We start from the raw sequence: 57,671 nt of genomic DNA on the forward strand, positions 1-57,671 counted from the left end.
ACATTTCAGCTCCTGCTCCAGGTTGTTCATACAGCGGGTGATATTTGGCTGGTTGTTGTGAAGAGCTCTTGCTGCCTTGGTAAAGCTCTTATACTGGGCTACATAATAAAAGATCCGGTAGTAGTCGTAAGTGATCATGTATTGTCTCCATCCTGTGATATGATTTTAATATGTTTACGATATTAATAATACTTTTTACATTTGCTTCTGAGCAAACTATAATACACCCGAGGAAAAAAATCAATGACAGGAGTGATTTAGAGTGGTTTCAGGAGGCGGAAAGCTGCAAAATGCGGACCGGCAGATGTCAGAAGCTTTTATCACAAGTGTATTTCTGGCAATGTCCGGCGGATTTCAGGATGCCTACACATACTTTACAAGAGATGAGGTGTTTTCCAACGCCCAGACAGGCAACGTGGTTCTGATGAGCCATAATTTTATGACAGGACAGTGGGGAGACGGTTTAAGGTATCTGTTTCCTGTTTTAGCCTTTGCCATTGGTGTTGTAGCGGCGGAGCGGATCCAGAGTACCTTTAAATATGCAAAAAAACTTCACTGGAGGCAGATGATCCTGCTGATCGAGATCCTGATCCTTTTTGTGGTGGGATTTATGCCGGGAGAATTGGATATGCTGGCAACCGTACTGGTATCCTTTTCCTGCGCCATGCAGGTACAGACCTTCCGGAAGGTGGGCGGTTATTCCTATGCAAGCACTATGTGCATCGGAAATTTACGAAGCGGCACGGCGGCGTTGTCCGTGTATTGTCGTGAAAAACGTCCGGAACAGCTGAAGCAGGCTCTTTATTATTTCGGAATAATTTTCTTTTTTGCCATTGGAGCCGGTGGCGGAGGAAATCTGTCCATGAGGCTGGGGATCCCGGCAATCTGGGTATCGGATGTTTTGCTTCTGATCAGCTTTATTCTGATGTTTTCCAGTAAACATAGAGATTAGAAAGGGTGAGGAATTGTGGAAAACAGCACATTATTCCCAAGAGAGGAAAAGGCGGAGCTTTTATTTGAAAAGATCCTGAAGGATCCGGAGGCGTGCAGACGGCTGACGGAGACCTTCTATGAATCCATGGATGCGGATACAGACATAGAATGCGGATATCTTCCTCCGGAAAAATTCGCCTATGCATTGCTGGACGCATATAAAAACCGTGATCTGACAGCTCTCCTTATGGCGATCTGCCAGAACAGTATGTTTGATCTTCTGCGAAATTCTTTTCTGGCACCGTTCAGGTTCAATGCAGATGGACAGGAGAATCCGGTGTTTCTCACAGATGAAAAAGGAAATTTTCTGCGGGAAAAGGGAATTCATGTAAGTGATAGGGATTACGACCGGTTCCGCAGGATATACAGGGAGAAGCAGGGCGTAAAGATGTATCTGGCGTATGGCTACCGGAAGCGCCATGCCTATGATGAAGATACCATGGAAGTAGAAGAGTACAAAATGGGCGAACATATCGGTGTGCTGCTGGTGTATGAGCTTCCGGACAGCGTAAGGGAAAAGGAAACGGAGGCACAGGCCTATGCGGCTGTATGGGATATCATGATGGCAATTCAGAAGAAGCTTCCAAGAGCCTTTGTATATTATGGGCAGGATTCTGTGGAGGATGGTGGAAAACGTTATGACGGACTGGGCGTTTTTCTCCCCATCCATAAATTTGCGGACCGCCTGGAAAAAATGATCGGGATCGCTGATGAGATCGTAATGAAATAGAATGTACAAAAAAGGACTGCTTTTGTATTGCTCCGGTTATCAGAAGGATAGCTGATGACCGGAAGCTACAGAAAGCAGTCCTTTTTGTATGCCCATCAGGTGCAGTAGCGGAACATTTTGTCCGTAAGGATCCTGGCGAAAATAAGGCCCAGGGGAAGAGCAACGATGATCAGGATCGCAGCTGCAAACCAGGAGGCGGAAACATTCAGGGACATGATCCCCAGATTGTAGATCGCCCGGTAGAGATAAAGTCCGGGAACCATGATCACAATGGATGGTACGGTAATGGAAATCCTGGGATATCCCACTTTTGTTTTGAGGAGGGAGGCCAGAAGTCCGGCTGTCAGTGCTCCGAAAAAAGCCGCGGCAGCAGGTGGGAAACCGGCAAGATCAACAAGCTCCAGACGTAAAGTGTTGGACAGTGCGCCGATGAAGGCGGCAGCTGCGGCTAGACGGACAGGGCTGTTGAACATGACCGAAAAGCCGAATACCCCGCAGAAGCTTGCCAGAAGCCGGAACAGGATCCTCTGAGCTGCCGAAAGCTCCAGAGGCAGGAAATCCACAGGCTTCAGATGAAGAAGCAGTGCCATCAGCCAGGCAGAGACAGCAGCCACCATTACAACAATAATGGCGTAGGCCAGTCGTTCCAGACCGGAACGCATATCCAGCTTGGCAAGGTCGATCCCGCTTGTGATAAACGGAAAGCCCGGAATGATAAACAGCATGGAACAGATGTATCCGGCCTCATGCTGGACGGAAATGTGGAACAGAAGCTCTGCCAGCTTCAGGAAGCCTGCATATACAAGACAGGCGGAGGAAACAGAAACTGCAATGCACATAAACAGAGTAAAATGATGCTTGCCAAGCTTGCAGCGGATGGCGTTTCCGATGCCTGCGCCTGCAAAAGCCAGGATCATTTCCAGCGGGCCACCGCCCAGAAGAAAAGTAAATGCACCACAGGCCAGTGCAGAAGCCAGTCCCAGGGCGGCAGGGGAATAAAGCCCGTGGATCCGCTCGATCTCATCTAACTGACTGTGCAGTGCTTCACCGCTCATATGGATACCCTCCGCAGGAAAATCACTGACAAAATGTTCTAGCCTGTTCAGTCTGGAAGTATTTACGCCGGTGGTAGTCAGACTAAGTGCATGGGAAAAACTGCTCTCACCGTCAAAGCAGGTGTAGCTTATGGACATCAATCCGATATCTGCGGAACAGGTGATACCAAGTGCTTCTGACAATGTATTCATGGAACTCCGTACCCGCCAGGCACCGGTCCCACAGGAGAGAAGCATCATGCCTGTACGGCCGATCAGGGAAGCTTTTTCGGAAAGAGAAGCTTCTGTAATGGGCTGGCTGTTCCTGGTACTTACGTAGTTGTGCCAAGGGATTTCCATATGATTACGTTTGATCAGAATATCTGACATAGAAATCACTTCTTTCTATATATTAAAATCATATAGTTACTATTATAAATATATATAATAACTATAATCAGATATATTGTAGCCATTATTCTGAAAAAGTCAAGTATAGATGGAGTAAAATCTGACAGTACCAAAACGTCACTGTTAAAGATTTATCATTTTTTTGCGGAAAATGAATTTTTTTGGTTGCTTTTACGTACAATTTATGTATAATTGTGGATAGGGATGTTGGAATGACCAATTCCTATGGCAGGATGACAAAAACCTGCAGCAGTAGGTGGCTATCATAATTACTATTAAAGAAGAGAGGTAAATGTTAAGATGGCAAAAATCGATTTAACAAAGTATGGTATTACCGGAACAACTGAGATCGTGTACAATCCTTCCTACGAGACATTATTTGAGGAAGAGACCAAACCGGAGCTTGAAGGATTTGAGAAGGGTCAGGTCAGTGAGCTTGGTGCTGTCAATGTAATGACAGGTATCTACACAGGACGTTCCCCTAAAGACAAATATATCGTTATGGATGAGAACTCCAAGGACACAGTTTGGTGGACATCCGATGAGTACAAGAACGATAACCATCCGGCAACTCAGGAAGCATGGAATGCAGTTAAAGATCTTGCCAAGAAGGAGCTTTCCAACAAGAAACTTTTCGTAGTAGATGCATTCTGCGGAGCTAACAAAGACACACGTATGGCTATCCGTTTCATCGTTGAGGTTGCATGGCAGGCACACTTCGTAACAAACATGTTCATTCAGCCGACAGCTGAGGAGCTTGAGAACTTTGAGCCGGATTTCGTTGTTTACAACGCATCCAAGGCTAAAGTTGAGAACTACAAAGAATTAGGACTTAACTCTGAGACAGCTGTAATGTTCAACATTACAAGCCGTGAGCAGGTTATCGTTAATACATGGTACGGCGGAGAGATGAAGAAAGGTATGTTCTCCATGATGAACTACTATCTGCCGCTGAAGGGCATCGCTTCCATGCACTGCTCTGCAAACACAGACCTTAACGGAGAGAACACAGCAATCTTCTTCGGTCTTTCCGGAACAGGTAAGACAACACTTTCCACAGATCCTAAGCGTCTTCTGATCGGTGATGACGAGCATGGCTGGGATGACAACGGAGTATTCAACTTCGAGGGTGGATGCTACGCTAAGGTTATCAACCTTGACAAAGAGTCTGAGCCGGACATCTACAATGCGATCAAGAGAAACGCTCTTCTTGAGAACGTAACACTTGATGCTGAGGGCAAGATCGACTTCGCTGACAAGAGCGTAACAGAGAACACACGTGTTTCCTACCCGATCAACCACATCGAGAACATTGTTCGCCCTGTATCTTCTGCACCGGCAGCGAAAGAGGTTATCTTCCTGTCCGCAGATGCATTCGGCGTACTTCCTCCAGTATCTATCCTGACACCGGAGCAGACACAGTACTACTTCCTTTCCGGATTCACAGCTAAACTTGCTGGTACAGAGCGTGGAATCACAGAGCCTACTCCTACATTCTCCGCATGCTTCGGACAGGCATTCCTTGAGCTTCATCCGACAAAATATGCTGAGGAGCTCGTTAAGAGAATGGAGAAGAGCGGTGCGAAAGCATACCTCGTTAACACAGGTTGGAATGGAACTGGAAAACGTATCTCCATCAAAGATACTCGTGGTATCATCGATGCTATCCTTGACGGATCTATCCTTAAAGCTCCGACAAAGAAAATCCCATTCTTCAACTTCGAGGTTCCGACAGAGCTTCCGGGCGTAGATCCTGCAATCCTTGACCCACGTGACACATATGCAGATGCTGCAGAGTGGGAGACAAAGGCTAAAGATCTTGCTGCAAGATTCGTTAAGAACTTTGCTAAATATGAAGGAAATGCAGCTGGTAAAGCACTCGTTGCAGCCGGCCCGCAGGCATAATCAGTCATTCCAACTGAATACAGATCGTAGACTTAACCGGGAGCGGATTTATCCGCTCCCGGTTTTTTGACAAACAACTGAGGATCTATTATTTGATATAGAACTGTGCAGTGCGAAGCATGTTTCCAGACATGGAATAAACAGAAAGTTGAAGATATCTACCTGTAAAATAAAAAACTTTGGCTTGACTAACAGAGGACATATGGTGTATCCTTTCTGAGAAGTTAAGCGGGAGACCCGTAAGACTGTAAAAATTCTCTTTGCACTGCATTACATTCGAACAGGATGCGAGATCAACAGTACAAACTGAGCAGGCGATGCTTTTCGGAATCGAAAATATTTATCGAAGGCATGGGGCCGGGCCGCAGGAAGCGGCAGCGGATATGGAATGTGACTTTGCTTTCAGACATATCTGCGGGACAGTGTATGTTTCGCAGGTATGTCTTTTTTACTGCAAAATATGGATGGAACAGAAGGTAGAAGCTGGGATATCCCTATACAGAAAAGAAAGAACACCGGCGGAAAATCGCACTGCAGCGAGTAGTGAAGGAACCGCCGGTTTTTTCACGGAAAATGTTGTGCCATAAGAAGAACCTGATCATATATTTAAAAGGAGATTCTGTTTATGGAACACACAGAAAACAAAACAATTATACATGATACAGAAAAAACAGCTTCATGGGAACAGCAGACAGCAATGAAGGTATCCGGGATCAGTATTCTGGTAAACCTTTTATTATCTGTATTTAAACTGATCGCAGGTATTGTGGCACATTCAGGAGCGATGATCTCGGATGCCATTCATTCTGCATCAGATGTGGGAAGCACCTTCATCGTAATCATCGGTGTCCGTCTTTCTACAAAGAAATCAGACAAAGAGCACCAGTACGGACATGAAAGAATGGAGTGTGTTTCTTCCATTGTCCTTGCAGGAATGCTGCTTGTCACTGGTCTCGGGATCGGAATTACCGGTGCCCGTGATATCGTAAAAAGCACATCCGGCGGAACCATTGCCATTCCGGGAACACTTGCACTGATTGCAGCAGTGGTATCCATTGTGGTAAAAGAGTGGATGTTCTGGTATACAAGAGGTGCCGCAAAGAAGATCAATTCAGGAGCCCTGATGGCAGATGCATGGCACCATCGTTCAGATGCACTTTCCTCTATCGGAGCGTTTGTCGGTATTTTAGGAGCAAGACTGGGATACCCGATCCTGGACCCGATCGCCAGTATCGTGATCTGCGTTATGATCGCCAAGGCATCAATCGACATTTTCAGGGATGCCATTGACAAGATGGTAGATCATTCCTGTGATGCAAAAACGGAGGAATCTATGAAGAGAGAAATCCTCAAGGTACCGGGCGTCCGAAGAGTAGACCTTCTTAAAACCCGTCTTTTCGGATCCAAGATGTATGTGGATATCGAGATCGCAGCAGATGGAAATATTTCCCTTTTTGATGCACATGATATTGCGGAAAATGTACATCATACGATCGAGAATAAATTCAAAGATGTAAAGCACTGTATGGTGCATGTAAATCCGATCAACGGATAAAAAAACAAGCTGCCGGAGCAACTGTGATCGTCATCCGGCGGCTTGTTTTTGTATAGAGAAACACCCGGTAGGGGAGCTACCGGGTGTTTCGAGGGGAGTATAAATAATTAAATAAGGGGTTATGTAAAAAAAATTTTTGAAGGGTAAATTCTTTTTACAAGAATGATTATAATATAAACTGGAAAAAAAAGCAATATGATTTTGGCGAATAATCTCCAAACTTTTTGGGATACTATTTCCTGTAATAAAAAGCGGCAGAAAGCTTCGGAAAGCCGTAAAATCAACTTCATCAGGAGGTAATTCAAATGGCGAAAAATTACGAAACAGACAGAAATGAGTCTAATTATGCAGGAAAAAATCACGGGGAAAGTGCTTCCAGAAATTGCGGAAAAAACAGCTCTAAGAACAGTTCGGGAAATTCTTCCAGAAACAGTTCCAAAAGCAGCTACGGAAACAAAATTTCCGATGAATATGATTCTGAGAAGGACAGAGGCTCTGACAGATATTAAAGGATAAGAAAAGCGGGAAAAGTCAGAGATGGCTTTTCCCGCTTAAATACATATAAGGGAACATTCACCCGGAAGCTTCCATATAATATACCAAAAAGAGGAGATTTTTTCCATGTTTCAGATCGAAACTATCTCTGCAAAAATGCTGGATTATTATGTGGAGCGCAGCGACGCTGTTATCATAGATCTCCGGGATCCTGCCGCCTACAGAAGGGGACATGTCCGGAACGCGGTAAATATTCCATACAGAGAGCTGGAGGAATATCTTGAGAAAAAACAGGATCAGAAATATCGTTTTCCCAAAGATAAGCTGCTGATATTTTACTGCGACCGCGGCGGCGCCAGCATGCAGGCTGCCCGGAGCCTGGCAAGACAGGGCTGTCGTACCAGGTCCGTGATTGGTGGATTTGCAGCCTACAGAGGGAGAAATCTTGTGCGCGGATAAAAAAAGCGGACAATATCAAATCAGATTGCGAATGCATATCTGTAACAAATCTTGTATTTTAAAGGAAATCATGATAATGTAAAGAACAGAGATAAAAACCAACACAAATTACAAGGAGAAAAGATTATGAAATATATGTTTGCGTCCGATGTACATGGTTCGGCATATTACTGCCGGAAAATGCTGGAAGCATATGACAAGGAGAAGGCGGAGAGACTGGTGCTTCTGGGAGATCTGCTTTATCACGGACCAAGAAATGACCTTCCGAAGGAATACGCACCAAAGGAAGTCATCCGCCTTTTAAATGAGAGAAAAAACCAGATCTATGCAGTACGCGGAAACTGTGAGGCAGAGGTGGATCAGATGGTCCTGGACTTCCCGGTTATGGCAGATTACTGTATCCTTGCCATCGAAGGAAAAACGATGTACGCCACACACGGTCATATCTATAATAAGGATAATCTTCCGCCGATGATGGACGGAGACATTCTGATCCACGGCCATACACATGTGCTGAAGGCAGAAAATATGGGGAATTATATCCTTCTGAACCCAGGTTCCGTATCCATTCCAAAGGAAGGTAACCCGCCGACCTATGCAATTCTTGAGAACGGAATTTTTACCATTAAAGATTTTGAAGGAAATACAGTACGGGAGATCACTTTATGAATCTGTGGGAATTAACGGCGCCCTGTCATTTTGGAACAGAGGCGGTGCTGAAGCGTGAAATACTGGATCTTGGCTATGAAGTGACCAGGGTGGAAGACGGAAGAGTAACCTTTGAGGCTGATGCCCAGGGTGTGGCAGACGCCAATCTGTTCCTTCGTACCACAGAACGTGTGCTTCTGAAAATAGGCGAAGTAAAGGCCGAGACTTTTGATGAGCTTTTTGAAAAGACCAAGGCTCTCCCATGGGAGAATTACATACCGAAAAACGGTAAATTCTGGGTAGCCAAGGCAAACTCCATCAAAAGTAAGCTTTTCAGTCCATCTGATATCCAGTCCATTATGAAAAAAGCCATTGTAGAGCGTCTCAAAGGCATCTACGGGATTTCCTGGTTTCCGGAAGACGGTCCGGAATTTCCTATCCGTGTGGCCTTTATGAAAGACGTAGCTCTGATCGGAATCGACACTTCAGGAGTATCCCTCCATAAGAGAGGGTATCGCCAGATGACTGTCAAGGCACCTATCACCGAGACGCTTGCCAGTGCTCTTTTGATGCTCACTCCCTGGAAAAAGGACCGTATTCTTGTCGATCCGTTCTGCGGAAGCGGCACCTTTCCTATTGAGGCGGCAATGATGGCAGCGGATATGGCGCCGGGACTGAACCGTCATTTTCTGGCCGAGAGCTGGGAGCATCTGATCCCGAAGGAATGCTGGGAGGATGCAAGAGAAGAAGCCAGAGAACGTGTAAATCTTGATATTGAAACCGATATCCAGGGCTTTGATATCGATGCAGCTGCCATCAAGGCAGCACGCGCCAACGCAAAAATGGCAGGAGTGGACAGACTGATCCATTTCCAGCAGCGCCCGGTCAGTGAACTCCGCCATTCCAAACCCTTTGGTTTTATCGTGACAAATCCGCCATATGGTGAGCGGATCGAAGAAAAATCCAATCTCCCTGCACTGTACCGTGAGATCGGTGAAAGCTATAAGGGGCTGGATCGCTGGTCCATGTATCTGATCACTGCCTATGACAAGGCAGAGAATGACATCGGCCGAAAGGCAGATAAAAACCGTAAGATCTATAACGGAATGATGAAAACCTACTATTACCAGTTTCTTGGACCACGTCCGCCGAAGAAAGGAAGTATTAAAGAATGAAAAAGATCATTTTTGCTACCGGAAATGAGGATAAAATGAAGGAGATCCGAAAGATACTTGCGGATCCTTCTCTGGAGATCCTTTCCCTGAAGGATGCCGGGATCCATGCGGATATTGATGAAAATGGAAAAAGCTTTGAAGAAAATGCCATGATCAAGGCAGAAGCAATCAGTAAAATGACCGGCGAGATCGTTCTGGCAGATGATTCCGGTCTGGAGATCGACTATCTGAACAAAGAGCCGGGAATCTATTCCGCACGCTATATGGGTGAGGATACTTCTTATCATATTAAAAACGCAAACCTGATCCAGCGTCTGGAAGGTGTACCTGATGAGAAACGTACTGCACGTTTTGTATGTGCTATTGCGGCAGCTTTCCCGGATGGCAGAAGAAAGACAGTCCGTGCTGCCATGGAAGGCCGCATCGGCTACGAGGAAAAAGGGGAGAATGGCTTTGGCTATGACCCGATCTTTTATCTTCCGGAATATGGTTGTACTTCCGCAGAGCTTTCCATGGAAGAAAAGAACAGGATCAGCCATCGTGGAAAAGCTCTTTGCCTTATAAAGGAAGAGCTTGTATGAAGGTGCTGATCGTAAGCGATACTCACGGAAGAGATGAAAACCTGGAGATCGCGATAAATCGGGAGGCTCCTTTTGACATGCTGGTACATTGCGGAGATGTGGAAGGCAGAGAATTTTATATCGAAGCCCTTGCAGAATGTCCCTGCAGTATTGTGTCCGGAAATAATGATTTTTTCTCGGATCTTCCGAGAGAAGATGTGATCGAGGTCGAGGGAAATAAGATTCTGGTAACTCACGGTCATTACTACGGTGTATCCATGGCCTTTGATCAGCTGGCAGAAGCTGCCCGCTCAAGGGGATGCAATGCGGCTTTTTTCGGACATATCCACGTACCGGTTGTTGAAAAGGAAGCAGGTGTGCTTCTGGTAAATCCCGGAAGTCTGGCTTATCCCAGACAACGGGGACGCCGTCCAAGCTATGCAGTAATGGAGACAGATGGAAAGGGCGAAATGCACGTAGAGATCCGTTACCTCTGATTCCGGCAGAAAAAACAAATAAACTGTCATAATTGATAAAATTTGTGCCAATATTCAGCATATATTAGTCAAAAACGATTGCGAAAGTCAGCTATGTGCTATATAATGAACAAGTAGTTTTTTTTAGTAATATAGAGCATTCTTTAGGGTACTGACCATGAATGGGTCTCGTTCCTGAGAATGCAGCAGAGCGGAATGAGAAGGTCCGCTTTACATAAATGAAGGGGGAAAATACGCATGACTGCGGTTATTATAGGGAGTATCGGCTTTTTATGCTGCTTCCTGTATGATCATAACAGTATCCGATTGAAAAAAAGCTTTCTTCATCCGTTTTTTAGCATAGGATGTTTCCTGATCGCAGTGTCAACAGGTCTGGTGATCCGGAGCTGCTGGCCGCGGCGGGGAAGTTCTTTTTTTATTTCTGCTGTTTTTCTGACAGCAGCGATCCTGTTTCTGGGACTGTTGATCTATACATTGTTTTTTGCGCTGCCCTTTGATGAGACATATGTCAAAGAAAATCATGAAAGGCTGGCCTATACAGAGGGTGTTTATGCACTCTGCCGACATCCTGGCGTTCTGTGGTTCGCCGGATTTTATTTTTGCCTGGCCGGATTTCTGGGATCCGGGAAGGCAATGGGGGCTTTTGGGGTCCTTATTGTGTGGAACATATTGTACATTTTTTACCAGGACAGGATCGTGTTTCCGGAAACATTCAGTAATTACGGAGCGTATCAGCAGACAACTCCCTTTCTGATCCCAGACCGAAACAGTACAGCTGCCTGCATAAAAACATGGCGAAAAGGGGGGAAAAGGCGGTGAGTCTTGGCGAAAAGCTTCGAAAACAGCAGTATGATGCTATCTGGAAAGAATATTGCGGATTTCTTGATCTGACAATGCAGGATTACATGAAGATCCAGAATCGTCTGATGGAAGAGCAGATCCAGCTCTGGTCAGACTGTGAACTGGGCAAAAGCATTCTGAAGGGCAGGAGACCGTCCGGGATCGACGAGTTCCGTCGGCTGGTACCTCTTACCACTTATGAGGATTATGCGGATATGCTCCTCCAGAAGAGAAGTGAAACTCTTCCGGGGAATCCGATCATCTGGATACAGACGACCTGGGAAGGCGGACGCCATCCGATAAAGGTAGCACCATACACAAGAAGTATGCTGGATACCTACAGGAACAATGTAGTTGCCTGCCTCATATTAGCTACAAGCCGTGAAAAGGGCAAATTTGATGTGGAGGAAACGGACAAGATCCTTTACGGACTGGCACCGTTGCCTTTTGCTACCGGCCTTTTTCCACTGGCGCTGAAAGAAGATATCGACATCCGTTTTCTTCCGGAAGTGGAAGATGCGGTAAATATGAGCTTTGGTGAGCGGAACAAAGAGGGCTTCAAGATGGCCATGAAACAGGACGTGGAATTTTTCTTCGGACTTGGAAGTGTGGCCTATGCAGTAAGCCAGAGCCTCACCGGAAGCGTATCATCAGGAAAAAGCAAAACCTCCTTTTCGGAACTTCTGCAGTATAAACCAAAGATGCTGAAAAGGATCCTGAATGCCAAAAAGATCTGTAAGAAGGAGAAACGGGAGCTTCTTCCGAAAGACCTTTTTCACCTGAAGGGATTTATGGTGGCAGGAACCGACAACCAGTGCTATAAGGATGATCTGGAGGAAATGTGGGGAGTTCGGCCCATGGAGCTTTTTGCAGGAACGGAACCTTCCATTATAGGAACCGAGACCTGGACCAGGAACGGAATGTACTTTTTCCCGGATACCTGCTTTTATGAATTTATCACCGAAAAGGATATGCTCCATAATTATGAGGATCCCACGTTCACTCCTCCGACCTATCTTATGGATGAGGTTGTTCCCGGGGAGAAATATGAGCTTGTGATCACTGTGTTGAAGGGCGGAGCCTTTGCCAGGTACCGTGTGGGAGATATGTATCGATGCGTGGGTCTTACCAACCAGGAGGATCGGACACAGATCCCAAGATTTGAGTACATAGACCGTGTTCCGTGGATCATTGATATCGCAGGCTTTACCAGGATTTCGGAAAATGGTATCAAAAGTGTGATCCAGCTGTCCGGGCAGCCGGTTACGGATTGGATCGCAGTGAAAGAATATAATGAGAAAAAACGCCCATATCTGCATCTTTATATAGAAGTAAAAAAAGAAGCGCTGATGTATCAGGCTATGAGCACGGATATTCTGAAAGAACTTCTGACCACGTATTTCAAATATATCGATCAGGATTACCGGGATCTGAAGAAAATCCTGGGAATGGATCCCCTTGTGGTGACCATCCTGCGCTGTGGTACCTTTCATCTGTATGAGTCCAGAAAAGGACGGAAACCACGGCATATGAGCACTCCTTATTATGAGGTGGCGGAACTTTTGAGACTGCAGGATGAAATCGGATTCGGGAATATGAGGAAGTAACTATGGAAAGCTATATATCATTTTCAATCATTTCAGTTTTTTTCTATACATTTATGATACTGACTCTTCTGGCTGGTAAGCGCAGCCGGATCATCAACAGTTTCATGTGTGTGCTGGGAGGAATGCTCTGCTGGACGTTGGGCTCTTTTCTGATGCGTATGGAGGCAGGACCCTCTTACATCCTGTGGTATTATGTGTCTCTGGCCGGAATCCTGTTTCTGCCATATTTTTACTATGTGTTCATCAGTGAATTCATGGGAGTGCGTATGGGCAGAAAAAGCAAGATCCCATTGCTTTTGATGCTGCTGCTTTTTGCAATCAACATCCCGGGCGGGATCATCCTGCGCTGGCCGGATCTGATCCGTAAAAACGGTGGTGCGCATTTTGTTTATAAGATCACACCCTGGTTCCTTCTGTTCTTTGTGGTGGCAGGAATCACCATTATTCAGATCTTTATCACCATGTACCGCGGATGCCGGAGACATCCCGGATACCGCAAACAGATCGAACCGATCCTTGTGGGGATACTGATCATTTTTGTGGGAAACCTTGCGCTGGCAGTGCCGGTATTTTCCGGATTCCCCATCGATATTGTCAGCGGTCTGATCAATGCTGTCCTGATGCTTTATGCACTGACCAGAAGACGGCTGTTCCAGATGCGCCGTCTTGCGTCAGATGGGGTTTGCTTTGGTGTGGGCGTGGTCCTGACGGTAGTACTGTTTATCAATCTTTCACCGTACCTGATGAGTTATATCCGAATGCTGCTCCCTGCAGCCAGTGAGTATCATGTGCTGATCTTTTCTTTCGTTTTTCTTATATCTGCATGGCTGGTCACAGTGCTGTGGAAATGTCTGATGAACAATGTTTTTATCAAAAAAGAGATCCAGCAGTCTCAGGAGCTGAAAGATTTTAGCCAGTCAGTATCCAGGACACTCCGGGTAGGAGAGATCCTGCGCAATACGGTAAATGTGTTGAAGGAAACTACCAATGCAGGACGGATCTATATTTGTCTGAGAGACAAAAAATCAGGGGAATATCAGGCTGTTTACAGCAACCGTCCGTTGAACGATCTGACCTTTTCACTGAAAGCGGATAATCCGGTGGTCACCTGGCTTACCAGAAATGAGGACTGTGTGGTGATCCGGGATTTTCGTTCTTCCACAGCCTACAAATCCATGTGGGAGTCGGAAAAACATATGTTTTCAGAGCTGGGTATCGAATACTGTGCAGGTCTTCGCCAGAATGATGATCTGGCCGGGATTATTGCGATTTCCGGTGACGGACACAGAAATCTGAACCATAATGATCTGGCCATGCTGTCTTCGGTCAGTTCGGTAGCTTCCATTGCCATCAAAAATGCCAGACTTTATGAGGCGGCATGGACTGAGGCAAGGACCGATGAACTGACGGGCCTTCTGAACCGGAAATATTTTTATGAGATCCTGGATGAGGAATACGAAAAAAATAAAGAGGGTTCGCTTGCACTGATCCTGTTCAATATTGATGATTTCAAGCTGTACAATCAGCTGTACGGAAATCAGCAGGGAGATGTTGCACTTCGAAAGGTGGCAGATATCATCCAGGCAAGTGTGGGAGAACAGGGATATGTGGCACGTCACAGTGCCAAGGAATTTGCGGTCCTGATGCCAAATTACGATATTTTTTCCGCCAGAAATCTGGCAGAATCCATACAGAAGCAGATCCTGCATATGCGCAACGATTCTGCAGACTACAAGCTGAAGATCCTTACGGTAAGCGTGGGGATCAGTGCGGCGCCTTATGCGGCACGCTCAGCAAAGGAGCTCTTGGATAATGCGGACCTGGCAGTATATCATGTAAAGCGCAGCGGTAAAAATGGCATCGAGATTTTTGACACCATGCTGAAGGAAAGCCTGGATGAAGAAAATGCGGGTAAGAAATCCGATCATGAACATATTTATCAGTCCTATGAATCCACGATCTATGCGCTGACTGCAGCCATTGATACCAAAGATCATTATACCTTCGGACATTCCAACAATGTGGCTTATTACGCAACAAGTCTTGCGAAGGCGCTGAACTATACAACGGAAATGGTGGAGATCATCCGTCAGGCGGCGCTTCTTCATGATGTTGGAAAGATCGGGATCCCGGAGCATATCCTGAACAAGGAAGGCAAGCTTACGGATGAAGAGTATGAGATCATGAAAGGTCATGTGGAGGCGTCCATCGGGATCATCCGTCACCTTCCGTCGCTGGATTATGTTATCCCTGCGGTTATCGGTCATCACGAACGTTATGACGGAAACGGCTATCCAAGGAGGATCGCGGGAGAAGATATCCCGGCATCTGCAAGGATCCTCTGCATCGCAGATTCCTTTGATGCCATGACATCCAAACGTTGTTATAAGGAACTGATGCCAGTGGAAAAAGCTCTTCGGATCATAAGAGAAGAGGAAGGAAAACAGTTCGATCCGGATATGGCGGAGGTATTTATCCACATATTTCGGGAAGGAAAGATCCATCTGGCAGAACCGGCGGAGCTGAAACGGGAAGAAAAAGCATAAAGAATATTAAGATTACGGGTCTGACAAGCTATGTCAGACCCGTTTTTGTGAAGAATATGAAGAAAACTTTATTTATCATCTCCAGTAAGGCGAAGTACATCCCGGATCTCATCCACATTCATATCCAGGATCACGGCAAGCTCATCAATGGTGAATTTGGTGGCGTCATCATCGTCTGTGAGTTCTTTAACCGCAGCCTCCAGGTTTTCTACCTTGGATACCAGATAGTCGTCACGGAATTTCTGTTGTGTCTGTTCCTCAATGGCATGAAGGATCCCACTGCGGATACGACCACGCATCCAGGCATCGTTTTTCTCCTGTGGGTCAGTCTCTTTGAGAGACGCCAGAAGGGCCAGATTTGCCTCCTGAATGAGATCGGCCAGGTGGATTTCCTCACAGTTCAGTTCAGCGGCCATCTGGGCTGCCTGAGCCATGTAGAACTGTGTCAGTGCACCTTCAGCAGCAGTGTCACCCTTTGCAAAGGCCTGAAAGAGGGACGCAAGATCATCCGGATCAAGTCCTTCCGGGGAAAAGCTTTCCATATAGTCACTGAGATAAGCCTGTTCCTCGGCAGTAAGAGCAGCACGGGTACCCGGAAGCTCTTCTTTGTCGCTGGATTCGGATGAAACAGCATCTGCTCTGGCAGCACCGGTGCCTTCATCGGCGCCTTCGATGGTGATCCCTTTTAATTTGAGATACTGCAGGATCTTTACAAGCTGTGAAGTGCTCAGATCCGATTCATCGAAATGGTCACGGATCTGCTGCTGGGAGAGCTGCTTATTGTTTTCCTCAGCGATGGCACAGATGTCATTAAGCTTCTGCTGAAATAATTTTATATCCATGTAAAAACATCTCCTTATTATTTGCTTTTTTTCTTGACTTTAATTATGGTTTCATGATACCATAAGCCAGTCGCAAATGACAAGAAAACCTTTAAATAGGCGGAAAAAACGTGAAAAAAAGTTTTTTTAAAAAAATTCAAAAAAGGTGTTGACATTTGTAGATTGCTATAATATAATATCACTTGTCGTCAGGCAGGAAACGAAAACGAAACACAAACGAAGACGACAACAACTTAATAAAAACCATAAGTAAATGGTACATCGGGGTGTGGCTCAGCTTGGCTAGAGCGCCTGGTTTGGGACCAGGAGGCCGCAGGTTCGAATCCTGTCACCCCGACTGCTGTAAACTTATTACCGCAAGCATGCGGGTGTAGTTCAATGGTAGAACACCAGCCTTCCAAGCTGGATACGTGGGTTCGATTCCCATCACCCGCTTCTCTGAGAAGAGAGTATGTGTCTGTAGCTCAGCTGGATAGAGCAACGGCCTTCTAAGCCGTGGGTCGGGGGTTCGAATCCCTTCAGGCACGTTGTGGTGGGTATAGCGCAGTTGGTTAGCGCGCCAGATTGTGGCTCTGGAGGCCCAGGGTTCGAATCCCTGTATCCACCCTTCGCCCATTGGGCTATCGCCAAGCGGTAAGGCACAGCACTTTGACTGCTGCATTCGCTGGTTCGAATCCAGCTAGCCCAGTCCTTTTTATGGGGTATTAGCTCAGTCGGTAGAGCACTTGACTTTTAATCAAGTTGTCCGGGGTTCGAATCCCCGATGCCTCATTAGCGGAAAGCATTTGCTTTCCGTTATTTTTTTATCATCAGACAGGATGAAAATATAATTGAATATGCGGATATGGCGGAATTGGCAGACGCGCTGGTTTTAGGTACCAGTGGGCAACCGTGCAGGTTCAAGTCCTGTTATCCGCAGTGCTTAAGAGGCTTTCTATAAATCTGATTTATGGAAAGTCTTTTAATTTTTAGAATTATATTCACAGAAAAATGCCACATATGCATAATGATATGTGGCATTTTGACTCTATCGAATTTCTTAAATGACGTTACAGTTTCTCCCCTTCATTCACTTCCTCAATAAACACCTTCCCTTCCGCCTGCTGTTCCGCAAAATGAAATCGCAGTACAGCCTGAGGCCAGTTGAGTGTGATGATGGCTTTTTTGTCCCGTGTCTTTCCTGCGGCCTGGATCTGATCTACAAGGTCTGCGAGGACTTCACGGGTGAGATATCCGCCTCGCCAGTGGAAGGTGAATTCGCGGCCTTTTTTTGCGGCCTGGAGGGCACGTTTGTATACGTCTTCCAATTTGGTGAAGGATAGCTTTTTCTCACGGTAATAAAAGTGGTTTCCATCCGGGCAGGGAGGTGCCGGAGCGATCAGTGGTTCATGGTCACGAAAGATGTTTTTGTCATCCAGATTAAAATAATCGTAACGGATACTGGTTGAGCCGTCTTCGTTTTTGCCCAGAGTATTATCGAAGGTGGCATCCAGATGATAGTACTGTCCGTTGATCCGGACGATGTTCCAGGTATGACGGTATTTGATCCCTTTTTCCGGATTGTTCCCACAGATGGCGATAATACACCATACACCAAGGGCATCACAGAGAACCTTTACGGATTTGGCGATTCCCTCGCAGACACCGACACCATGGCCCAGAGGCCCGATGATCTCGTGGGAATATGGCTTTTTCAGCTTGTCGTAGCGGATATTTTCGCAGATGAAGTCATGGACATATTTTTCCTTATCCCACTCGGAAAACTTCATGGCGGGGCGCACGAGCTTGTCTACGCGCGCGCCCATGGCTTTCTGATGCTCCCGGATTTTATTTTTGTCGAAGATGTATTCAGGGATCAGTATCAGATTTGGCGAGTCCTTGTAATAACGGTATTTAAACCCCACAGCCCAGAAAATCTCCGGGTGATCAAGACGAAGCTGGAAAAATACATCATAGAGCCAGTTTCCATCGGTGGTTGGTACCTGAGGGATCAGGAACTCATCAGAAAGCTCCATAAGCCCGTGAAGCATTGCACGGTACACGTTTTGTTTATCTTTCGGCATTCTGCCGTAGTAATATTCTTCAGTCTGTTTCATATATAAAAATACGGAGACTCCTTTCCGGAAAAATAGATTTCAATCAAGGATTATAGCATAAAAAAACATGCAGGACTATCAGAAAAGATACACCCTGCATGTTTTTGGTATTGAATATTTTAGATCGAAAATAACTGTGAGCCTGGATCAGCCGTTATACAGCTGATAATACCGGCCCTTCTGTGCAAGCAGTTCCTCGTGGGAACCACGCTCGATGATGCGTCCCTGCTCCAGGACCATGATGCAGTCACTGTTGCGTACTGTGGAAAGTCTGTGGGCGATCACAAAGGTCGTCCTGCCTTCCATCAGCTTATCCATACCATCCTGTACAAGCTTTTCGGTACGGGTATCAATGGAGCTGGTGGCCTCGTCCAGGATCAGGACGGGCGGGTCTGCAACGGCTGCACGGGCAATGGAGAGAAGCTGCCTCTGGCCCTGACTTAAGTTTGCACCGTTTCCGCGAAGAAGGGTATTATAACCCTGCGGAAGCCTGCGGATGAAACCGTCGGCGTTGGCAAGCTTTGCTGCTGCGATAACCTCCTCATCTGTGGCATCCAGATTTCCGTAGCGGATATTTTCCATAACGGTTGCTGTGAACAGGTTGGTATCCTGAAGAACGATGCCCATGGAGCGTCTGAGATCATCTTTTTTGATTTTGGTGATGTTGATACCGTCATAACGGATCTTACCCTTCTGAATGTCGTAAAAACGGTTCAGAAGATTGGTGATGGTGGTTTTTCCGGCGCCGGTAGAGCCTACAAAAGCGATCTTCTGGCCTGGCTGTGCATACATGTTGATGTCATGGAGAACGATTTTGTTGGAATTATAACCAAAGTCTACATCCTCCAGGACCATATCACCCTTCAGCTCGATATAATCAGTGGTACCCTCAGCTTTGTGGAAATGCTTCCATGCCCAGCGGCCGGTACGTTTGCTGGATTCGGTAAGAACACCATTTTCCTCTTTTGCATTGACGAGAGTAACGTAGCCTTCATCCACTTCCGGCTTTTCATCCAGAAGATCAAAGATACGTTTTGCACCTGCAAGAGCCATAACAATACTGTTGAACTGCTGGCTGACCTGGTTGATAGGCATGTTGAAACTCTTATTGAAGGTCAGGAAGCTGGCAAGCCCGCCAAGTGTGAAGCTGCCGATGCCGTTGATGGCAAGGATACCGCCCACCATGGCGCAGATCACATAGCTGACATTTCCAAGCTGTGCGACTACCGGCATCAGGATGTTGGCGAAACGGTTTGCATTGTCTGCGCTGGTGAAAAGCTGGTCGTTCAGTTCATCGAATTTCCGGATGCTTTCGTCCTCATGGCAGAAGACCTTGACCACCTTCTGACCCTCCATCATCTCTTCGATATAACCATTGACAATACCAAGGTTGGTCTGCTGCTCCAGGAAATATTTTCCGCTCAGGCCTGCAAGCTTCCGGCTGGCAGTCATCATAATGGCAACCATAAGCAGGGTAACTACAGTAAGCGGAACATTCAGGATCAGCATACTTACAAGAACGCTGACGATGGTGATCACACTGGAAAGCAGCTGCGGAAAGCTCTGGCTGATCATCTGGCGCAGGGTATCAATGTCGTTGGTGTAGATGGACATGATATCGCCGTGTGCGTGAGTGTCGAAATATTTGATGGGAAGCGTTTCCATCGTTGCAAACATATCGTTTCGGAGGTTACGTAAGGTTCCCTGGGAAACATTGATCATGATACGGTTATAAGTATAGGTGGCAATAACACCAATGGCGTAAAAGCATGCCACACGTGCGATGGCTGCAGCCAGAGGCCCGAAATCCGGTGTATCTGCTGAGAGAAGAGGTGTGATGTACTGGTCGATCAGGGTTTTCATGAACATGGTTCCCTGTACATTGGCAAGAACACTGACAAAAATGCAGATCACCACGATCACGATATGGATACTGTAGTTTTTAAAGATATAACGGGCAAGGCGTCCCAGAAGCTTTCCCGGCTGTTCCGGTGTTCCCATACCCTTTGGACCAGGACCGCCCGGGCCTTTCATGTTCTGTTTTTTCAAGCCGGCTCACCTCCCTCGTCAAAATCACCGGCACCGCCGGTCTGTGAATGAAATACTTCCTGATAAATGGCATTGGTCTTAAGAAGCTCCTCGTGGGTACCAAAACCGTTGATCTCCCCGTTATCCATAACGATGATCCGGTCCGCATTCTGGATGCTGGAAACACGCTGTGCGATGATCAGCTTGGTGGTATCCGGGATTTCCTCAGCAAAAGCACGGCGGATCCTTGCGTCTGTGGCAGTATCTACTGCACTGGTGGAGTCATCCAGGATCAGTATCTTCGGCTTCTTCAGAAGAGCACGGGCGATACAGAGACGCTGCTTCTGGCCTCCGGAAACATTTGAGCCGCCCTGTTCAATGAAGGTGTTGTATTTGTCCGGCATTTTTTCGATGAAATCATCGGCACAGGCAAGCTGGCATGCACGGCGGCATTCCTCCTCTGTGGCATTTTTGTCACCCCAGCGGAGATTTTCCAGAATGGTTCCTGAGAAAAGTACATTCTTCTGAAGAACAACGGAAACCTGATTTCTGAGAGATTCCAGATGGTATTTACGGACGTCGATGCCTCCTACGGAAACAGAACCATCCGTTACGTCATAAAGACGGCTGATCAGGTTGACAAGGCTGGATTTTGCACTTCCGGTACCCCCGATGATCCCTATGGTCTCGCCGGAGCGGATCGAGATATTGATATCCTTCAGAACGGGTTCCTGACTGTCTTTCTTATAGCTGAAATTTACATGATCGAAGACGATACTTCCGTCCGGGACATCTGTTACCGGATCCTCCGGATCTGTGATGTCAGCAGTATCATTGATAACTTCCGTAACACGCTCTGCGCTGGCAATACTCATTGTCACCATAACAAAAACCATGGAAAGCATCATAAGGCTCATGAGAATGTTCATGCAGTAGGTGAGAAGGCTCATAAGCTCACCGGTAGTAAGGGAGCTGCCTACGATCATTTTGGCACCGAGCCAGCTGATCCCCAGGATACAGGCATAAACGGTAAACTGCATCAGGGGCATGTTCATGACAACGATCTTCTCAGCACTTAAGAACATTTCGTATACTTTGTTGCAGGCTTTCTGGAATTTACTGATCTCGTAGCCTTCGCGGACATAGGCCTTGACCACACGCACAGCGCCGATGTTTTCCTGGACACTTGCGTTCAGATCATCGTATTTACGGAACACGGCCTGGAAGTATACAGTGGCCTTCTGCATGATAAAGATCAGACAGCCACCGAGGAAGATAACAGCGACAAGATAGATGCTTGCAAGCTTTGCATTGATAAGAAATGCCATGACCATGGCACAGATCAGACTGGCCGGTGCACGGGTACACATACGAAGGATCATCTGATAGGCGTTCTGCAGGTTGGTCACATCTGTGGTAAGACGGGTGATCAGGCCGGCAGTGCTGTATTTGTCGATGTTGGAAAAAGAAAAGGTCTGGATGTTGGTGTACATGGCTTTTCGGAGGTTTCTGGCAAAGCCTGTGGAGGCCAGTGCTCCGTATTTTCCTCCCATGACGCCGGACCAGAGTCCGCACAGGGCAAGAGCTACCATAACTGCACCCATCCGATAGATATGGCCGATATTTCCGGCTTCCACACCCTTATCAATGATGGAAGCCATGGCTAGGGGGATCAGAGTCTCAAAGAGAACTTCCAGGATCATGAAAAAAGGCGTGAGAAACGATGCCTTTTTAAACTCCCTGACCTGGGCCAGAAGGGTTTTGAGCATAAAAAATCTCCTTTCTTTACTGTTCAAAAGACAGCACTACTGGAAAGGATTCCGGGCTGCTATAGAACAGATATATTGTTCAGCTACTATTATCGGGGAAATTATTTTTAATGTCAAGATAAACATGTGCGAAATGCTTGACACAACATCCTTTAAGCGGTATATTAAAAGTTAATATTCGCCTGTAGAACAGGGAAGGAATGGGATTCAGATCCCTTTAGAGGGTCTATATAGAGTTAAATTTTTGCAGGGAGGATTTTATATGGAAATCAGACAGTCAGCGGAGGATTATCTTGAGTCAATTCTGGTTTTATCCAAAAAAGGCGGAGGAGTCCGTTCTATTGATATTGCGACCAGACTTGGTGTTTCCAAGCCAAGCGTCAGTCACGCAATGAAGCTTCTTCGTGAGGATGGTTATATTGCCATGGACCGTTACGGTACCGTGACACTTCTGGAGAAGGGGGCAGAGATCGCCAATCAGATTTATGAGCGTCACATTGTTCTTGCCAGGATGCTGGAGGGACTTGGGGTTCCGGCAGAGATCGCAATGGAGGATGCCTGCAAGATGGAGCACGACATCAGCCAGGAGAGCTTTGAGAAGATCAAGGCACATTATAATAACTTCATTAAGAAGGAAGAAACAGCAGACTAAGAAACATGCAGACAGGCAGCCGGAAGGTAAAATACCAAACCGGCTGCCTGTTTTTTATTTATTTTCTTTTTCCGGCAGCTGTGCCAGGATGATGGCTGCAAACATGATGACACATCCAAGGAGCTCTTTTATGGAAAGCTTCTGATCTAGGAGCACCCAGCCTGCAAGCACGGAGATGCAGGATTCAAGAGAAAGGATCAGAGAAGCAACGGTGGGATTCACATTTTTCTGGCCTACGACCTGCAGGGTGTAGGCAACACCGCAGGACATTACACCAGCATACAGGATCGGCAGCCAGGCAGTGAGAATGGAAGAAATCTGCGGATGTTCCAGAATAAGTGCCGGGATCATGGACAGGATCCCGCAGACAAGAAACTGGATACAGGAAAGCTTTACACCGTCTGCCTTCGGGGAAAAATAGTCAATCACCAGAATGTGCAGGGAAAAGAGAAAAGCACATACCAGCACCAGAATATCTCCGAGGCCAATGGAAAATCCGTCTGTGATGCAGAGAAGATAAAGTCCGACCAGTGCCATGACAACGGCTGCCCATATAAAGGGACTGCATTTCTTTTTCAGGAAAATTCCGATGATCGGGACGATGACAATGTAGCAGGCGGTGATGAAGCCGGCTTTTCCTACTGTTGTGTACTGGATACCAAACTGCTGGAAGCTGCTGGCAGCAAAAAGAGCAAATCCGCAGGCAATGCCGCCCAGCCACAGGTCACGGCTGTTATATGGCGTGGGGGATACAGCTTTTTCTGAAGGGGTTGATGAGGATTCCGGTATTGCGGAGTCTGTGGCAGCAGAGGATTTATTTCCGGAACGGTTCAGGATAAAGAGCACCGGAACCAGGACAGCGGCGCCGATCAGGGAACGGACGCCGTTGAAGGTGAAGGGGCCGACATATTCCATGCCGACACTCTGGGCAACAAAGGCGATTCCCCAGATCGTTGCGGCCAGAAGCAGGCAGAGAGAATTTTTCAGAGGCATTTTCTGTGAGTTCATGATAAAAAATCCTTTCGTTTATTAGGTATTATGTGATCAAAGCAGTATATAACAAAAGACCCCGGGGAACTTATATAGCTTCCCGGGGCATTCTTATGATCTGTCGGAACAATGTCCAACAAAATTAGTTCTGATTCTGGTTATTCTTAACTTCTGCAAGCTTCATGGCACGAACCTTCAGCGGCAGACCGAACAGAGTGATGAATCCGTCTGCATCATGATGATCATACATATCACCGGTTGTGAAGGAAGCAAGAGACTCATTGTAAAGGCTGTACGGAGAGGTTGTACCATTCTTGATGATGTTTCCTTTGTAAAGCTTGAATTTAACCTCACCGGTAACATATTTCTGAGTGGACTCAACAAATGCCTGGATAGCCTCACGGAGAGGTGTGTACCATTTTCCTTCGTAAACAACCTGTGCAAACTGGCTGCCAAGCTTTTTCTTGGCTTCCATTGTCTCACGGTCAAGGATCAGCTCCTCAAGCTGGTCATGTGCTGCCATCAGGATCGTTCCGCCAGGAGTTTCATAAACGCCACGGGATTTCATACCAACAACACGGTTCTCAACAATATCAACGATACCGATGCCGTTCTCACCGCCAAGCTTGTTCAGCTCTGTGATGATCTCGGAAACCTTCATTGCTTTTCCGTTGAGTGTTTTCGGAACACCCTGCTCGAATGTCATGGTGATCTCAGTTTCTTTATCCGGAGCCTTCTCAGGTGTTACACTTAATACAAGCATGTCATCATAGTTCGGAGCCTGGGATGGATCCTCAAGCTCAAGTCCCTCATGGCTGATGTGCCAGAGGTTTCTGTCACGGCTGTAGCTGTGGCTTGCATCAAATGGAAGAGTGATGCCATGAGCCTTACAGAACTCAATCTCATCTTCACGGGACTGCATGGTCCACAGATCTGTCATACGCCATGGAGCAATGATCTTGATGTCCGGAGCGAGAGCCTTGATGCCAAGTTCGAAACGGATCTGGTCATTTCCTTTACCGGTAGCACCGTGGCAGATAGCAACGGCACCCTCTTTACGTGCGATCTCAACCAGCTTCTTGGCAATGACCGGACGAGCCATGGAAGTTCCGAGAAGATAGGAATGCTCGTATACAGCACCAGCCTCTACACACGGCATGATGAAGTCATCGCAGAACTCATCGACGATATCCTCGATATATAATTTGGAAGCACCGGACATTTTTGCTCTCTCTTCAAGACCGTCCAGCTCGTTTCCCTGTCCGCAGTTTACACAGCAGCAGACAACGTCATAATCAAAGGTTTCTTTCAGCCACGGGATCAGGGCTGTGGTATCAAGACCACCGGAATACGCTAAAACAACTTTTTCTTTCATAATATATGTCCTCCTGGGATTTTTTTGATTTTGTATCGCTCCGGACATTTCCGGGACGGTGAATTTTTTTACGTTATCTGGAAAAAAATTATGCTGTTTTATAACTTTACCAGAGTGAATAAATATTCATGTACAACAAAACAAAATTTTCGGCTGTCCTGTCGACATGGCTTAATATACACCAGATTTTATAAATATGCAAGAGATAATTTGAAAAATATGAAAAAAAATTTGCATAAAAATACATCTAAAAGTAGGCGGTATTATAAGAAAATACAGGAAAAACAGAAAAGACCGTGAAAAATCAAAGAAAATGACTATTGCATAATATGCAGAGAAGATGTATAATCTATCCATTGATAAGATGGACATATGAGCTGGCAGTACAGACAGGTTTAAGATGTCCGTCTGACCTGTGCAGAAGATTCAGATATCAGAAGACATAAAAAAGAGGCATAAATAAGAATAGCAAGCGCTTCTGCAGGGTGTATAAAGCCGTAGAAAAACGGCAGAGGAGGAATGTGAAAGATGATTAAAGCAGGAATTATCGGTGCGACAGGATACGCAGGAAATGAGATCGTAAGACTTCTTCTTGGACACAAGGACGTTGAGATCAAATGGTTCGGCTCCCGAAGCTACATAGATCAGCAGTATGCAGATATTTATCAGAATTTTTTCAGGCTGGTGGATGCCAAATGTATGGATGACAACATGGCTGCACTTGCAGATGAGGTGGATGTGATCTTTACCGCAACACCACAGGGCCTTTGTGCATCCCTTATTAATGAAGAAATCCTTTCCAAATGTAAGGTGATCGACTTAAGCGCAGATTTCCGTATTAAAGATGTGAAAAAATATGAGAAGTGGTACGGAATCGAGCATAAGGCTCCGCAGTTTATCGAGGAAGCTGTTTATGGCCTCTGCGAGATTAACCGTGAGGATATTAAGAATGCAAGGCTGATCGCCAACCCGGGATGCTATCCGACATGCTCCACACTGTCTATTTATCCGCTGTTAAAGGAAGGCCTCATTGATCCGAATACCATTATCATTGATGCCAAGTCCGGAACCTCCGGAGCAGGAAGAGGAGCCAAGGTTCCGAATCTCTACTGTGAGGTAAACGAGAGCATCAAAGCTTACGGTGTTGCCACACACAGACATACACCGGAAATCGAGGATCAGCTTGGATATGCATGCGGACAGGAAGTGATGATCAACTTTACCCCGCATCTTGTTCCGATGAACCGTGGAATCCTGGTAACAGCATATGCCTCCCTGACCAAGGATGTTACCTATGAGGAAGTAAAAGCAGCCTATGACAAATATTATAAAGACGAGTTCTTTGTACGTGTCCTGAACAAGGATGTATGCCCGCAGACAAGAAATGTAGAAGGCAGCAATTTTGTGGACGTGAACTTCAAGATCGATCCGAGAACAAAGAGAGTCATCATGATGGGCGCTATCGACAACCTGGTAAAGGGTGCAGCAGGACAGGCTGTTCAGAACATGAACCTGATGTTTGGATTTGACGAGAACGAAGGACTGAAACAGATTCCGATGTGTCCGTAAAACAGGCAGATCACAAATAAAATATGGGGGATGCCGAAGGACTTTAAACGAATGAACTGCGATATTCGATCCGGCATCACCATTGAGAGGAGATATATAATATGAAGATCATCGACGGCGGCGTTACAGCCGCAAAAGGTTTTAAGGCAGCGTCAACTGCAGCAGAGATCAAATATAAAGGCCGTACCGATATGGCCATGGTATTCAGTGAGGTTCCCTGTGTGGCTGCAGGAACCTTCACGACCAATGTGGTAAAAGCAGCTCCTGTAAGATGGGATCAGGACATTGTATACAACCACCCGGGTGCAAGAGCTGTGATCTGCAACAGCGGAATCGCCAACGCATGTACCGGTGAGGAAGGATTCGGCTATTGCAGGGAAACCGCCAAGGCAGCATCCGAAAGCCTTGGGATCCCGGAAGACAGCGTACTGGTAGCATCCACAGGTGTCATCGGAATGCAGCTTCCGATCGACCGTATCGCAAACGGAGTAAAAGCCATGGCACCGAAGCTTGAGGGAAGCCGCGAGGCAGGCCTTGAGGCAGCAAAAGCCATCATGACAACAGATACCGAGAAGAAAGAGGCAGCGGTAGAGATCGAGATCGGTGGAAAAACCGTAACGGTAGGCGGTATGTGCAAGGGCTCCGGAATGATCCACCCCAACATGTGCACAATGCTTGGATTTATCACCAGTGATGTGGATATCTCAAAGGAACTTCTTCAGGAAGCACTCAGCGAGGATATCAAGGACACCTACAACATGGTATCCGTTGATGGAGATACCTCCACAAACGACACTGTCCTCCTCCTTGCAAACGGCCAGGCCGGTAATCCGAAGATCACAGAGAAAAACGCAGATTATGAAGAGTTCAAAAAAGCTCTTAACTACGTAAACACAACCCTCGCCAAAAAGATCGCAGGTGACGGAGAAGGCGCAACTGCACTCTTCGAGGTCAAGGTCATCGGCGCAGCCACCAAGGCAGAAGCCGTAACCTTAAGTAAATCCGTAGTAACCTCTTCCTTAACAAAGGCAGCCATTTACGGCCATGATGCAAACTGGGGAAGAATCCTCTGCGCCCTCGGCTACTCCGGCGTCCAGTTCGATCCGGAAAAGGTAGATCTCTACTTTGAGAGCAAAGCAGGAAAGATCAAGATCATTGAAAATGGAGTTTCTACAGGCTACAGCGAAGAGAAAGCAACTAAGATCCTCTCAGAAGAGGCAGTGACAGCCATCGCGGATATGAAGATGGGAGATGCATCCGCAACTGCGTGGGGATGCGACCTCACCTATGATTACATAAAGATCAATGCGGATTATCGTTCTTGATGTAAGAGCTTTGTAGAATGTTTTTTATGGTGGATTTTAGTTGTAGTTTTGTTTCAGTTTGTAAGCTGAGAAAACCCTTAGGGGGAGCGAGCTCAAAGTTGCGAAGCCCGCACGCTCCCCCTAAGAACCCCCTCCGTTGGGCACGCTTGGCTGTGGCATGTAGGACTTCAGTCGCCGAAGGCAGACTGACGTGCTGTTCGCCTTCGGCGAAAGCGCGTCGGAAGCGGCTGTCTGCGACAGCCTGTCCGCAGCAGGCGCTTTGCCCGCAACGCGGGCAACAGCCCGTTTCCCGTGGCCGGAGGGGAGGAGCGCGAGGAGGGGAAACGGCCTTCGGAACTCCGAGTGCCTCCCCTCCTCGCAAATCCACAGCTGTCAGCTGAGACAAAACTATAATTTATAAAGAAAAACATCTAACATACAACAATACAAAACCTTTTTCAATCCATATCATTTTTCAAAAAAAGGAGACACCCACATGGTAAATCAGAAATATCTTGACAAAGCAGAGGTTCTCATAGAAGCCCTGCCATACATCCAGCGGTTCAACCGCAAGATCGTAGTCATCAAATACGGCGGAAGCGCCATGCTTGATGAAGAATTAAAGCGTAACGTCATCAAGGACGCAGTCCTTCTGAAATTAGTCGGTTTCAAACCGATCATTGTTCACGGCGGCGGCAAGGAAATCAGTCGCTGGGTCGGTAAAGTCGGCATGGAGCCGCATTTTGTAAACGGTCTCCGTGTAACGGACAAAGACACTATGGAGATCGCAGAGATGGTTCTTGCAAAAGTAAACAAGGAGCTTGTTACTCTGGTAGAATCTCTCGGCGTACAGGCTGTAGGTGTCAGCGGTAAGGATGGCGGCCTTCTCCAGTGCAAAAAGAAGCTTTCCAAAGGCGAAGACATCGGCTACGTAGGTGAGGTTACAAAGGTTAATCCGAAGATTCTTCATGACCTTCTGGAAAGAGATTTCCTTCCGATCGTATTCCCGATCGGCTTTGATGAAAATTTTGATTCCTACAATATCAATGCGGACGATGCAGCCTGCGCCATTGCAGAGGCAGTTGAGGCAGAGAAGCTTGCCTTCCTGTCCGATATTGAGGGCGTTTACAGGGATGCAGATGATCCCTCCACTCTGATCTCCGAGCTTCGTGTAGATGAGGCTGAGAATCTGATCTCAGATGGTACTGTGGGCGGCGGTATGATCCCGAAGCTGAAAAACTGTATCGACGCTATCGAGCATGGTGTAAACAGAGTCCATATCCTGGATGGAAGGATCCCGCACAGCTTACTGCTTGAGATCTTTACAAACAAAGGTATTGGTACTGCAATTCTAAAAGATGATGGGGAGAAATATTACAATGAGCATGAATGAACAGATGGAAGAATCTGAAGCCAGTATTCTTCATACATATAACCGTTTTCCAGTAGTTTTTGAAAAAGGCGATGGCTGTTACCTCTATGATTCCGAAGGAAAGGAATATCTGGATTTTGCGGCAGGTATCGCAGTAAATGCCCTGGGCTATCATTATCCGGGCTATGACGAAGCACTGAAATCCCAGATCGACAAGCTGATGCATATTTCCAACCTGTACTACAATGAGCCGATCATTGAGGCAGGTGCCAAACTTGTACAGGCAAGCCATATGGAAAAGGCCTTCTTCACAAACAGTGGTACAGAGGCCATTGAGGGTGCTCTGAAGGCTGCCAAGAAATATGCCTACGAAAGAGATGGCCATGCAGACCATGAGATCATTGCCATGAACCATTCCTTCCACGGCCGCAGCATCGGCGCTCTTTCCGTGACAGGCAATGCACATTATAGAGAACCCTTTGAGCCTCTGATGGGTGGGGTGAAATTTGCAGATTTCAATGATCTTGAGAGTGTAAAGGCTCAGATCACAGATAAGACCTGTGCCATCATCACCGAGACCGTACAGGGAGAAGGAGGTATTTATCCGGCTACAAAAGAGTTCCTGGAAGGCTTACGTAAGCTTTGTGATGAGAAGGATATCATTCTGATCCTGGACGAGATCCAGTGCGGTATGGGACGTACCGGACATTATTTTGCATGGCAGGCATATGGAGTACAGCCGGATATCATGACCTGTGCCAAAGCACTTGGCTGTGGAGTTCCGGTAGGTGCTTTTGTGCTGAACAAAAAAGCAGCTGCAGCTTCCCTGAAGCCAGGCGACCACGGAACCACTTACGGTGGAAATCCCTTCGTATGTGCAGCAGTCAGCAAGGTATTTGACATTTTTGAAAAAGATCAGATCCTTTCCCATGTGCAGGGACTTACTCCGTATTTTGAGGAGAAGCTGGACGAACTGGTTGCAAAGCATGACTGTGCAGAAACAAGAAGAGGCAAAGGTTTCATGCAGGGTATCGTGATCAAGGGACGTCCGGTAGGAGACGTGGTGAAAAAAGCTCTTGCAAAGGGCCTTCTGGTGATCTCAGCAGGAAGTGATGTTCTCCGCCTTGTTCCTCCTCTTGTGATCACAAAAGAGGATATCGACAAGATGGCAGAGATCCTTGACGAGTGTATGGAATAATAAAAAAATAACAGATACAAAAGCAGCAGTATTTTCCGGAAAGGTTAGTGTGCCGATGGAGAATACGGCTGCTTTTTTGTCAGAGAGACAATGTATATAAATTATATAACAGATATAGAAAACAGTATCCGAAAATCTGGTCGTGTGTTTGAAAACAAACAAAAAATGCTATGACACACCGACAAAATGCACAAAAAAGAGAGAGGGTTCGAGTATAAATTGCACATCTACACAGTTGATTTTAGAACGCCATATGTTATAATTTCACTGGTAAAAAAATTTATGTGAGGGGTGAAAATTTTGAAAAAATTATTAACCGTCATGTGTACTTTTCTGACAGTATTTCTGGCATGTCCTGTGGGTGTATGGGCAGCCGGAAACGGTGGGACAGGATCTGGTGTGCCGGTGTGGCTTTGTATCCCTTTTGCGGGCCTTCTTCTGTGTGTTGCAGTGATGCCACTGGTAAAGGGTGAGTGGTGGGAGTCACATCAGCCCGTTGTGGTTGCATTCTGGATCGTTCTTATGATCATTCCGTTTGCAGTTGTTTACGGTGCCGGAAAAACTGCGGAAACAGTACTTGAGTGCGTGATCAATGACTATCTTACATTTATCATCCTGTTATTCGGACTGTTCTGTGTATCCGGTAACATTACAGTTGAGGGTGATTTTGCGGGCTCACCAAGAGTAAATGTAGGACTTCTTGCACTGGGAACCCTGCTTTCCAGCTGTATCGGAACTACCGGAGCCAGCATGCTGATGGTCCGTCCGGTGATCAAAATGAATTCCTGGAGAAAGAGAAAGGGTCATATCATGATCTTTTTCATCTTTATGGTATCCAACATGGGTGGCTGCCTGACACCGATCGGTGATCCGCCGCTTCTGATGGGCTTCATGCGAGGAGTTCCGTTTTTCTGGAGCCTTCATCTTTTTCCGGTACTGATCTTTAATATGGTAATCCTTCTGTTTGTGTTCTATCATCTGGATATGCGCTCTTACAAGAAGGATATCTCAGAGGGACGTAAACCGGATATCAGCAAACCGGGTACCGAGTTTAAGATCGAGGGTCTTCATAATATCATCTTCCTTGTGATGATCGTTGTGGGTGTTATCTTAAGCGGAATGCTTCCCGGTATGCCTGCATTTCAGGATGCGGCCGGAAATGTAAAGGGCCTTCATATTTTTGGTGAGGTTACTTTAAGCCTCCCGTCGATCATTGAGATCGTCCTGATCCTGGCAGCTGCATTTCTGTCCTTTAAAACAACAGATAAAAGGATCCGTGTGCGGAACCATTTTACCTGGGGTGCGATCAAGGAGGTTGCAGTACTTTTCATCGGTATTTTTATCACCATGCAGCCGGCCCTGATGCTTCTGAAAGCAGTAGGACCGAATCTTGGTATCACCGAGCCGTACCAGATGTTCTGGGCGACCGGAGCTTTGTCCAGCTTCCTGGATAATACACCGACCTATCTGGTATTTCTGACAACAGCGGGAACTCTCGGATTTACAAACGGAATCGCAACAACGCTGGGAACGGTTCCTGTAAAGCTTCTTTCTGCGATTTCCTGCGGTGCTGTATTTATGGGCGCCAATACATATATCGGCAATGCTCCGAACTTTATGGTCAAGACACTTTCTGACGAAAATGGTATCAACATGCCGTCCTTCTTCGGATACATGGCATGGTCCATTTGTTTCCTGGTACCGGTGTTCATCATCGATATGCTGGTATTCTTTTTATAAGGGAGGAGGATCAATATGCAGGATAATAACATTCGAGAGAAATGCAGAGAGCTTGCCACCAGGCTTTATGAACTGGATGGCGAGGTTTATGAAAGCGTAGGATCTTCCCTTGGACGTACCTTCACCGGTGACAGAGAAGGCACTATCCGGAACTTAAGTGCTCTGATGTATACCAAACCGGACGGACATCTTCTTCGAAGCGAGATGGCACTGATCAGCAACATGGCCAGGACCATCAAGGATAAAGAAGAAAAAAGCCGTCTCATGAAGAAATATGATGAGATCTTTCAGGAGATCCTGACGCTGCCGGAGACTTTTGTTGCTACGGATATCATGGATAAGGAACGTGTGGCACTGAATCATATGATCAAGCGCAGGGAAAAAATCTCTGAGAATGACCATCTGGTCATCTGTATCAGCCGTACACAGGGAAGTGCCGGTAATGATATCGGTTTCGGACTGGCAGACAAACTTCGGATCAACTATTATGATGTGGAGATCTTTGATCAGGTATTAAGGCGTCTTGAGGCGGAAAAGGGCGCGGTCAACGATGCGGAATATTTTGCGGATTTCAATAAATATGAGAAGAAGCATAAATTTGATCCCAAGGGCTGGTTCCGGGAATTCAACCGTTACCATGGTCTTCCGAAACAGGATGCGGTATTCTTTAACATGAGTGACCTGATCTGCGATCTGGCCTCAAAAGAGGACTGCATCATTATGGGAAGGTGTGCGGATGCGATCCTCAAGAACAATCACATTCCGCATATCAGTCTGTTTATCACAGCTCCTTTTGCTATCCGTGTGCAGCATGTTATGGATGTACGGAAGATGAATATGAAGCAGGCAGTCCGTTTCCTGAAGAAGATGGACAGCCAGCACAGACGGTATTACAATTTTTACGGCGGAGCTCAGTGGGGCAAGCCGGATAACTACGATCTTTGTATCAACAGTGCAAGCTACGGAATCAATGAAACGGAGAATCTGATCCTGAAGCTTTTGAATGATCAGATCCACTAAGAGATAAAAATATGAGCAGCACGGAAGAAAGAAAAAGTTCCGGAAGGGGTTTTTAGCTTAACAGGCTGCAAACAGAAAAAGAATCAGAACAGAGTTCCTGCATTCTGAGGTAACCTTCTGCCAGACAGAAATACCTCAGAATGCAGGAACTTTTTTTATATTTTGTTTATAAAAACTTAATCTTGATTAACTTTTTTCATTTAGGGGATTGACATTCGAAAAAACTTAGTATAAACTAACCTATGAGTTAGGTCTAACTAATTAGACTGAGTTAATTAATAGAAAGAAACGGAGGGATTCCATGCAGCCGATTTTATTTTTACAGTCAGGTGATACTGGCACGATCAAGCGTATTTCCGGAGCGGAGGATACAAGAAGATTTCTTGCAGGCCTTGGTTTTGTTGAGAATGCGGAAGTGACAGTTATTTCTCAGTTTGACGGCAATCTGATCGTAAATGTCAAGGATTCCAGAGTAGCAGTCAATAAGGAAATGGCCAGACACATTATGGTGTGACCGGACTGTGCGGCAGTGACCGGTAGTGGATTTGCCCCAAACTGCGGAAGGCGCAGTTGAGGATAGATTAGGAATTGGAATATGAACAGGGAGGAAAAGAGAAATGACTTTACGTGATGCAGCAGTAGGTTCTACAGTAGTTGTTTCCAAGATCACCGGCGACCCGGCTTACAAGCGTCGTATCATGGATATGGGAATCACAAAAGGCAGCGAGGTTTATATCCGAAAGGTAGCTCCTCTTGGAGATCCGGTTGAGATCACCATCAGAGGTTATGAGCTTTCCCTGCGTAAGCATGACGCAGCATGTGTGGAAGTAAAGTAAATAAGCTTCGAAAAATGACAGAGCGTCAGGCTCTGACCTGAAAAAAGGAGGATGCAAAATGTCTGTAACAATAGCTCTTGCCGGAAACCCGAACTGTGGTAAGACTACAATGTTCAATGCTCTTACAGGCGCAAACCAGTACGTTGGTAACTGGCCAGGTGTTACTGTAGAGAAAAAAGAGGGTAAGCTGAAAAACCAGAAGGATGTAACGGTAACAGACCTTCCGGGTATCTATTCACTTTCCCCGTATACACTTGAGGAGGTTGTCAGCCGTGATTACCTTCTGAAAGAGAAACCGGATGTGATCATCGATCTTGTGGATGCAACAAACATCGAGAGAAACCTGTATCTTGCAACACAGCTTCTTGAGATCGGTATCCCGGTTGTTATCGCTCTTAATATGGTGGATCTTCTGAAGAAGAACAATATCCATATCAATGTAAAAGGCTTAAGCTCCGCGCTTGGATGCCCGATCGTTGAGACCTCTGCTCTTAAGGGAACAGGTCTTAAAGAGGTTGTTGATGAGGCGATCAAATGTGCAAACCAGCACAGAGTACCATCTAAGCAGATGGAATTCCCGAAAGCAGTTGAGAAGGCTGTAAACGAGATCGAGGGACTTGTTCCTGCAAACATCGCTGAGGAGAACAAGAGATGGTATGCAGTAAAGCTTCTTGAGAGAGACAGCAAGGTAAAAGAAGGTCTGAACCTTCCGGCTTCTGCACAGTCAAGGATCGAGGAGATCGCTTCTGAGCTTGAAAAGACAGAGGATGATGATACAGAGAGTATCGTAACGGACGGAAGATATCAGTACATCCAGAAGGTTGTTTCCGCAAACGTTAAGAGAAGCGGAAATAAGATGACAGTTTCCGATAAGATCGACCGTATCGTAACAAACCGTATTCTCGGTCTTCCGATCTTTATCCTTACCATGTTTATCGTTTATTATGTATCGGTAACAACAGTTGGTACCATGGTAACAGACTGGACAAACGACAGCTTTGTGGGAGCCATCCAGGGTGTTGTATCGGATGGACTCGGCAATGCCGGCGTTGCGGACTGGCTGGTAAGCCTTGTATCAGATGGTATCATCGGTGGTCTTGGTGCAGTGCTTGGATTCGTTCCGCAGATGGCGATCCTGTTCCTGTTCCTTTCCATCCTTGAGGATTGCGGTTACATGGTTCGTATCGCGTTCGTCATGGACCGTGTATTCCGTCATTTCGGACTTTCCGGAAAGAGCTTTATCCCGCTTCTTATCTCCTCCGGCTGTGGAATCCCTGGAATCATGGCTTCCAAAACGATCGAGGCAGATAATGACCGTCGTCTGACGATCATGACAGCGACATTTATTCCATGTGGTGCCAAGCTTCCGGTTATCGCTCTTATGGGTGGTATCATGACAGCTTATGTAACCGGTGACTACGTAGCTGCTGGTTTCATCACACCACTGATGTACTTTATCGGTGTTGTAGCAGTTCTTGTATCTGCGATCATCCTGAAGAAAACAAAACCGTTCTCCGGTAAACCTGCCCCGTTCGTAATGGAGCTTCCACAGTATCACATTCCGTCTGTAAAGACAGTTCTGCTTCATGTTTGGGAGAGACTGAAAGGCTTCATCATCAAAGCCGGTACCATTCTTTTCCTTGCAACCGTTATCATGTGGATCCTTTCCAGCATTGGAAATACAGGAAGCGGAATCGGATTTGTTGAGGACAGCAACGACAGTATCATGGCTATCCTTGGCGGTATCCTTGCTCCGATCTTTGCTCCTCTTGGATTTGGCAAATGGCAGCCGGTTGCAGCCTCCATCTCCGGATTCTCCGCAAAAGAGTCCATCGTAAGTACAATGGGTGTTCTTGCAAACGTAGCTGGTGATGATGCAGAGGATACCATGATCGTTGGTGCAGCGATCAAAGCATGGTTCCCGACAGCAGTAGCAGCATTTTCTTTCCTGCTGTTCAACCTGCTTGACTCTCCGTGCCTTGCAGCTATTTCTACAATGGCACATGAGATGCAGTCCAGAAAATGGTTCTGGTTTGCAATTCTCTTCCAGAACATTTTTGCTTATGTTGTAACACTTTGTGTATACCAGATCGGTCTTGTTGTCACAGGTGCCGGTTCCTTCGGAATTGGAACGATCGTAGCGCTGATCCTTGCAGCGATCCTGCTCTTCCTTCTGTTCAGACCAGATCCGTACAAGAACCAGAACGATGTTACAAAGAGATCTGTACAGGCAGCAGAGTAATTGAAAACCGGTCATACAGTAACGATCCGGTACATATGATAGCTTTGAAATGATGCTGTAAGAACAGCTGAAATGATAAGAAATGCAGGAGACCGGGGATGTAAATACCTGGTCTTCTGTGCTATAATAAGCCTGAAGAAATATGGAAGTTTTTTTACAAAAGTATTTATCAGAGGCTGGCAGCAGTTCACAGGCTGTACAGCGAAAGAAAGGGTGACAGATATGAGTATGATAGCGGATATTATTGTACTGGCACTGGTGATCGCATATGGCGTATTTGTGGTCAGTTATCTCTATTCAAGAAAGAAACAGGGGCTCAGCTGTGTCGGCTGTGCCGGTAACACACGTACAGGTGGCTGTGGCGGCAGCTGCTCCGGTCATTGTTCCGGCTGCTCCGGCTGCAGTGGAATGCATAAGTAACCAGGAGGGAAAGAAATCATGGCAAATGCAATTGTTGTCATCGTTGTTATCATCATTATGCTGTTTGCCGGAAAAGGCGCATATAAACATCTGAAGGGCGAAGGCGCCTGCTGCGGAGGCGGCAGCAAGCCGGAGATCCCGAAGAAGAAGCTGGATGGAACCAAGCTGGGTGAGAAAACCATGAAGATCACAGGCATGCACTGTGAGAACTGTGTGGCCAGCGTCACAAGAGCGATCAACCGCATTGACGGTGCGGCAGCAAAAGTAAGCCTGAAAAAAAGTGAGGCAGTGGTTTCCTACGACAGAGAGATCTCCAACGAAGAGCTTAAGAAGGTAGTGGAAGACAGAGGATATCACGTAGTTTCTATCCAGTAAAGCTTTATCATAAGAATAACTTTGCCGCGGCTTCTGAGCCGGCAGATCAGAGAAGAGACTTCTCGGCGAAATGCTTAAAAATATTTCGCCTTGGGGTCTTTTTTTGTATAAAAAGTCAGAGTTGCAATTGACTCACTAATGTACACCATTGTATAATAAAAATAGAAAAATTCAGACGGAACGAAATATTTTCTTTCTATCCGGATGAGTCATTAAAACAAAATACAGCAGGAAACAGACTTTGACGGCAAGGAATATCCGAGCAGGAATCGTTGTTCATCCGGCACAGCTTAACCGAATCAGCTGCGAAGCAGTTATTCGGTTATGAACAAGCAGCAAATGCGGATCGCGAATATCCGCTTGACTTTGTTTTGTGAGCGGAATACGGGACTCTTTCACCTTGTGCGTGAAAGAGCTTTTTTTATGAAAAATACCTGCGGGAGCGGACAGAATGAATTAGGGAGGATTTTATGCTGAAGGTAGCAGTATACGGAAAGGGCGGTATCGGAAAGTCTACAGTGACGTCCAACCTGGCGGCGGCTTTTGCAGCCATGGGGAAGAGAGTGATCCAGATCGGTTGTGATCCCAAGGCGGATTCCACCATCAATCTTCTTGGGGGAGAACCTCTGCGGCCGGTAATGAATTATATGCGGGAAGAGGATGAGGAGCCGGAAAAGCTGGAGGATATTTCAAAGGAGGGTTTTGGTGGAGTCCTCTGCATTGAGACAGGCGGCCCCACGCCGGGACTTGGCTGTGCAGGCAGAGGTATCATCGCAACCTTTCAGCTTCTGGAGGATCTGAAGCTTTTTGAGACCTGGAAGCCGGATGTAGTGCTTTACGATGTTCTTGGAGATGTAGTATGCGGCGGTTTTGCGGCACCGATCCGGGAGGGCTATGCGGAAAAAGTACTCATTGTCACATCCGGAGAGAAAATGGCACTCTATGCAGCCAATAATATTTCCAGTGCTGTGCGGAATTTTGAGGATCGAAGTTATGCGAGGATCTTCGGGATCGTGCTGAATCACAGGAATGTGGAGAATGAAACGGAAAAAGTAAATACTTTTGCAGAAAAAAATAATATCCCGGTCGTGGGTGAGATCCCGAGAAGTGACGAGATCATCCGATGGGAGGATCAGGGCAAAACGGTGATCGAGGGAGATGAGAATTCTGAGATCAGTGAGAAATTTTTTGCACTGGCGAGGAAGCTATTGGAAAGTGAAGAAACGGAGAAGGAGGATATATGAAGAAGGAAGCATATTTTGCAACTGCAGAAGAACTGGCCCGGGGCGGGCTGGAAGCGATCCCTCCGCAGATGATCTCCGGGAAGCATCTGATCTACAGCTCTCCGGCAACTCTGGCATTTAACTCTCCGGGAGCGGAGGGCTTTGGCGTAAAGCGGGCCGGGCTTGCAGTGCCGGATTCCATTATGCTGATCGTGGCACCGGGATGCTGCGGAAGAAATACTTCTCTTATCAGCTCCATGCCGGAGTACAATGATCGATTTTTTTATCTGATGATGGACGAGACGGATATTGTTACAGGCCGTCACCTGAAAAAGATCCCGAAAGCGGTAAAAGAGATCTGCGACTGCTGTGAGAAGAAGCCGTCTGTGGTAATGATCTGTATCACCTGTGTGGATGCACTTCTGGGAACGGATATGGAACGTGTCTGCCGGAAGGCAGAGGAAAAGGTGGATATTCCGGTGCGTCCCTGTTACATGTACGCACTGACACGTGAGGGCAGAAAGCCGCCTATGGTCCATGTGCGCCAGTCCTTATACTCCCTCCTTGAGCCACAGAAGAAAAAGGGAAATGTGGTCAATCTTCTGGGATTTTTTTCGCCGCTGGTTGATGACTGTGAGATGTATGAGCTGCTGCAGCAGGCAGGCGTAAAGACCATCCATGAGATCTCAAGATGTAAGGATTATGAAGAATATCAAACCATGTCACAGGCCAATTTTAATCTGGTGCTTCATCCGGAAGCAAGGTTTGCAGCGGAGGATTTTCATGATCGGCTGAAGATTCCTTTTATTGAGCTTCGGAGGCTCTACCAGACAGATAAGATCGAAAATCAGTATCGTGCCTTGGGACAGGTTCTTGGAGTCTCTTTTGATCAGGAAGTGTATAAAAAAGCAGCAGAAGAGGCTGTGGAGCGATTCCGGGAGGTCTGTCCGGATGCGTCTTTTGCTGTAGGGGAGTGCATGAACGGAGATCCCTTTGAGCTGGCCCTTGCCCTGGTGCGGTATGGTTTCCGGGTGCCGGAGATCTACGGAACCATCACAGCCGAGAATTTTGTATACATACGGCATCTTGCGGAATTGAGTCCGAATACAAAGGTTTTTTCCAATATGGAACCCACCATGCTGTATTACGATCCGTCCGGGAGCGGAGTGAACCTTACCATAGGAAAGGATGCAGGATATTATCACCGGGATCAGCCAAATGCCGTGTGGAATCAGGACCGGCAGCCCTATGGCTATGCAGGGGTACGCAGGCTGTTTGAGACACTGACAGAGAAAGTTTTGCAGAAGGGAGAAAAGGTATGAGAGGACTTCGGAAATATCTGACACCTTTTGCACCGGATCAGTCCGGAGCTGTGTCAGTGCTGTATGAGCTTGGCGGTATCATCGTGATCTGTGATGCAGGAGGATGTGCGGGAAATGTCTGCGGCTTTGATGAACCAAGATGGTTTGAACAGAAAAGCGCGGTATTCAGTGCAGGACTTCGGGATATGGATGCCATCCTGGGACGGGATGACCGCCTGGTTGCCAAGCTTGTGGATGCAGCAGTAAAGGTGGAGGCAGGCTTTGCAGCCATTATCGGAACACCGGTACCTGCTGTGATCGGAACGGATCATCAGGCACTGCGGCGGATGTGCGAGAAGAAAACAGATCTTCCGGTGCTTGCAGTAAATACCAACGGAATGGAGCTTTATGATGCGGGAGAGCGGAAGGCTTATCTGGAGCTTTTTAAAGCCTTTGCCCGGGAAAAGCTGCCTGTGGAGGCTGGTAAGACAGGAGTTCTCGGAATGACACCTCAGGATGTCAGTGACCTGAAAGCAGCAGACAAGATCCGTGAAAAATTCCGTGCCAGAGGACAGAGAGCAGTCTGCTACGGAATGGGAGACGGGCTTGATGAGGTAAAAAAAGCCTCCTCTGTGGAAAAAAATATCGTGGTTTCTCCTGCGGCACTGGAATGTGCCAGATATCTGGAGAAAACCTTCGGAACACCTTATGAGGTGGGATATCCTCTGGCGGAAGAGCTGGTTCCTGATATGGATTATACAGGAAAAAAGATTCTCATCGTGCAGCAGCAGGTGATGGCCGGTTCCATAAGAGAGGAGCTACGGAAACGTGGTGCGGACGGAGAGCTCACCGTGGCAAGCTGGTTTTCCATGGAAAAAGATCTCCTGGAGGAGGGCGATGTGTCATTAAGGGATGAGGAAGATTACATGGAACTGGCAGAGAAGGGCGGATATGACGTGATCTTTGCAGACCCATGTATGAAGCGGATGACAAAGGCTTTTTCAGGAGTGTTTGTGGATACAGTGCATTTTGCGGTATCCGGAAAATGCAGGTAGACCATAAGGGCAGGACATAAAGTTACATGCATGCTGCAGCCGGATCAGTGGAAATAGCTGCAGGGAATGGAGAAACATATGGAGCGGGAAATTACGAAAATGATCCGTGTTTACGGGATCGTACAGGGAGTGGGATTTCGCCCTACGGTGAGCCGTCATGCTATGGCAAGAGGAATCCGTGGCAGTGTGTCCAATAAAGGACCCTATGTGGAGATTTTTGCTCAGGGTAAGCAGCAGGATGTGGATGCCTTTATCGCAGATATCGGGAATAAGCCACCGAAGCGTGCAGCTATCCTGAAGCTTCTTGAAGAACCGGTGGAGGAGCCGGAGAAATTTACACAGTTTGATATCATCGAAAGTGAGAAGACAAAGGGGGAGATCTTTGTCTCCCCGGATATCGCGATCTGCGATGAATGTAAGGCGGAGATGTTTGATCCGGAAAACAGGCGGTATCTGCATCCCTTTATCAACTGTACCTGCTGCGGTCCGAGACTGACGATCCTGGATTCGCTTCCTTATGACCGTGAACGGACCAGTATGAAGGAATTTCCCATGTGTCCCTCCTGTGCGGATGAGTACCATAATCCGGATACCAGACGCTATGATGCCCAGCCGGTGTGCTGCAATGACTGCGGCCCTGAGGTATACCTGGCGGGAAGAGAGGAACGGGGACGGGAGGCTATCACTTATACAAGGAAGATCATTGCTTCCGGCGGGATCGTGGCCATCAAAGGGATCGGTGGTTTTCACCTTTGCTGTGATGCTACCAGTGAGGAGGCTGTACAGCGGCTGCGGCAGCGGAAACGGCGTCCGGTGAAGCCTTTTGCAGTGATGGCACAGGATATGGAAGCTGTGAAGAAGATCTGTAAGGTCAGCGAGGAACAGGAGAAGATCCTTACCGGTCATCAAAAGCCGATCCTGCTGTTGGATAAGCTGCCGGGAGAAACGAGGCTTTGTGAGAGCATTGCACCCGGGAATCCCAAGGTGGGTGTCATGCTTCCCTATGCACCGGTTCAGCTGCTTCTTTTTCATTACGATGATGGGATCCGGATGCCCGGGCTTCTGGTAATGACCAGCGGAAATACTTCCGGGGCGCCGATCTGCAGAGATGATGAGGAGGCGGCAGAGGAGCTTTCCCATCTCTGTGACTGCATTCTTTCCCACAACAGGAAGATACGTATCCGGGCCGACGATTCGGTGATGGATTTCTATAAGGGTGAACCCTATATGATCCGCCGTTCCCGCGGGTATGCGCCTCTTCCGTTTATGGTCTCCACACCCTGGAAGGGCCAGGTGATCGCAGCAGGTGGAGAACTTAAGAACACCTTCTGCATTGGTGTGGATAACCGTTTTTATCCTTCCCCTTATGTGGGAGATCTGGAGGATCTTCGAACGGTAAAAGCCCTGAAGGAAACGATCGGGCGGCTGGAAACACTTCTGGAGGTGCAGCCGGAGGTAGTGGTCTGTGATCTTCATCCTAAATATAATTCCACAGTGGTGGCAGAGGAGCTAGGGCTTCCGGTTCTGAGGGTGCAGCATCATTATGCACACATTTTATCCTGCATGGCAGAAAATGACTGCGAAGAAAAGGTAATAGGGGTTTCCTTTGACGGAACAGGCTATGGAACCGATGGAACCATCTGGGGCGGAGAGCTCCTGGTTGCAGACTGTCAAGGATTTACAAGGCTTGGAAGTATAGAACCCTTTGTCCAGGTTGGCGGAGATATTTCCGCAAAAGAAGGCTGGCGGATCGCCGTTTCCCTGATCTGGCAGAATACGGGAAATCTGGAAAAAACCCTGGACACTGTCCGTAAACTGGGACTTTGCACAGGTCAGGAAGCAAAGGTACTGGTGACTATGGCACAGCGGAAGATCAATGCCGTGACTTCCACCAGTGCAGGAAGACTTTTTGACGGAGTCAGTGCGATCCTGGGGATCCGGAGAGCGTCCACCTTTGAGGGAGAAGCGTCCACAGCACTGGAATTTGCGGCGGAGGCCTGGAGAAAGCAGCGGGAGATGCAGAAGAAAAATCCGGAAGAAAATCTGAAGATACGGATGTCAGAAAAGGAAGACATTCCGGAAGGCACAGGCATCTCAGAAGCGTCTGAAGATGAACGAAAATTTATTTTAAATACAGGTGAGATCGTTGCATATCTGGTCCGGGCAAGGCTTGCAGGAGAGGATCCCGGGAAGCTGGCTTATGGATTTCACCGGGCACTGGCAGATAAGATCCTTGCAGCTTGTGAGGAAGCAGAGAGGCAGACCGGAATCCGGAAAGTGGCATTAAGTGGCGGTGTCTTTCAGAACCGGCTGCTTCTGGAGCTGGTAGATGACGGCCTTACGGAAATGGGGTTTAAAGTTCTGAAGCACAGCCTGATCCCGCCGAATGACGGAGGGATCGCACTGGGACAGGCGGTGTATGGGATGGCTTATGTGCAGCGGCACAGATAAATATAGACGAGATCATGCAGATACGGATCAAAAATGTTTTATGATAACGCATGGAGCATACAGCAGAAATGCAGGATGGGAGGCACAGATATGTGTGTAGGATTATCAGCAAAAGTAGTAAAGATCAGTGACGGAACAGCAGTGGTGGATGCAGGCGGCGCAAAGAGAGAGGTTTCCGCCCAGCTCCTGGGAGACCTGGAGCCGGGGGATTATGTGATGGTGCATGCAGGTGTTGCCATTGCAAAGATCACCGATGATGACGAGGAAGAGACAGACCAGCTGATGGAGGAACTGCTGTGATGGAAGAGAGGAAAAAAACAGCAAGAGAGATCATAGAAGGATATCAGGGGCCGCCGGTGCGGATCATGGAGGTCTGCGGAACACATACCCACGAGATCTTCCGTCTGGGGATCCGCAAGCTTCTGCCGCCGCAGGTGGAGCTGATCTCAGGACCGGGATGTCCGGTCTGTGTAACACCGGTAGGGTTTATTGACGAGGCCGTTTATCTTGCTCTGGAAAAACAGGTGACGATCTGCACATTCGGTGATCTTGTCCGCGTACCGGGAACAAAGAAAAGCCTTGCAGATGCCAGGGCAGAAGGCGCCAGGATACGGATCGTCTATTCACCGGCAGATGCAGAAAAATATGCGAAAGAGCATCCAAAAGAGCAGGTGGTATTTCTTTCCGTTGGCTTTGAGACCACCACGCCTGCTGGCTGTCTTTCCGTGAAAAAGGCCGGAGAGGACGGACTTTCCAATTATTCGCTCCTTGTGGCAAACAAGACCATGCCCCAGGCTTATCAGGCATTAAAGAGCAGTGCGGATGTGTTCCTTTATCCCGGACATGTCAATGCGATCACAGGAACTGCGCTCTGCGAGCATCTGGCAGAGGAAGGCATCAGTGGTGTGGTGGCAGGCTTTACAGCGAAGGAGCTGCTTACGGCACTGGCTGTTGCACTGGTACGTTTTCAGGAAGGAAAACCGTTCTTTGTGAATTGCTATCCCCGTGTGGTAAAAAGTGAGGGAAGCCCGGAGGCACAGAAGCTGATCGATGAACTGATGGAGCCCTGCGATTCTGAATGGCGCGGTCTGGGTGTGATCCCGGGGTCCGGGCTGGTGCTCCGGAAGGAGTGGGAAGCCTTTGATGCCAGAAAAAAATATGCAGTGCCGTCGATCCAGGGCAGGCCAAATCCGGCCTGTCGCTGTGGGGATGTGCTTCAGGGAAAATGCAGGCCATCAGATTGTAAGGTATTCGGAAAGGTCTGTACCCCGCAGCATCCGGTAGGTGCCTGTATGGTATCCAATGAAGGAGCATGTTCCGCATATTTTATGTACGGAAACTGATGTCCGCTTTAATGGACTGCGAAACATGATACATTACATATAGTACAAACGAAGGATCGTATCCGGAAAATCTGACAGGATGAAACCGATATGAAATTCCTTTGACCCAGCATAGAAAGAAGATAATATTATGGAAAATAAAACAGTGACCATGGCACACGGTGCCGGAGGCCGTCAGACCTCAGAACTGATCGATGAAGTATTCAAAGCGCATTTTGCAAACCCGGATCTCACAGCCGATGATGCGGCCGTGCTGGTTCCGCCTGCAGGAAAAATGGCAGTATCCACCGATGGATTTATTGTTTCTCCGGCATTTTTTTCGGGGGGAAATATCGGCAAGCTTTCCATCTGCGGAACCGTTAATGACCTTGCCTGTATGGGAGCAAAACCGATGTATCTTACCTGCGCTTTTGTCATTGAGGAGGGTTTTCCCATGGAGAAGCTGGAGGAGATCGCCGCAGCCATGGAAAAAACAGCAAAAGAAGCCGGAGTGCGTATTGTTTCCGGAGATACTAAGGTGGCAGGAAAAGGTCAGGTTGACGGTGTGTTTATCACAACAACCGGAATGGGTGAGATCCAGGAGGGCGTTCAGGTAGGCGGTGAGCTGGCAAAACCGGGAGATGCCATTATTGTAACCGGTGATGTGGGAAGACATGGATGCACCATTCTTCTGGCAAGAGAGGATTTCGGCATTGACGCAGATGTGACAAGTGACTGCGCACCGCTGTGGGGAGCTGTAAAAGATGTATTGGATGCCACCCATAACATTCATGTGATCCGTGATGCCACAAGAGGTGGTGTCGGAACGGTTCTTTACGAGATCGCAGGACAGAGTAACGTAGGGATCCGCCTGGATGCAGCAGCTGTTCCGGTAGCTCCGGAGGTAAAGGGTGTTTGCGGCATGCTTGGCCTGGAGCCGCTTTATCTGGCATGTGAGGGACGAATGGTGATCATGGCACCAAAGGAAGAGGCAGGAAGGATCGTGGAAGCACTGCGTAAATGTCCTTATTCCAGGGACGCAGCCATTATCGGTGAAGTTACGGAAGACCAGCCGGGAAAGGTTGTCATGACTACGGAGATCGGAACGCAGGCACTTCTTCCGCAGCCGGGAGGAGAGCTTCTGCCGAGGATCTGCTGATAATATCGGAAAGGAGAGTCAGATCTTATGGAGACAAGAGTGGCATTGATCTCGATCATTGTGGAAAACAATGACGTGATCGATGATATCAACCGTTTTCTTCATGAAGCGGGAAAATATATTATCGGGAGAATGGGGATCCCTTACCGGGAAAAAGGCATCAATATCATCAGTATTGCCATTGACGCACCACAGGATGTGATCAGCTCCTTATCCGGAAAGATCGGCCACCTCAGTGGAGTTTCCGCCAAAACGGCATATTCCAATGTGATCACAAAAGCGGAGGACAGAAAATGATAAAAGTTGCGGTATACGGAAAGGGCGGCATCGGAAAATCTACTACGGTTTCCAATGTGGCAGTAGCCCTTGCGGAAAAAGGAATGAAAGTGATGCAGATTGGCTGTGATCCCAAGGCAGATTCCACGATCCTTCTCAGGCATGGAAAAAAGGTTCCCACAGTGCTGGAGCTGTATAACGAAAAACGCCAGGAGCTGAAGCTTACGGATATGGTGCAGATCGGATATGGGGGTGTAGTCTGTGTGGAAGCCGGCGGTCCTGCACCGGGGCTTGGATGTGCGGGAAGAGGTATCATTACTGCTCTCGAGAAGCTTAAGGAAAACGGAGCCTATGAGACCTATAAACCGGACATTGTTTTTTATGACGTACTGGGAGATGTTGTCTGCGGTGGATTTTCCATGCCCATGCGAAAGGGGTATGCAGATAAGGTATTTATCATCACCTCCGGAGAAAACATGGCCATCCATGCAGGGGCAAATATTGCCATGGCAGTGGATAATTTCAGAAACAGAGGATATGCATCTCTTGGCGGCGTGATCCTGAACCGGCGGAACGTGCCGGGAGAGGAAGAAAAAGTCCGGGAGCTGGCAGAGGATTTTCATACGCGGGTAGTGGGAACGCTTTCCAGAAGTGAACTGGTCCTGGAAGCAGAGAATCGAGGAAAAACTCTTTTGGAAGCTTATCCGGATTGTGAGATGGCAGAGGAGTACCGGACACTGGCCGAGCAGATCCTGAATGCATGCAGGGAGGAAGACTCATGTTAAAAAGAGTTGGTAACAGAGAGCTTTCGGGAAAAACAGAAATATTTATAAAGGAAGCCTCTTTTCCGGTTCCCTTTCAGCCGGGGCTGGAATTTAATTCACCAGTCCATGGAAACTGGAATATCGTACATACGGGAATGCTGGTTCCGGAAGCAAGGCAGATCTACGTCTGTGCGGATAACTGCATGCGTGGCGTTGTGCTGACTGCCGCAGAGATGAATGCGGCAGACCGTTTTTCCTTTGTGATCGTGGAGGAAAAGGATCTTCTGGGCGGAAATCTGGAGGATGTGACCATTGAAGGAGTGACGGATATTCTGAACCGGCTGGATGAGAAGCCAAAGGCAGTCCTGCTTTTTACCGTGTGTCTTCATCATTTTCTGGGAAGTGATCTGGACCGCATCTACGGAGAACTGGAAGAAAGATTTCCGGAGATCTTTTTTATGCGATGCTTTATGGATCCTGTCATGCAGAAAACAGGTCCGACTCCGGATCAGAAGCTGCGCCGTGCCATGTATGATGCAGTACCGGAGAGGAAAGCTGATCCGGAATGTGTCACAGTCCTGGGCAGTGATTTTGTGTTGGATGAGAGTGCAGATATCTGCCGGATCCTGAAAAAGAACGGAATCCGTCTCCGTGAAGCACCGGCCTGTAAGACCTGGGAGGATTATCAGAGCCTGGGAGAGGGAAGCCTGATCCTTAACTGTTATCCGGCAGGAAAATTCGGAGTACAGCAGCAGGCGGAGAGACTTGGAAGGCCGTTTTTATACCTGCCCGGAAGCTTTGACTATGAGGAGATAGAGACACAGGAAAAGCATTTGCTGGAGCTGCTGGATCAGCACAGCTGCGGTAAAAATGGCCTGGATATCAAAACGGAGATCCGAAAATGCGAGGAGGCTCTTTCCCATGCACACCAGATCATCGGTGACACTCCCATAGCTGTGGATTATCTTTTTCATCCAAGACCTCTGGGACTTGCAAAGCTTCTCCTTACCCATGGATTTCAGGTACAGTCCGTTTTTATGGACAGTATCAGCCCGGAAGAAAAAGAAGTATTTTTCTGGCTGAAGGAGAATTACCCGGAACTCATGTTGATTTCGACTGTCCGCCCGGAGATGAGAGTGCGGCCACGGCAGCATTCCGGAAAAATCCTTGCCGTTGGACAAAAAGCAGCCTGGTTTACCGGAAGCCGGAATTTTGTCAATATGGTACAGGGTGGCGGGCTTTGGGGCTTTGACGGTATCAGACGTACTGCACAGCTGATGCTGGAGGCATTTAATGAGGAAAAAGCTCCGGAGGATCTGATCGTTCGAAAGGGATGGGGGTGCGAAAGCTGCATATGAGACAGGCATATCGGATCATACCAATCTACACGGCAGACGTGTCTGGTGTCTGCTCCGCGTTGTATGAGCTTGGAGGAATGACAGTGATGCATGATCCCTCCGGCTGTAATTCTACCTATAATACCCATGATGAGATCCGGTGGTACGACCAGGACAGTCTGATCTTTATCTCAGGTCTTACGGATATCGATGCCATTATGGGAAATGATGAGAAATTTCTTCAAGATATCGAAGAGGCGGCAAAGGAGCTGAAACCGAAATTTATTGCACTTGCAAGTTCACCGATCCCCTTTATGAACGGAACAGATTTTCAGGGACTGGCCCGTGCACTTACAGCAAGGACCGAAATTCCGGTATTTTCGGTTCCGACCAGCGGCATGCACGACTATGTATACGGAGCAGGGCTGGCACTGGCGGAAATCGCAGGACATTTCACAGGAGCAGCAGAGAAAACCGGAAGGTGTTTAGAAGTACCGACGGGATCTGCGGAAAGATCTACAGAGAAGAGAAGCAGGAAATTAAATCTTCTTGGAGCAACACCCCTCGATCTTGGCCCGCAGTCTGCAGTAGATGCCATGAAAAAACGTCTGGAAAACTATGGCTGGGAGATACTTTCCACCTGGGCTATGGGGGATACGCTGGAAGCTTTGTCCCGTGCCGGTGAAGCAGCGGTAAACCTTGTGGTATCCTCTGTGGGAATCCCGGCGGCCAATGTGCTGAAAGAAAAATTCGGTACGCCATTTCTCGTGGGGAATCCTGTGGAAGGCTATGAGGGACAGATTTCAGATGCACTTGAGCGGATCGCGGATAGATCCTGTGGAGAGTGGGTAAATAAGAAGGATGACTCCGCAGAGGAAAGCGGAGGGCAGATATTAGGGAAACAGGAGGAACTGTGGAAAGTAACTCCGGAGCAGGTAATCTATTTTCAGGGAAGGAACAGTCTGTCAGCAGTATCTGACCATTCAGGAGAAAGCAGGGAAATGCCCGACAAAGATGAGATATTTTTTTCCGTACCGGACATTACCATCATCGGAGAACCGGTTACCATGGGCTCCCTGGCAGCAGTCATAGAGCAGAAATACGGAAAAAAGGTTCAGCTGCTCTGTCCGCTGGAGATCACAGAGGGACTTTTGCGCAAGGGAGATGAAGCCATCTGTGGCGAGGAAGCCATGGAAGAAAAGCTGAAAACAGCCAGGATCATTGTGGCAGACCCACTCTATCGTCCGATCTGTCCGAAAACAGCCATTTTTTATGAGATGCCGCATATTGCGTTTTCCGGAAGGATATATCTCAGAAAATATTTTCCGGAATAATTTCAGAAAAACAACATAAACTATAAGAAACCGTAAAGGCGTTGCAGAAATATGCAGCGCCTTTTTCCGGCAGTAATACCGGAAATGGAGTATATATGGAGGGATTTTTATGTGGGGATTTTTGTCAGCACTGATCTCAGGTGCACTGATGAGTATTCAAGGGGTATTTAACACAAATGTAACAAAACAGACCAGTCTGTGGGTTTCAACCGGCTGGGTACAGTTTTCTGCATTTCTGGTCTGTGTGGCAGCATGGTTTTTTACAGGCAGAGAAAGTATCGGCATGCTGTGGCAGGTAGAGGATAAATATAATTTACTCGGAGGAGTGATCGGTGCATTTATCACTATCACAGTGATCCGGAGTATGGGAAGTCTGGGGCCTGCGCGGGCGGTTATGCTTATTGTCATTTCTCAGCTTGCGGTGGCCTATCTTATAGAATTGCTGGGGATTTTCGGTGTGGAAAGAGCAGATTTTCAGTGGAGAAAGTTGTTGGGAATGCTGATCTGTATTGCAGGTGTGGTTATTTTCAAATGGAAATAGAAATAAAAGTATTGTAATATTTGTAATACTTCGTTAAAATAAGGTATGGTTTTGCATGAGTAACGGGGCACCTGCCGCCACATCGGCGGAAAGGAGTGAACCGCCTACCTATGAAAATAAGATCACATATCAGAAGTGTTCGGCTTGTTTTTTCCATATTTTTGTTACAGATCCTGGCAGGGCTGACAGGCTGTAAGGATGACGGAACAGAATTTATGGAGAAAGAACTGGTGCAGGAAGAAAGTACGGAAGCATCCGGAATGGATGCAGAGCAGGAAGAACCGAAGGATACGGAAAGTGAAGTATCCGGGAAGGCATCCGCAGGGGCTGTGGCAGATATATCACAGAAGAAACAGAATGAGTCTGCGGAGGAACCGGCTCCGGAGGTTGAAAAACAGCTGCCGGAGATCTCAGACACCCCTCAGACCATTTATGTAGATATATGTGGAGCAGTGACCAGCCCGGGAGTCTATGAGCTTCCATATGGCAGCCGTGTTTTTCAGGCTATCGAGCAGGCCGGAGGATATCTTCCGGAAGCTGCGGCAAGCTATCTCAACCGTGCTAAGGGACTTTCCGATGGACAGCAGGTTTATGTGCCTACCCAGGCGGAGGTGGACAGCCAGCGGATCGCAGCTACCCAGGATGGATCGGAAGTCACAGCAGAAAACAGTACCGAAACGGCGAGCGGACAGAAATCCGCCGGAGAGGATTCCGGTGAAGCTGAGACTGCATCTTCCACAGAGCAGAAGATCGATCTGAACACCGCTGATGTATCCCAGCTTACTACTCTCACAGGTGTAGGGGAGTCCAAGGCCCTGGCGATCATCGCTTACAGGGAAGAGAACGGTCCCTTTACTTCAGCAGAGGATATCATGAATGTACCAGGCATCAAAGAAGGAACCTATGAGAAGATAAAGGATAAAATAGCAATAAAGTAAGGAGCGCTAAATGAGCAGGAAAGTATTGGTAGTAGATGATGAGAAACTGATTGTCAAGGGACTTCGCTTCAGTCTGGAGCAGGACGGAATGGAAGTGGACTGTGCCTATGACGGAGAGGAAGCACTGGAAAAAGCAAAAGCAGGAGAGTACGATATCATCCTTCTTGACCTGATGCTTCCAAAAATGGACGGTCTTGAGGTATGCCAGCAGATCCGTGAATTTTCCAATGTTCCGATCATCATGCTTACAGCAAAAGGAGAAGATATGGATAAGATCCTGGGTCTGGAATACGGAGCTGATGATTATGTCACCAAGCCTTTCAATATCCTGGAAGTCAAAGCCCGCATCAAGGCGATCATCCGCCGTGCAGGCAGCAAACAGGACAAGCAGGAGAAGGCCAAGACTGTGGAAGTCGGAGAACTGAAGCTGGACTGCGAAGGACGCCGCGTATTTATCTCCGGAAAAGAGATCAACCTCACAGCCAAGGAATTTGATGTGTTGGAACTGCTGGTATTCAATCCGAACAAGGTATACAGCAGAGAAAATCTTCTGAATATCGTATGGGGCTATGAATATCCGGGAGATGTCCGTACCGTAGATGTACATATCCGCCGCCTGAGAGAAAAGATCGAGGCCAATCCCAGTGAGCCGAAATATGTACACACCAAATGGGGTGTGGGCTACTATTTCCAGGCATAACCTGTGAAGTTCAAAAAGAACGGCAAATTTTTCAAAAGTCTCCGCTTTCGTATTCTGATCATCCTGATCATACTGGGAATCGTACCGAGTGTCATCGTAACGGAAATGGTCATTGCCAACTATGAAGATCGTGCCATTGCCAACCGTGTGCAGAGCATGGAGAACATCTGTGACATCATGTGCGACCTGCTGATCAAGGAGAATTATCTGAATGACACCAGCTCTCAGACGGTGAACAGCAAGCTGGAATTACTGTCCAACAGCTATGGTGGCAGGATTCTCATTGTAGACAGGGATTTCAGGATCATCAAGGATACCTATGGCGTGGATGAGGGCAGGACTCTGGTTTCCCAGAAAGTATTGAACTGTTTTAAAGGAGAAGATGCCTACCAATATGATTCTGACAGCCAGAAGCTGATCCTGGCAGTTCCGGTAAAAAGTCCGGATGTAAAACAGGTGCAGGGTGCCATGATGATCATGGCATCTTCCAGTGAGGTGACAGCAACCATCCATGAACTGGAGCAGAAAGGGATTCTGATCATCGGTATCATTGTAGTGCTGGCCATTTTTCTTGGGTATATTCTTTCCACGATCCTGGTGAAGCCATTTGCTAGGGTAACGAAAGCAATCGAGGACCTTACAGACGGATATCAGAATGAGGAGATCTCGGTACCGGATTATACAGAGACAGCTTTGATCACAGATGCATTTAACAAGATGCTTTCCAGAATGAAGACGTTGGATGAATCCAGACAGGAGTTTGTATCCAATGTGTCTCATGAGCTGAAGACACCTATGACTTCAATGAAGGTTCTGGCGGATTCGCTGGTAGGACAGCAGGGGGTTCCGGAGGAACTGTATCAGGAATTTCTTTCTGATATCACAGAAGAGATTGACAGAGAGAACAAGATCATCACCGATCTGCTCTCCCTAGTAAAAATGGACAAAAAAGCAGCAGATATGAATATCCGTAATATGAATATCAATGAGCTGCTGGAGAATATCCTGAAGCGTCTCCGTCCTATTGCAGATCAGAGAAGGATTGACCTGATCCTGGATTCGTTCCGACCGGTAACCGCAGATGTGGATGAGGTGAAATTTACCCTTGCCATCAGTAACCTGGTCGAAAATGGCATCAAATACAATGTAGATGAGGGATGGGTCCGCGTAACACTGGATGCGGATCATAAGGATTTCTATGTGACGGTTGCAGATTCCGGCCTGGGAATACCGGAAGATTCCATTGAACGGATCTTTGAGCGTTTTTATCGTGTGGATAAATCCCATTCCAGAGAGATCGGCGGAACCGGTCTTGGACTTGCTATTACAAGAAGTTCTATAGCCATGCATCATGGGATCATCAAGGTATCCAGCAAAGAGGGCGAGGGAACCACATTTACCGTGAAGATCCCGCTGTCCTATATCCCGTCCTAGGAGGTACAGCATGAAAAAAACGATTTTGATCATCTGTGTGGCCGCTGCCTGCATCCTTTTTGGTCTGGTTGCTTTCATAGGTTTGTCGGGAAGAAATAAAAACGAAGAACAGCAGTATAGATTTTATTATATCAACAGCGATGAAACGAGACTGAAAGAAGAAAAATATACTCCGGAGAAGGAAACAACAGAAGTGATGCTGCGCAATTTTTCAGAGAGTCTGAATAACCGTGAGACCCGGGAAGACGGAATCTCACTTTTTCCGGATGGGGTAAAGATTTCTTCTTATTCTATACAGGATGGAGTCCTGAACGTAGAATTCAATGAGGCCTATGATAAAATGTCACGTACCAGGGAACTTCTGGTGCGGGCAGGTATAGTGAAGATCTTTTTACAGGTTCCAGGAGTAGATTCTGTGGAGATCTATGTGGGTAAAAAGCCGCTGACAGATACCAGAGGTGAAGAAGTGGGAGCCATGAACAACGACACCTTTGTGGAGTTTTCCGGATCCGATGGGGATGTGTACAGCTATGACACCTTTACTTTGTATTTCACAAATAAAAACGGAGATAAACTGGTAGCGGAACAGAGAAGTGTCCGCTACAGACGAAATCTTCCGAAGGCTACGGTGGTTCTGGAGCAGCTTGCAAGAGGTCCGCTGGAAAAAGGACATTATCCTACAATACCGGAGAATTCAGAGGTACTTTCGCTGACGAGAGCAAACGGAATCTGCTATGTGGATTATAATTCCGTATTTCAGGATTATGCGCTGGATGTTTCGGAACAGATTGCCGTGTATTCGGTGGTAAATACGCTGATCGCGGCAACAGATGTGGACAAAGTTGAGATTTCCATCGAAGGAAACAAGGAAGTGACCTTTGGCCAGAATATGCAGCTTTATAAGTTCTATGAATGGAACGACAGCCTGCTGGCACACACAAAGGCTAAAAAAGAACAGGAAAAATAAAACATTTCAAAATATCAGAAAACGGGAGAACATTTATGGCGAAAAGGCCGATGTGTCTTTTGTGTTTTCTTATAGTGCTGAGTCTTGGCGCACTGGAGCTTATGGGGATTCCTCTGATCAGGGGGAATCCCCTTCCGTTAAATGTGCAGGAGCAGATCGAAGCGCACCCTGGTTCCATGATCTGCGGGGAGGTGGAACAGTATGAAAACACAGAATTTTCCCAGTCTGTTTATCTGAAAAAAACATATCTTATCCATCAGTCAAAAAAATTTCCAATTGAAAATGTAAGAATATTTCTCAAAAAAGAAGAAGATCTGAAACCGGGAATGCGGATCCGGGTCAAGGGAACGCTGAAAAGAGTGGAAGGTCCTGCGAATCCGGGGGGCTTTGACAGCCAACACTTTTACGCCTGTCGTCATATTTATTATTTTATGAAGAACGCTGTGCTCCAAAAGAAAACAGCAGTGTATTCCGGCTACAGGCAGCTCCTTTTGGAGATAAAAGAAAGCTGCAGACAGATCTTGAAGGAAGCAGCAGGAAAAGATGCACCTGTTTTTTGTGCCATGACGCTTGGAGACAAACAGGAACTGGATCCGGAAACACAGATGCGCTATCAGCTGGCCGGAATCATACATATCCTTGCCATCAGCGGACTTCATATCAGTATTCTGGGAATGGGGCTTTACAACCTTCTAAAGAAGATGGGACTGGGAATCTGGCCTGCCGGGATTTTTTCTCTGGGAGTGATGCTGCAGTATGGGATCATGACCGGAGGGAGTGTTTCCACCATGCGGGCAGTAACTATGTTTTTGATCGCCATGGGAGCCAGGATCACCGGACGGATCTATGATATGATGAGTGCTCTTTCCGTAACTGCCATGATGATCCTTGTGGAATCTCCGGCCTATCTCCTGGACAGTGGATTTCTTCTGTCCTTTGGCTGTGTTCTGGGAATGGGGCTCGCTGCGGAAAAGATCTGTGCCCTTGCAGGAGCGGAGAAAAAATGGACAAAGGCACTGGTAAGTCCTATAGCTCTTCAGCTTGTGACTCTGCCGGTGATGCTGAAGTTTTTCGGAGAAGTCTCTATTGCCGGATTTATCCTGAATCTGTTGGTGCTTCCAAGTGTGGGGGTAGTGCTGACTGGAGGAATGGCGGCGCTGCTTCTGGGAATTCTCAGTATTCCCGTGGCAAAACTGGTGCTCCTGCCGGCAAGGGTACTGCTGCTTTTTTATGAACATCTCTGCAGTCTGGCAGGAAGGTCAGGATGGAGTACCTGGATCGGAGGAGAGCCGGAAATATGGCAGATCCTGTTATATTATGGCTTTTTGATCACAGTTCTGTTTATGGGGCAGTATATAAAAGAACAGCTCCGGAAGAAAAAAGCAGTCTGTGAGGAAACGGAGCTAGCAGAGGAGCGGGCGGAAGCAGGTTGTTGGAAGCTATATGCTATCCGGATAACAGCCGGTATTTTTCTGGCAGTCGGAATCCTGATACTGGGATATCATCCAGCAGGAAGTCTGAAGGTGATCTGCCTGGATGTAGGACAGGGGGACGGTATTCTTGTGGAGACCCCGGAGGATCATCATTTTCTGATTGACGGAGGAAGCAGCAGCCAGTCGGATCTTGGAAGATACTGCCTTTTGCCGGCATTGAAAAGTCAGGGGATTTCCTGGCTGGATGGGATTTTTATTTCCCATACAGATCAGGATCATATCAACGGTGTGAAGGAGCTTCTGGAATATATGGGAAAAGGTCTTACAACCATCCGGGCCGGATATCTGATCCTGCCTGCCTGGGCAGAAAGACCAGATGCATGGAGGGAGCTTGCAGAGGCAGCAAAAACAGCCGGAGTTAAGGTCGTGACAGCAGGAAAAGGGGATGAATTGCCTTGCGGCAAAGTATCTTTTTCTGTTCTGTGGCCGGAGAAAAATGCCACAGGAAAAGATGTGAATGAGGAAGCTATGGTGATGGAGCTGTCTTTTGGAGATTTTCAGATGCTTTTTACCGGAGATATCGGTGCAGATACGGAGAAAAAGCTTCTGGCAGCCGGGGGGCTTGAGGATGTTGATTGTCTGAAGGTGGGACATCACGGTTCCCGTTATTCTACCACAGAAGCATTTCTTGAGAAAATAAAGCCGGAAGTGGCGATCATTTCCTGTTCTTCCACCAACACCTACGGACATCCGTCACCGGAAACCGTAGAGCGGCTTAAAGCGGCCGGAAGTCAGGTGGAATACACCATGAAAAACGGTGCTATTACCGTGGAAACAGATGGAAAGAAGCTTAAGATCGGAAGGTTCCGAAAAAACAGGTGACTTTTGAACACACTTGTTGTAGAATAGACAGGGTTTGTGCAAAAACAAAGCACTGAAAATGTGCAATACAAGATAAGGAGTTTTTATTTATGAAATATGATGTACTGATCGTAGGAGCAGGTCCCGGTGGAATCTTTGCGGCCTATGAACTGATGAATAATGATCCGGAGAAAAAGATCGCGGTTTTTGAAGCTGGTCATCCTCTGGAAAAAAGAAAATGTCCCATCGACGGAAAGAAAGTAAAATCCTGTATCCACTGCAAAACCTGTGCGATCATGAAGGGATTTGGCGGTGCAGGCGCTTTCTCCGACGGAAAATACAATATCACCAATCAGTTTGGCGGAACTCTGTACCAGCATATCGGCAAGGATACAGCTACAGAGCTGATGGAATATGTAGATAAACTGAACCTGATGCATGGCGGTGAGGGAACCAAACTTTATTCTACCACAAACAGCGAGATCCGTAAGCTCTGCCTTCAGAACGGCCTGCATCTTCTGGATGCATCAGTCCGCCATCTGGGAACAGATATCAACTATGTGGTACTTCAGAACCTCTATGAAAAAATGAAAGACCATGTGGACTTCTATTTTGACGCATCTGTTGACAAAGTAGAAAAAACTGAAGACGGTTATGCAGTTTTTGTAGGAGATGAGCGTTACGAGGGAACTTACTGTATCATCTCCGCAGGACGAAGCGGAAGTAAATGGATGGAGACGGTATGTACAGAGCTTAAGATCCCGACTCTTTCCAACCGTGTGGACATCGGAGTCCGTGTGGAGCTTCCGGCAGAGGTTTTCAGCCGTCTGACAGATGAGCTTTATGAGAGCAAGATCGTTTACAGAACTGAGAAGTTTGAGGATATGGTCCGTACCTTCTGCATGAACCCGCGAGGTGTTGTCGTGAATGAAAATACCAACGGTATCATCACAGTAAACGGTCACAGCTACGAAGATCCGGCAAAGCATACCAACAATACAAACTTTGCCCTTCTGGTATCCAAGCATTTCTCAGAGCCGTTCCATGACAGCAACGGATACGGTGAGAGCATTGCAAGACTTTCCAATATGCTTGGCGGTGGTGTTATGGTACAGCGGTTTGGAGATCTGATCCGCGGAAGACGAAGCACAAAAGCCCGTATTGAGGAAAGTTTCGTAACACCTACACTTTCTGCGACACCGGGAGATTTAAGTCTTGTTATGCCGAAACGTATCCTGGATGGCATCATCGAGATGATCTATGCTCTGGATAAGATCGCACCGGGAACCGCG

The 57,671-nt window shown here is 47.3% G+C and carries 51 protein-coding genes, 7 tRNA genes and 1 riboswitch (2 of these 59 cut by a window edge); of the genes, 50 read left to right on the top strand and 8 right to left on the bottom strand.

Translation table 11 applies throughout. The annotated features are described in order from the left end of the window. Nucleotides 1-138, bottom strand: the beginning of a protein-coding gene (locus AB5026_RS01030; RefSeq protein ID WP_015526026.1) for a LysR family transcriptional regulator. 741 nt of this gene lie to the left of the window's left edge; 138 of the gene's 879 nt are visible here — the first part of the coding sequence; the start codon lies at nucleotides 136-138; the stop codon falls past the left edge of the window. A gap of 166 nt (nucleotides 139-304) precedes the next feature. Between AB5026_RS01030 and AB5026_RS01035 the strand changes: the two genes are divergently transcribed. Continuing rightward, on the top strand, nucleotides 305-952 hold the full coding sequence (locus tag AB5026_RS01035) for a YoaK family protein (RefSeq protein ID WP_147603314.1): 648 nt from the start codon (nucleotides 305-307) through the stop codon (nucleotides 950-952). Nucleotides 953-967: 15 nt separating this feature from the next. Beyond that, nucleotides 968-1,723 (top strand): DUF4866 domain-containing protein, encoded by a 756-nt coding sequence (locus tag AB5026_RS01040; protein ID WP_173739789.1) that lies wholly within the window; start codon nucleotides 968-970, stop codon nucleotides 1,721-1,723. 95 nt (nucleotides 1,724-1,818) lie between these two features. On the opposite strand, the gene AB5026_RS01045 is transcribed toward AB5026_RS01040, so the two are convergent. Next, entirely contained in the window at nucleotides 1,819-3,147 is a 1,329-nt protein-coding gene (locus AB5026_RS01045; protein ID WP_215638053.1) for a threonine/serine exporter ThrE family protein, read from the bottom strand. A gap of 321 nt (nucleotides 3,148-3,468) precedes the next feature. Here AB5026_RS01045 and pckA point away from each other — a divergent pair, with 321 nt between their 5' ends. From pckA to AB5026_RS01100, 11 genes are all read left to right on the top strand, one after another. Then, nucleotides 3,469-5,073: a phosphoenolpyruvate carboxykinase (ATP) gene (gene pckA / locus AB5026_RS01050; protein ID WP_015526024.1), complete on the top strand. Its 1,605-nt coding sequence runs from the start codon at nucleotides 3,469-3,471 to the stop codon at nucleotides 5,071-5,073. 296 nt (nucleotides 5,074-5,369) lie between these two features. Further along, a riboswitch (NiCo riboswitch) is annotated at nucleotides 5,370-5,498 on the top strand. 200 nt (nucleotides 5,499-5,698) lie between these two features. Then, on the top strand, nucleotides 5,699-6,628 hold the full coding sequence (locus tag AB5026_RS01055) for a cation diffusion facilitator family transporter (protein ID WP_059086782.1): 930 nt from the start codon (nucleotides 5,699-5,701) through the stop codon (nucleotides 6,626-6,628). 305 nt (nucleotides 6,629-6,933) lie between these two features. After that, nucleotides 6,934-7,137 (top strand): hypothetical protein, encoded by a 204-nt coding sequence (locus AB5026_RS01060; RefSeq protein ID WP_022426534.1) that lies wholly within the window; start codon nucleotides 6,934-6,936, stop codon nucleotides 7,135-7,137. A 112-nt stretch (nucleotides 7,138-7,249) separates the two neighbouring features. Further along, on the top strand, nucleotides 7,250-7,582 hold the full coding sequence (locus AB5026_RS01065) for a rhodanese-like domain-containing protein (RefSeq protein ID WP_022426533.1): 333 nt from the start codon (nucleotides 7,250-7,252) through the stop codon (nucleotides 7,580-7,582). Nucleotides 7,583-7,708: 126 nt separating this feature from the next. Further along, on the top strand, nucleotides 7,709-8,251 hold the full coding sequence (gene yfcE, locus AB5026_RS01070; RefSeq protein ID WP_022426532.1) for a phosphodiesterase: 543 nt from the start codon (nucleotides 7,709-7,711) through the stop codon (nucleotides 8,249-8,251). Continuing rightward, the gene (locus AB5026_RS01075; protein ID WP_015526018.1) at nucleotides 8,248-9,405 is read left to right on the top strand and encodes a class I SAM-dependent RNA methyltransferase; all 1,158 of its coding nucleotides are present in this window, start codon (nucleotides 8,248-8,250) and stop codon (nucleotides 9,403-9,405) included. The genes yfcE and AB5026_RS01075 overlap by 4 nt, the downstream gene beginning before the upstream one ends. Continuing rightward, nucleotides 9,402-9,986 (top strand): XTP/dITP diphosphatase, encoded by a 585-nt coding sequence (locus tag AB5026_RS01080; protein WP_059086785.1) that lies wholly within the window; start codon nucleotides 9,402-9,404, stop codon nucleotides 9,984-9,986. Before AB5026_RS01075 ends, AB5026_RS01080 begins: the two co-directional genes overlap by 4 nt. Next, nucleotides 9,983-10,462: a metallophosphoesterase gene (locus AB5026_RS01085; protein WP_021650292.1), complete on the top strand. Its 480-nt coding sequence runs from the start codon at nucleotides 9,983-9,985 to the stop codon at nucleotides 10,460-10,462. The genes AB5026_RS01080 and AB5026_RS01085 overlap by 4 nt, the downstream gene beginning before the upstream one ends. A 237-nt stretch (nucleotides 10,463-10,699) precedes the next feature. After that, nucleotides 10,700-11,281, top strand: coding sequence for a hypothetical protein (locus AB5026_RS01090; RefSeq protein ID WP_118608104.1), 582 nt, complete (start codon nucleotides 10,700-10,702; stop codon nucleotides 11,279-11,281). Continuing rightward, nucleotides 11,278-12,909, top strand: a complete 1,632-nt coding sequence (locus AB5026_RS01095; RefSeq protein ID WP_114002198.1) for a GH3 auxin-responsive promoter family protein — start codon at nucleotides 11,278-11,280, stop codon at nucleotides 12,907-12,909. The genes AB5026_RS01090 and AB5026_RS01095 overlap by 4 nt, the downstream gene beginning before the upstream one ends. Nucleotides 12,910-12,911: 2 nt before the next feature. After that, a complete protein-coding gene (locus AB5026_RS01100) occupies nucleotides 12,912-15,455 on the top strand; it encodes an HD domain-containing phosphohydrolase (protein WP_114002197.1) in 2,544 nt (847 codons plus the stop codon). A gap of 68 nt (nucleotides 15,456-15,523) precedes the next feature. Here AB5026_RS01100 and AB5026_RS01105 read toward each other — a convergent pair whose 3' ends face one another. Continuing rightward, on the bottom strand, nucleotides 15,524-16,297 hold the full coding sequence (locus AB5026_RS01105) for a hypothetical protein (RefSeq protein WP_022426526.1): 774 nt from the start codon (nucleotides 16,295-16,297) through the stop codon (nucleotides 15,524-15,526). Nucleotides 16,298-16,559: 262 nt separating this feature from the next. Between AB5026_RS01105 and AB5026_RS01110 the strand changes: the two genes are divergently transcribed. The 7 genes from AB5026_RS01110 to AB5026_RS01140 all read left to right on the top strand — a co-directional run bounded on the left by AB5026_RS01110 (nucleotide 16,560) and on the right by AB5026_RS01140 (nucleotide 17,215). Then, a tRNA-Pro gene (locus tag AB5026_RS01110) sits at nucleotides 16,560-16,634 on the top strand. Nucleotides 16,635-16,661: 27 nt separating this feature from the next. Beyond that, nucleotides 16,662-16,732: transfer RNA gene (locus AB5026_RS01115), tRNA-Gly, on the top strand. 18 nt (nucleotides 16,733-16,750) lie between these two features. Then, nucleotides 16,751-16,824: transfer RNA gene (locus tag AB5026_RS01120), tRNA-Arg, on the top strand. Nucleotides 16,825-16,829: 5 nt separating this feature from the next. Beyond that, nucleotides 16,830-16,903: transfer RNA gene (locus tag AB5026_RS01125), tRNA-His, on the top strand. 10 nt (nucleotides 16,904-16,913) lie between these two features. Next, nucleotides 16,914-16,985: transfer RNA gene (locus AB5026_RS01130), tRNA-Gln, on the top strand. A gap of 10 nt (nucleotides 16,986-16,995) precedes the next feature. Further along, a tRNA-Lys gene (locus tag AB5026_RS01135) sits at nucleotides 16,996-17,068 on the top strand. A gap of 67 nt (nucleotides 17,069-17,135) precedes the next feature. Further along, nucleotides 17,136-17,215, top strand: a tRNA-Leu gene (locus tag AB5026_RS01140). A gap of 131 nt (nucleotides 17,216-17,346) precedes the next feature. Here the strand turns inward: AB5026_RS01140 and AB5026_RS01145 are convergent. From AB5026_RS01145 to AB5026_RS01155, 3 genes are all read right to left on the bottom strand, one after another. Further along, nucleotides 17,347-18,393 (bottom strand): transglutaminase domain-containing protein, encoded by a 1,047-nt coding sequence (locus AB5026_RS01145; protein WP_118608102.1) that lies wholly within the window; start codon nucleotides 18,391-18,393, stop codon nucleotides 17,347-17,349. A 147-nt stretch (nucleotides 18,394-18,540) separates the two neighbouring features. After that, on the bottom strand, nucleotides 18,541-20,427 hold the full coding sequence (locus AB5026_RS01150) for an ABC transporter ATP-binding protein (RefSeq protein ID WP_173746207.1): 1,887 nt from the start codon (nucleotides 20,425-20,427) through the stop codon (nucleotides 18,541-18,543). Nucleotides 20,428-20,438: 11 nt separating this feature from the next. Further along, a complete protein-coding gene (locus tag AB5026_RS01155) occupies nucleotides 20,439-22,190 on the bottom strand; it encodes an ABC transporter ATP-binding protein (protein WP_173746199.1) in 1,752 nt (583 codons plus the stop codon). Nucleotides 22,191-22,452: 262 nt separating this feature from the next. On the opposite strand from AB5026_RS01155, the gene AB5026_RS01160 reads away from it, so the two are divergent. Next, nucleotides 22,453-22,842 (top strand): metal-dependent transcriptional regulator, encoded by a 390-nt coding sequence (locus AB5026_RS01160; protein WP_021650299.1) that lies wholly within the window; start codon nucleotides 22,453-22,455, stop codon nucleotides 22,840-22,842. Between the two features lie 54 nt (nucleotides 22,843-22,896). On the opposite strand, the gene AB5026_RS01165 is transcribed toward AB5026_RS01160, so the two are convergent. Both AB5026_RS01165 and AB5026_RS01170 read right to left on the bottom strand, forming a co-directional pair. Further along, nucleotides 22,897-23,850 (bottom strand): DMT family transporter, encoded by a 954-nt coding sequence (locus tag AB5026_RS01165; RefSeq protein WP_178818334.1) that lies wholly within the window; start codon nucleotides 23,848-23,850, stop codon nucleotides 22,897-22,899. A gap of 124 nt (nucleotides 23,851-23,974) precedes the next feature. Then, the gene (locus tag AB5026_RS01170) at nucleotides 23,975-25,207 is read right to left on the bottom strand and encodes an argininosuccinate synthase (RefSeq protein WP_015526007.1); all 1,233 of its coding nucleotides are present in this window, start codon (nucleotides 25,205-25,207) and stop codon (nucleotides 23,975-23,977) included. Nucleotides 25,208-25,735: 528 nt separating this feature from the next. Here AB5026_RS01170 and argC point away from each other — a divergent pair. The 29 genes from argC to AB5026_RS01315 all read left to right on the top strand — a co-directional run. Beyond that, nucleotides 25,736-26,776 (top strand): N-acetyl-gamma-glutamyl-phosphate reductase, encoded by a 1,041-nt coding sequence (argC, locus tag AB5026_RS01175; RefSeq protein WP_015526006.1) that lies wholly within the window; start codon nucleotides 25,736-25,738, stop codon nucleotides 26,774-26,776. Nucleotides 26,777-26,877: 101 nt separating this feature from the next. After that, complete coding sequence (gene argJ, locus AB5026_RS01180) at nucleotides 26,878-28,101, top strand: bifunctional glutamate N-acetyltransferase/amino-acid acetyltransferase ArgJ (protein ID WP_368212608.1); 1,224 nt, start codon at nucleotides 26,878-26,880, stop codon at nucleotides 28,099-28,101. Nucleotides 28,102-28,576: 475 nt separating this feature from the next. Next, complete coding sequence (gene argB, locus AB5026_RS01185) at nucleotides 28,577-29,473, top strand: acetylglutamate kinase (protein ID WP_022426393.1); 897 nt, start codon at nucleotides 28,577-28,579, stop codon at nucleotides 29,471-29,473. Beyond that, the gene (locus AB5026_RS01190) at nucleotides 29,466-30,650 is read left to right on the top strand and encodes an aspartate aminotransferase family protein (protein ID WP_349045369.1); all 1,185 of its coding nucleotides are present in this window, start codon (nucleotides 29,466-29,468) and stop codon (nucleotides 30,648-30,650) included. The genes argB and AB5026_RS01190 overlap by 8 nt, the downstream gene beginning before the upstream one ends. A 300-nt stretch (nucleotides 30,651-30,950) precedes the next feature. Next, on the top strand, nucleotides 30,951-32,390 hold the full coding sequence (locus AB5026_RS01195; RefSeq protein ID WP_118608100.1) for a sodium:proton antiporter: 1,440 nt from the start codon (nucleotides 30,951-30,953) through the stop codon (nucleotides 32,388-32,390). A gap of 15 nt (nucleotides 32,391-32,405) precedes the next feature. After that, nucleotides 32,406-33,410: an AAA family ATPase gene (locus AB5026_RS01200; protein ID WP_022426396.1), complete on the top strand. Its 1,005-nt coding sequence runs from the start codon at nucleotides 32,406-32,408 to the stop codon at nucleotides 33,408-33,410. 301 nt (nucleotides 33,411-33,711) lie between these two features. Continuing rightward, nucleotides 33,712-33,924: a FeoA family protein gene (locus AB5026_RS01205; RefSeq protein ID WP_015525999.1), complete on the top strand. Its 213-nt coding sequence runs from the start codon at nucleotides 33,712-33,714 to the stop codon at nucleotides 33,922-33,924. Nucleotides 33,925-34,027: 103 nt separating this feature from the next. Continuing rightward, nucleotides 34,028-34,246 (top strand): ferrous iron transport protein A, encoded by a 219-nt coding sequence (locus AB5026_RS01210; RefSeq protein ID WP_015525998.1) that lies wholly within the window; start codon nucleotides 34,028-34,030, stop codon nucleotides 34,244-34,246. A 58-nt stretch (nucleotides 34,247-34,304) separates the two neighbouring features. Beyond that, complete coding sequence (gene feoB / locus AB5026_RS01215) at nucleotides 34,305-36,488, top strand: ferrous iron transport protein B (protein ID WP_368212609.1); 2,184 nt, start codon at nucleotides 34,305-34,307, stop codon at nucleotides 36,486-36,488. A gap of 72 nt (nucleotides 36,489-36,560) precedes the next feature. Continuing rightward, nucleotides 36,561-36,908, top strand: a complete 348-nt coding sequence (locus AB5026_RS01220; protein WP_015525996.1) for a FeoB-associated Cys-rich membrane protein — start codon at nucleotides 36,561-36,563, stop codon at nucleotides 36,906-36,908. Between the two features lie 18 nt (nucleotides 36,909-36,926). Then, entirely contained in the window at nucleotides 36,927-37,283 is a 357-nt protein-coding gene (locus tag AB5026_RS01225; protein WP_303005705.1) for a heavy-metal-associated domain-containing protein, read from the top strand. 470 nt (nucleotides 37,284-37,753) lie between these two features. Continuing rightward, nucleotides 37,754-38,527: a P-loop NTPase gene (locus tag AB5026_RS01230; protein WP_173758552.1), complete on the top strand. Its 774-nt coding sequence runs from the start codon at nucleotides 37,754-37,756 to the stop codon at nucleotides 38,525-38,527. After that, nucleotides 38,524-39,828 carry a nitrogenase component 1 gene (locus tag AB5026_RS01235; RefSeq protein WP_173758553.1) on the top strand — a complete coding sequence of 435 codons (1,305 nt, stop codon included), beginning with the start codon at nucleotides 38,524-38,526 and terminating at the stop codon, nucleotides 39,826-39,828. Before AB5026_RS01230 ends, AB5026_RS01235 begins: the two co-directional genes overlap by 4 nt. After that, nucleotides 39,825-40,862 (top strand): nitrogenase component 1, encoded by a 1,038-nt coding sequence (locus tag AB5026_RS01240; RefSeq protein ID WP_173739778.1) that lies wholly within the window; start codon nucleotides 39,825-39,827, stop codon nucleotides 40,860-40,862. The genes AB5026_RS01235 and AB5026_RS01240 overlap by 4 nt, the downstream gene beginning before the upstream one ends. A gap of 78 nt (nucleotides 40,863-40,940) precedes the next feature. Continuing rightward, the gene (gene hypF, locus AB5026_RS01245) at nucleotides 40,941-43,313 is read left to right on the top strand and encodes a carbamoyltransferase HypF (protein WP_368212610.1); all 2,373 of its coding nucleotides are present in this window, start codon (nucleotides 40,941-40,943) and stop codon (nucleotides 43,311-43,313) included. Nucleotides 43,314-43,403: 90 nt separating this feature from the next. Next, nucleotides 43,404-43,613 (top strand): HypC/HybG/HupF family hydrogenase formation chaperone, encoded by a 210-nt coding sequence (locus AB5026_RS01250; RefSeq protein ID WP_022426401.1) that lies wholly within the window; start codon nucleotides 43,404-43,406, stop codon nucleotides 43,611-43,613. Beyond that, nucleotides 43,613-44,656, top strand: coding sequence for a hydrogenase formation protein HypD (hypD, locus tag AB5026_RS01255; RefSeq protein WP_147603258.1), 1,044 nt, complete (start codon nucleotides 43,613-43,615; stop codon nucleotides 44,654-44,656). Before AB5026_RS01250 ends, hypD begins: the two co-directional genes overlap by 1 nt. A 130-nt stretch (nucleotides 44,657-44,786) precedes the next feature. Beyond that, nucleotides 44,787-45,794, top strand: a complete 1,008-nt coding sequence (gene hypE, locus AB5026_RS01260; RefSeq protein WP_147603257.1) for a hydrogenase expression/formation protein HypE — start codon at nucleotides 44,787-44,789, stop codon at nucleotides 45,792-45,794. A gap of 27 nt (nucleotides 45,795-45,821) precedes the next feature. Next, the gene (locus AB5026_RS01265) at nucleotides 45,822-46,091 is read left to right on the top strand and encodes a TM1266 family iron-only hydrogenase system putative regulator (protein ID WP_021651574.1); all 270 of its coding nucleotides are present in this window, start codon (nucleotides 45,822-45,824) and stop codon (nucleotides 46,089-46,091) included. Next, nucleotides 46,088-46,855: a nitrogenase iron protein NifH gene (locus AB5026_RS01270; protein WP_147603256.1), complete on the top strand. Its 768-nt coding sequence runs from the start codon at nucleotides 46,088-46,090 to the stop codon at nucleotides 46,853-46,855. Before AB5026_RS01265 ends, AB5026_RS01270 begins: the two co-directional genes overlap by 4 nt. Then, nucleotides 46,849-48,192 carry a nitrogenase component 1 gene (locus AB5026_RS01275; protein ID WP_368212611.1) on the top strand — a complete coding sequence of 448 codons (1,344 nt, stop codon included), beginning with the start codon at nucleotides 46,849-46,851 and terminating at the stop codon, nucleotides 48,190-48,192. Before AB5026_RS01270 ends, AB5026_RS01275 begins: the two co-directional genes overlap by 7 nt. Continuing rightward, nucleotides 48,189-49,505, top strand: a complete 1,317-nt coding sequence (locus tag AB5026_RS01280) for a nitrogenase component 1 (RefSeq protein ID WP_022426405.1) — start codon at nucleotides 48,189-48,191, stop codon at nucleotides 49,503-49,505. Before AB5026_RS01275 ends, AB5026_RS01280 begins: the two co-directional genes overlap by 4 nt. A gap of 109 nt (nucleotides 49,506-49,614) precedes the next feature. Continuing rightward, a complete protein-coding gene (locus tag AB5026_RS01285; RefSeq protein WP_118513181.1) occupies nucleotides 49,615-50,046 on the top strand; it encodes a DMT family transporter in 432 nt (143 codons plus the stop codon). A 110-nt stretch (nucleotides 50,047-50,156) separates the two neighbouring features. Further along, complete coding sequence (locus AB5026_RS01290) at nucleotides 50,157-50,984, top strand: ComEA family DNA-binding protein (RefSeq protein WP_178818348.1); 828 nt, start codon at nucleotides 50,157-50,159, stop codon at nucleotides 50,982-50,984. Nucleotides 50,985-50,994: 10 nt separating this feature from the next. After that, nucleotides 50,995-51,684 carry a response regulator transcription factor gene (locus AB5026_RS01295; RefSeq protein ID WP_015525979.1) on the top strand — a complete coding sequence of 230 codons (690 nt, stop codon included), beginning with the start codon at nucleotides 50,995-50,997 and terminating at the stop codon, nucleotides 51,682-51,684. Between the two features lie 3 nt (nucleotides 51,685-51,687). Next, complete coding sequence (locus AB5026_RS01300; protein ID WP_021651567.1) at nucleotides 51,688-53,118, top strand: cell wall metabolism sensor histidine kinase WalK; 1,431 nt, start codon at nucleotides 51,688-51,690, stop codon at nucleotides 53,116-53,118. 10 nt (nucleotides 53,119-53,128) lie between these two features. Further along, complete coding sequence (locus AB5026_RS01305) at nucleotides 53,129-54,085, top strand: GerMN domain-containing protein (protein WP_178818350.1); 957 nt, start codon at nucleotides 53,129-53,131, stop codon at nucleotides 54,083-54,085. A gap of 35 nt (nucleotides 54,086-54,120) precedes the next feature. After that, a complete protein-coding gene (locus tag AB5026_RS01310) occupies nucleotides 54,121-56,400 on the top strand; it encodes a DNA internalization-related competence protein ComEC/Rec2 (protein WP_368212612.1) in 2,280 nt (759 codons plus the stop codon). Nucleotides 56,401-56,489: 89 nt separating this feature from the next. Then, nucleotides 56,490-57,671, top strand: the 5' portion of a protein-coding gene (locus AB5026_RS01315) for an NAD(P)/FAD-dependent oxidoreductase (protein ID WP_015525975.1). 198 nt of this gene lie beyond the right edge of the window; 1,182 of the gene's 1,380 nt are visible here — the first part of the coding sequence; it begins with the start codon at nucleotides 56,490-56,492; the stop codon falls past the right edge of the window.

The organism is Blautia sp. RTP21359st1_E11_RTP21359_211015 (assembly GCF_040910705.1).
Lineage (GTDB): Bacteria > Bacillota > Clostridia > Lachnospirales > Lachnospiraceae > Blautia_A > Blautia_A fusiformis.

What these genes read in the sequence shown, in the direction of transcription:
- AB5026_RS01035 (WP_147603314.1), top strand. Translation starts at nt 305, where the DNA reads ATGTCAGAAGCTTTTATCACAAGTGTATTTCTGGCAATGTCCGGCGGA.
- AB5026_RS01045 (WP_215638053.1), bottom strand. Translation starts at nt 3,147, where the DNA reads ATGTCAGATATTCTGATCAAACGTAATCATATGGAAATCCCTTGGCAC.
- pckA (WP_015526024.1), top strand. Translation starts at nt 3,469, where the DNA reads ATGGCAAAAATCGATTTAACAAAGTATGGTATTACCGGAACAACTGAG.
- AB5026_RS01055 (WP_059086782.1), top strand. Translation starts at nt 5,699, where the DNA reads ATGGAACACACAGAAAACAAAACAATTATACATGATACAGAAAAAACA.
- AB5026_RS01060 (WP_022426534.1), top strand. Translation starts at nt 6,934, where the DNA reads ATGGCGAAAAATTACGAAACAGACAGAAATGAGTCTAATTATGCAGGA.
- AB5026_RS01065 (WP_022426533.1), top strand. Translation starts at nt 7,250, where the DNA reads ATGTTTCAGATCGAAACTATCTCTGCAAAAATGCTGGATTATTATGTG.
- yfcE (WP_022426532.1), top strand. Translation starts at nt 7,709, where the DNA reads ATGAAATATATGTTTGCGTCCGATGTACATGGTTCGGCATATTACTGC.
- AB5026_RS01075 (WP_015526018.1), top strand. Translation starts at nt 8,248, where the DNA reads ATGAATCTGTGGGAATTAACGGCGCCCTGTCATTTTGGAACAGAGGCG.
- AB5026_RS01080 (WP_059086785.1), top strand. Translation starts at nt 9,402, where the DNA reads ATGAAAAAGATCATTTTTGCTACCGGAAATGAGGATAAAATGAAGGAG.
- AB5026_RS01085 (WP_021650292.1), top strand. Translation starts at nt 9,983, where the DNA reads ATGAAGGTGCTGATCGTAAGCGATACTCACGGAAGAGATGAAAACCTG.
- AB5026_RS01090 (WP_118608104.1), top strand. Translation starts at nt 10,700, where the DNA reads ATGACTGCGGTTATTATAGGGAGTATCGGCTTTTTATGCTGCTTCCTG.
- AB5026_RS01100 (WP_114002197.1), top strand. Translation starts at nt 12,912, where the DNA reads ATGGAAAGCTATATATCATTTTCAATCATTTCAGTTTTTTTCTATACA.
- AB5026_RS01105 (WP_022426526.1), bottom strand. Translation starts at nt 16,297, where the DNA reads ATGGATATAAAATTATTTCAGCAGAAGCTTAATGACATCTGTGCCATC.
- AB5026_RS01145 (WP_118608102.1), bottom strand. Translation starts at nt 18,393, where the DNA reads ATGAAACAGACTGAAGAATATTACTACGGCAGAATGCCGAAAGATAAA.
- AB5026_RS01150 (WP_173746207.1), bottom strand. Translation starts at nt 20,427, where the DNA reads ATGAAAGGCCCGGGCGGTCCTGGTCCAAAGGGTATGGGAACACCGGAA.
- AB5026_RS01155 (WP_173746199.1), bottom strand. Translation starts at nt 22,190, where the DNA reads ATGCTCAAAACCCTTCTGGCCCAGGTCAGGGAGTTTAAAAAGGCATCG.
- AB5026_RS01160 (WP_021650299.1), top strand. Translation starts at nt 22,453, where the DNA reads ATGGAAATCAGACAGTCAGCGGAGGATTATCTTGAGTCAATTCTGGTT.
- AB5026_RS01165 (WP_178818334.1), bottom strand. Translation starts at nt 23,850, where the DNA reads ATGAACTCACAGAAAATGCCTCTGAAAAATTCTCTCTGCCTGCTTCTG.
- AB5026_RS01170 (WP_015526007.1), bottom strand. Translation starts at nt 25,207, where the DNA reads ATGAAAGAAAAAGTTGTTTTAGCGTATTCCGGTGGTCTTGATACCACA.
- argC (WP_015526006.1), top strand. Translation starts at nt 25,736, where the DNA reads ATGATTAAAGCAGGAATTATCGGTGCGACAGGATACGCAGGAAATGAG.
- argJ (WP_368212608.1), top strand. Translation starts at nt 26,878, where the DNA reads ATGAAGATCATCGACGGCGGCGTTACAGCCGCAAAAGGTTTTAAGGCA.
- argB (WP_022426393.1), top strand. Translation starts at nt 28,577, where the DNA reads ATGGTAAATCAGAAATATCTTGACAAAGCAGAGGTTCTCATAGAAGCC.
- AB5026_RS01190 (WP_349045369.1), top strand. Translation starts at nt 29,466, where the DNA reads ATGAATGAACAGATGGAAGAATCTGAAGCCAGTATTCTTCATACATAT.
- AB5026_RS01200 (WP_022426396.1), top strand. Translation starts at nt 32,406, where the DNA reads ATGCAGGATAATAACATTCGAGAGAAATGCAGAGAGCTTGCCACCAGG.
- AB5026_RS01205 (WP_015525999.1), top strand. Translation starts at nt 33,712, where the DNA reads ATGCAGCCGATTTTATTTTTACAGTCAGGTGATACTGGCACGATCAAG.
- AB5026_RS01210 (WP_015525998.1), top strand. Translation starts at nt 34,028, where the DNA reads ATGACTTTACGTGATGCAGCAGTAGGTTCTACAGTAGTTGTTTCCAAG.
- feoB (WP_368212609.1), top strand. Translation starts at nt 34,305, where the DNA reads ATGTCTGTAACAATAGCTCTTGCCGGAAACCCGAACTGTGGTAAGACT.
- AB5026_RS01220 (WP_015525996.1), top strand. Translation starts at nt 36,561, where the DNA reads ATGATAAGAAATGCAGGAGACCGGGGATGTAAATACCTGGTCTTCTGT.
- AB5026_RS01225 (WP_303005705.1), top strand. Translation starts at nt 36,927, where the DNA reads ATGGCAAATGCAATTGTTGTCATCGTTGTTATCATCATTATGCTGTTT.
- AB5026_RS01230 (WP_173758552.1), top strand. Translation starts at nt 37,754, where the DNA reads ATGCTGAAGGTAGCAGTATACGGAAAGGGCGGTATCGGAAAGTCTACA.
- AB5026_RS01235 (WP_173758553.1), top strand. Translation starts at nt 38,524, where the DNA reads ATGAAGAAGGAAGCATATTTTGCAACTGCAGAAGAACTGGCCCGGGGC.
- AB5026_RS01240 (WP_173739778.1), top strand. Translation starts at nt 39,825, where the DNA reads ATGAGAGGACTTCGGAAATATCTGACACCTTTTGCACCGGATCAGTCC.
- hypF (WP_368212610.1), top strand. Translation starts at nt 40,941, where the DNA reads ATGGAGCGGGAAATTACGAAAATGATCCGTGTTTACGGGATCGTACAG.
- AB5026_RS01250 (WP_022426401.1), top strand. Translation starts at nt 43,404, where the DNA reads ATGTGTGTAGGATTATCAGCAAAAGTAGTAAAGATCAGTGACGGAACA.
- hypD (WP_147603258.1), top strand. Translation starts at nt 43,613, where the DNA reads ATGGAAGAGAGGAAAAAAACAGCAAGAGAGATCATAGAAGGATATCAG.
- hypE (WP_147603257.1), top strand. Translation starts at nt 44,787, where the DNA reads ATGGAAAATAAAACAGTGACCATGGCACACGGTGCCGGAGGCCGTCAG.
- AB5026_RS01265 (WP_021651574.1), top strand. Translation starts at nt 45,822, where the DNA reads ATGGAGACAAGAGTGGCATTGATCTCGATCATTGTGGAAAACAATGAC.
- AB5026_RS01270 (WP_147603256.1), top strand. Translation starts at nt 46,088, where the DNA reads ATGATAAAAGTTGCGGTATACGGAAAGGGCGGCATCGGAAAATCTACT.
- AB5026_RS01275 (WP_368212611.1), top strand. Translation starts at nt 46,849, where the DNA reads ATGTTAAAAAGAGTTGGTAACAGAGAGCTTTCGGGAAAAACAGAAATA.
- AB5026_RS01280 (WP_022426405.1), top strand. Translation starts at nt 48,189, where the DNA reads ATGAGACAGGCATATCGGATCATACCAATCTACACGGCAGACGTGTCT.
- AB5026_RS01285 (WP_118513181.1), top strand. Translation starts at nt 49,615, where the DNA reads ATGTGGGGATTTTTGTCAGCACTGATCTCAGGTGCACTGATGAGTATT.
- AB5026_RS01290 (WP_178818348.1), top strand. Translation starts at nt 50,157, where the DNA reads ATGAAAATAAGATCACATATCAGAAGTGTTCGGCTTGTTTTTTCCATA.
- AB5026_RS01295 (WP_015525979.1), top strand. Translation starts at nt 50,995, where the DNA reads ATGAGCAGGAAAGTATTGGTAGTAGATGATGAGAAACTGATTGTCAAG.
- AB5026_RS01305 (WP_178818350.1), top strand. Translation starts at nt 53,129, where the DNA reads ATGAAAAAAACGATTTTGATCATCTGTGTGGCCGCTGCCTGCATCCTT.
- AB5026_RS01310 (WP_368212612.1), top strand. Translation starts at nt 54,121, where the DNA reads ATGGCGAAAAGGCCGATGTGTCTTTTGTGTTTTCTTATAGTGCTGAGT.